Annotated in this window: 43 protein-coding genes; 30 read left to right on the plus strand and 13 right to left on the minus strand. The window is 61.4% G+C overall.

Features of this window, described 5'->3' with window-relative positions; translation table 11 throughout:
• Positions 1-151 precede the first annotated feature (151 nt).
• Both BFP99_RS28640 and BFP99_RS28645 read right to left on the minus strand, forming a co-directional pair.
• Entirely contained in the window at positions 152-781 is a 630-nt protein-coding gene (locus tag BFP99_RS28640) for a TetR/AcrR family transcriptional regulator (RefSeq protein WP_065924363.1), read from the minus strand.
• Between the two features lie 214 nt (positions 782-995).
• Positions 996-2,372: a glutamine synthetase family protein gene (locus BFP99_RS28645; protein WP_003213894.1), complete on the minus strand. Its 1,377-nt coding sequence runs from the start codon at positions 2,370-2,372 to the stop codon at positions 996-998.
• Between the two features lie 597 nt (positions 2,373-2,969).
• Between BFP99_RS28645 and BFP99_RS28650 the strand changes: the two genes are divergently transcribed.
• The 7 genes from BFP99_RS28650 to BFP99_RS28680 all read left to right on the plus strand — a co-directional run bounded on the left by BFP99_RS28650 (position 2,970) and on the right by BFP99_RS28680 (position 11,285).
• Complete coding sequence (locus BFP99_RS28650) at positions 2,970-4,328, plus strand: glutamine synthetase family protein (protein WP_003176780.1); 1,359 nt, start codon at positions 2,970-2,972, stop codon at positions 4,326-4,328.
• Between the two features lie 58 nt (positions 4,329-4,386).
• Positions 4,387-5,751 carry an aspartate aminotransferase family protein gene (locus BFP99_RS28655; protein ID WP_065924362.1) on the plus strand — a complete coding sequence of 455 codons (1,365 nt, stop codon included), beginning with the start codon at positions 4,387-4,389 and terminating at the stop codon, positions 5,749-5,751.
• A 183-nt stretch (positions 5,752-5,934) separates the two neighbouring features.
• Positions 5,935-7,029, plus strand: coding sequence for a polyamine ABC transporter substrate-binding protein (locus BFP99_RS28660; protein ID WP_065948787.1), 1,095 nt, complete (start codon positions 5,935-5,937; stop codon positions 7,027-7,029).
• A 154-nt stretch (positions 7,030-7,183) separates the two neighbouring features.
• Entirely contained in the window at positions 7,184-8,278 is a 1,095-nt protein-coding gene (locus tag BFP99_RS28665) for a polyamine ABC transporter substrate-binding protein (protein WP_027608404.1), read from the plus strand.
• Positions 8,279-8,344: 66 nt separating this feature from the next.
• Complete coding sequence (locus BFP99_RS28670; protein WP_027608405.1) at positions 8,345-9,487, plus strand: ABC transporter ATP-binding protein; 1,143 nt, start codon at positions 8,345-8,347, stop codon at positions 9,485-9,487.
• Positions 9,484-10,404: an ABC transporter permease subunit gene (locus tag BFP99_RS28675; RefSeq protein ID WP_027608406.1), complete on the plus strand. Its 921-nt coding sequence runs from the start codon at positions 9,484-9,486 to the stop codon at positions 10,402-10,404. Before BFP99_RS28670 ends, BFP99_RS28675 begins: the two co-directional genes overlap by 4 nt.
• A complete protein-coding gene (locus BFP99_RS28680; protein WP_015886412.1) occupies positions 10,401-11,285 on the plus strand; it encodes an ABC transporter permease subunit in 885 nt (294 codons plus the stop codon). Before BFP99_RS28675 ends, BFP99_RS28680 begins: the two co-directional genes overlap by 4 nt.
• Before the next feature lie 111 nt (positions 11,286-11,396).
• Here BFP99_RS28680 and BFP99_RS28685 read toward each other — a convergent pair whose 3' ends face one another.
• The gene (locus tag BFP99_RS28685; RefSeq protein ID WP_065924361.1) at positions 11,397-12,038 is read right to left on the minus strand and encodes an HD domain-containing protein; all 642 of its coding nucleotides are present in this window, start codon (positions 12,036-12,038) and stop codon (positions 11,397-11,399) included.
• 292 nt (positions 12,039-12,330) lie between these two features.
• Here BFP99_RS28685 and BFP99_RS28690 point away from each other — a divergent pair, with 292 nt between their 5' ends.
• Positions 12,331-13,296 carry a GlxA family transcriptional regulator gene (locus tag BFP99_RS28690; RefSeq protein ID WP_065948772.1) on the plus strand — a complete coding sequence of 322 codons (966 nt, stop codon included), beginning with the start codon at positions 12,331-12,333 and terminating at the stop codon, positions 13,294-13,296.
• 33 nt (positions 13,297-13,329) lie between these two features.
• Here the strand turns inward: BFP99_RS28690 and BFP99_RS28695 are convergent, their stop codons facing one another.
• Positions 13,330-15,684 (minus strand): penicillin acylase family protein, encoded by a 2,355-nt coding sequence (locus BFP99_RS28695; protein WP_065948773.1) that lies wholly within the window; start codon positions 15,682-15,684, stop codon positions 13,330-13,332.
• Positions 15,685-15,715: 31 nt separating this feature from the next.
• Entirely contained in the window at positions 15,716-16,291 is a 576-nt protein-coding gene (locus BFP99_RS28700; RefSeq protein ID WP_065948774.1) for a DUF6436 domain-containing protein, read from the minus strand.
• Positions 16,292-16,390: 99 nt separating this feature from the next.
• Here BFP99_RS28700 and BFP99_RS28705 point away from each other — a divergent pair, with 99 nt between their 5' ends.
• Positions 16,391-17,332, plus strand: a complete 942-nt coding sequence (locus tag BFP99_RS28705; RefSeq protein ID WP_065948775.1) for an alpha/beta hydrolase — start codon at positions 16,391-16,393, stop codon at positions 17,330-17,332.
• 40 nt (positions 17,333-17,372) lie between these two features.
• On the opposite strand, the gene BFP99_RS28710 is transcribed toward BFP99_RS28705, so the two are convergent.
• On the minus strand, positions 17,373-18,125 hold the full coding sequence (locus BFP99_RS28710) for a DUF2059 domain-containing protein (RefSeq protein ID WP_027608412.1): 753 nt from the start codon (positions 18,123-18,125) through the stop codon (positions 17,373-17,375).
• Positions 18,126-18,256: 131 nt separating this feature from the next.
• On the opposite strand from BFP99_RS28710, the gene BFP99_RS28715 reads away from it, so the two are divergent.
• Together BFP99_RS28715 and BFP99_RS28720 are read left to right on the plus strand one after the other, a co-directional pair.
• The gene (locus BFP99_RS28715) at positions 18,257-18,889 is read left to right on the plus strand and encodes a 2OG-Fe(II) oxygenase (RefSeq protein WP_065924356.1); all 633 of its coding nucleotides are present in this window, start codon (positions 18,257-18,259) and stop codon (positions 18,887-18,889) included.
• 2 nt (positions 18,890-18,891) lie between these two features.
• Positions 18,892-19,374: a DUF523 domain-containing protein gene (locus BFP99_RS28720; RefSeq protein WP_027608414.1), complete on the plus strand. Its 483-nt coding sequence runs from the start codon at positions 18,892-18,894 to the stop codon at positions 19,372-19,374.
• Here the strand turns inward: BFP99_RS28720 and BFP99_RS28725 are convergent.
• Positions 19,325-19,849 (minus strand): transporter substrate-binding domain-containing protein, encoded by a 525-nt coding sequence (locus BFP99_RS28725; protein ID WP_051429424.1) that lies wholly within the window; start codon positions 19,847-19,849, stop codon positions 19,325-19,327. The two genes, BFP99_RS28720 and BFP99_RS28725, sit on opposite strands and share 50 nt — an antisense overlap.
• A 134-nt stretch (positions 19,850-19,983) precedes the next feature.
• Here BFP99_RS28725 and BFP99_RS28730 point away from each other — a divergent pair, with 134 nt between their 5' ends.
• Positions 19,984-20,424 (plus strand): DUF4399 domain-containing protein, encoded by a 441-nt coding sequence (locus tag BFP99_RS28730; RefSeq protein ID WP_027608415.1) that lies wholly within the window; start codon positions 19,984-19,986, stop codon positions 20,422-20,424.
• 67 nt (positions 20,425-20,491) lie between these two features.
• Here the strand turns inward: BFP99_RS28730 and serA are convergent, their stop codons facing one another.
• A complete protein-coding gene (gene serA, locus BFP99_RS28735) occupies positions 20,492-21,721 on the minus strand; it encodes a phosphoglycerate dehydrogenase (RefSeq protein ID WP_003176761.1) in 1,230 nt (409 codons plus the stop codon).
• 366 nt (positions 21,722-22,087) lie between these two features.
• Here serA and BFP99_RS28740 point away from each other — a divergent pair, with 366 nt between their 5' ends.
• The 4 genes from BFP99_RS28740 to BFP99_RS28755 all read left to right on the plus strand — a co-directional run bounded on the left by BFP99_RS28740 (position 22,088) and on the right by BFP99_RS28755 (position 26,469).
• Positions 22,088-23,482, plus strand: coding sequence for an FAD-binding oxidoreductase (locus BFP99_RS28740; RefSeq protein ID WP_065948776.1), 1,395 nt, complete (start codon positions 22,088-22,090; stop codon positions 23,480-23,482).
• A 22-nt stretch (positions 23,483-23,504) separates the two neighbouring features.
• Positions 23,505-24,170, plus strand: a complete 666-nt coding sequence (locus tag BFP99_RS28745) for a fumarylacetoacetate hydrolase family protein (protein WP_027608418.1) — start codon at positions 23,505-23,507, stop codon at positions 24,168-24,170.
• Between the two features lie 336 nt (positions 24,171-24,506).
• Positions 24,507-25,433: an SdiA-regulated domain-containing protein gene (locus tag BFP99_RS28750; protein WP_065938078.1), complete on the plus strand. Its 927-nt coding sequence runs from the start codon at positions 24,507-24,509 to the stop codon at positions 25,431-25,433.
• A gap of 121 nt (positions 25,434-25,554) precedes the next feature.
• Entirely contained in the window at positions 25,555-26,469 is a 915-nt protein-coding gene (locus tag BFP99_RS28755) for an SdiA-regulated domain-containing protein (protein ID WP_027608420.1), read from the plus strand.
• An 18-nt stretch (positions 26,470-26,487) separates the two neighbouring features.
• Here the strand turns inward: BFP99_RS28755 and rpiA are convergent, their stop codons facing one another.
• Positions 26,488-27,159 carry a ribose-5-phosphate isomerase RpiA gene (rpiA, locus tag BFP99_RS28760; RefSeq protein ID WP_065924352.1) on the minus strand — a complete coding sequence of 224 codons (672 nt, stop codon included), beginning with the start codon at positions 27,157-27,159 and terminating at the stop codon, positions 26,488-26,490.
• A gap of 136 nt (positions 27,160-27,295) precedes the next feature.
• Between rpiA and ilvA the strand changes: the two genes are divergently transcribed.
• Entirely contained in the window at positions 27,296-28,810 is a 1,515-nt protein-coding gene (gene ilvA, locus BFP99_RS28765; protein ID WP_065948777.1) for a threonine ammonia-lyase, biosynthetic, read from the plus strand.
• A 41-nt stretch (positions 28,811-28,851) separates the two neighbouring features.
• Positions 28,852-29,265, plus strand: coding sequence for a DUF2269 family protein (locus tag BFP99_RS28770; RefSeq protein ID WP_065948778.1), 414 nt, complete (start codon positions 28,852-28,854; stop codon positions 29,263-29,265).
• A gap of 149 nt (positions 29,266-29,414) precedes the next feature.
• Here the strand turns inward: BFP99_RS28770 and BFP99_RS28775 are convergent, their stop codons facing one another.
• Entirely contained in the window at positions 29,415-30,074 is a 660-nt protein-coding gene (locus BFP99_RS28775; protein WP_065948779.1) for a histidinol-phosphatase, read from the minus strand.
• Positions 30,075-30,217: 143 nt separating this feature from the next.
• Here BFP99_RS28775 and BFP99_RS28780 point away from each other — a divergent pair, with 143 nt between their 5' ends.
• Both BFP99_RS28780 and ptsP read left to right on the plus strand, forming a co-directional pair.
• Positions 30,218-30,697: an RNA pyrophosphohydrolase gene (locus BFP99_RS28780; RefSeq protein WP_003176750.1), complete on the plus strand. Its 480-nt coding sequence runs from the start codon at positions 30,218-30,220 to the stop codon at positions 30,695-30,697.
• 22 nt (positions 30,698-30,719) lie between these two features.
• A complete protein-coding gene (gene ptsP / locus BFP99_RS28785) occupies positions 30,720-32,999 on the plus strand; it encodes a phosphoenolpyruvate--protein phosphotransferase (protein ID WP_065948780.1) in 2,280 nt (759 codons plus the stop codon).
• Positions 33,000-33,085: 86 nt separating this feature from the next.
• Here ptsP and BFP99_RS28790 read toward each other — a convergent pair whose 3' ends face one another.
• Positions 33,086-33,832: an NRDE family protein gene (locus tag BFP99_RS28790; RefSeq protein WP_065948781.1), complete on the minus strand. Its 747-nt coding sequence runs from the start codon at positions 33,830-33,832 to the stop codon at positions 33,086-33,088.
• Between the two features lie 121 nt (positions 33,833-33,953).
• Between BFP99_RS28790 and BFP99_RS28795 the strand changes: the two genes are divergently transcribed.
• The 3 genes from BFP99_RS28795 to BFP99_RS28805 all read left to right on the plus strand — a co-directional run bounded on the left by BFP99_RS28795 (position 33,954) and on the right by BFP99_RS28805 (position 36,500).
• Positions 33,954-34,736: a sulfite exporter TauE/SafE family protein gene (locus tag BFP99_RS28795; protein ID WP_065938085.1), complete on the plus strand. Its 783-nt coding sequence runs from the start codon at positions 33,954-33,956 to the stop codon at positions 34,734-34,736.
• 65 nt (positions 34,737-34,801) lie between these two features.
• Positions 34,802-35,614: a prolipoprotein diacylglyceryl transferase gene (lgt, locus tag BFP99_RS28800; RefSeq protein WP_065924346.1), complete on the plus strand. Its 813-nt coding sequence runs from the start codon at positions 34,802-34,804 to the stop codon at positions 35,612-35,614.
• Positions 35,615-35,666: 52 nt separating this feature from the next.
• On the plus strand, positions 35,667-36,500 hold the full coding sequence (locus tag BFP99_RS28805) for a thymidylate synthase (protein WP_065924345.1): 834 nt from the start codon (positions 35,667-35,669) through the stop codon (positions 36,498-36,500).
• A 44-nt stretch (positions 36,501-36,544) separates the two neighbouring features.
• On the opposite strand, the gene cadR is transcribed toward BFP99_RS28805, so the two are convergent.
• On the minus strand, positions 36,545-36,985 hold the full coding sequence (cadR, locus tag BFP99_RS28810; RefSeq protein WP_027606134.1) for a Cd(II)/Pb(II)-responsive transcriptional regulator: 441 nt from the start codon (positions 36,983-36,985) through the stop codon (positions 36,545-36,547).
• Between the two features lie 84 nt (positions 36,986-37,069).
• Here cadR and BFP99_RS28815 point away from each other — a divergent pair, with 84 nt between their 5' ends.
• The 7 genes from BFP99_RS28815 (at position 37,070) to BFP99_RS28845 (ending at position 46,065) form a co-directional block, all read left to right on the plus strand.
• The gene (locus tag BFP99_RS28815) at positions 37,070-39,322 is read left to right on the plus strand and encodes a heavy metal translocating P-type ATPase (RefSeq protein ID WP_065948782.1); all 2,253 of its coding nucleotides are present in this window, start codon (positions 37,070-37,072) and stop codon (positions 39,320-39,322) included.
• Between the two features lie 16 nt (positions 39,323-39,338).
• Positions 39,339-40,202 carry a LysR family transcriptional regulator gene (locus BFP99_RS28820; protein ID WP_027606132.1) on the plus strand — a complete coding sequence of 288 codons (864 nt, stop codon included), beginning with the start codon at positions 39,339-39,341 and terminating at the stop codon, positions 40,200-40,202.
• Between the two features lie 245 nt (positions 40,203-40,447).
• Positions 40,448-41,512 (plus strand): putative 2-aminoethylphosphonate ABC transporter ATP-binding protein, encoded by a 1,065-nt coding sequence (locus BFP99_RS28825; protein ID WP_065948783.1) that lies wholly within the window; start codon positions 40,448-40,450, stop codon positions 41,510-41,512.
• Between the two features lies 1 nt (position 41,513).
• Positions 41,514-43,220 (plus strand): putative 2-aminoethylphosphonate ABC transporter permease subunit, encoded by a 1,707-nt coding sequence (locus BFP99_RS28830; RefSeq protein WP_065948784.1) that lies wholly within the window; start codon positions 41,514-41,516, stop codon positions 43,218-43,220.
• 22 nt (positions 43,221-43,242) lie between these two features.
• Positions 43,243-44,256, plus strand: coding sequence for a putative 2-aminoethylphosphonate ABC transporter substrate-binding protein (locus tag BFP99_RS28835; protein WP_065924341.1), 1,014 nt, complete (start codon positions 43,243-43,245; stop codon positions 44,254-44,256).
• Positions 44,257-44,386: 130 nt separating this feature from the next.
• Complete coding sequence (locus tag BFP99_RS28840) at positions 44,387-45,511, plus strand: TIGR03364 family FAD-dependent oxidoreductase (protein WP_065948785.1); 1,125 nt, start codon at positions 44,387-44,389, stop codon at positions 45,509-45,511.
• Positions 45,511-46,065, plus strand: a complete 555-nt coding sequence (locus BFP99_RS28845; RefSeq protein ID WP_065924339.1) for a phosphonate degradation HD-domain oxygenase — start codon at positions 45,511-45,513, stop codon at positions 46,063-46,065. Before BFP99_RS28840 ends, BFP99_RS28845 begins: the two co-directional genes overlap by 1 nt.
• On the opposite strand, the gene BFP99_RS28850 is transcribed toward BFP99_RS28845, so the two are convergent.
• A partial coding sequence (locus tag BFP99_RS28850; RefSeq protein ID WP_141690839.1) for a DUF3482 domain-containing protein occupies positions 46,062-46,415 on the minus strand: 354 nt, incomplete at its 5' end. The two genes, BFP99_RS28845 and BFP99_RS28850, sit on opposite strands and share 4 nt — an antisense overlap.

The following is a 46,415-nucleotide window of genomic DNA, read 5'->3' on the forward strand; positions in this document are numbered from 1 at the left end:
GGTTTTGGGGCTGCTTCGCAACCCAGCGCGGGCGGTGCGACGATTCGACAAGCCCGCTCACCACAGAAGCCTAATTGCCATAGATTCCGTATTCGCTGGAAGTTGTGTAGATACCCATGCCCCGATGAGGTCGGCCCAGCCAACCCAGGATTCAGCGCTTAGGCAGATACGCCGGCAAATACAGCCCCACATACGCATCAAAAACCCGCATCCCTTCCTCCGCCATACGCGGCGTAATCAGCCCATGCTGATGCACCGAACGCGCATACACGCGATCACTCAATTCCAACGCCAGCGCAAACACATCCACATCGGTTGGCAAGCTCGGCACTTCAAAGTGGCGGTCGAACACCTCCAGCATCAAATCCCCCAACTCCAGATCATGCTGGCGGTCCGCCTGGGTCACTTCGGTCAGCCCGTGCTGGGCCAGGATCAACTGGCGCGCGGCGGCGTCGTTGCTGTAGATGGTCAGCATGCGCTGTTCGACGATGTAGGACAGGTCGCGCCAATGCTTGAGTGAATCATGCTCGATGGGGGCCTGGATGGCGCAGCGGAAGGCTGCATGTATATCGGCGGTCAGTGCCTCCAGCAGCGCCGGCACACTGGCGAAAAAGTGATACACCGACGACGGCGGAATCTGCGCGCGCTCGGCCACGCTGTAGATCGACAAACTCGCCACGCCTTCGGCGGCCAGCAAGGTGCGGGCGGCATCGAGAATCGCGTCGATCCGTGCCTGGCTGCGGGCGCGGGGTTTGCGAGGGGCGGCGGGGCGGGTGGGCATGGAAGTCTCCTACAAGGCAGCGGGCATTGTACGCAGAGCCTGGGGATGATCCATACCGCTTGTTGTGGTGAGCGGGCTTGCCCCGCGCTGGGCTGCGAAGCGGCCCCAATAAAAACGCCGCATTCTGACAGGCAGAATGCGGCGTCTGGTTTTAGGGCGGCTTCGCCACCCAGCGCGGGACAAGCCCGCTCACCACATTTAATGCAGCCGCCGGTTAAACGGTATGCAGGTACCAGTTGTACTCAAGGTCGGAGATGGAGTGTTCGAACTCTTCCAGCTCACTTTCCTTACAGGCGACGAAGATATCGATGTATTTAGGATCGATGTACTTGGCCATCACCTCGCTGTCGTCCAACTCGCGCAGGGCATCGCGCAGGTTGTTCGGCAGGCTCTGTTCGTTCTGCTCGTAGCTGTTGCCTTCCACGGGTGCGCCCGGTTCGATCTTGTTGGTCAGGCCGTGGTGCACGCCTGCCAGGACCGAAGCCATCAGCAGGTAAGGGTTGGCGTCGGCACCGGCCACACGGTGTTCGATACGTACGGCGTCGGACGAGCCGGTCGGTACGCGAATCGCCACGGTGCGGTTGTCCAGGCCCCAGCACGGCGAGTTCGGCACGTAGAACTGTGCGCCGAAACGACGGTAGGAGTTGACGTTAGGGCACAGGAACGCCATTTGGGCGGGTAGGGTCTCGAGCACACCGCCGATCGCGTGACGCAATGCGGCGTTCTGCTCGGGATCCTCGCTGGCAAAGATGTTCTTGCCGTCCTTGTCCAGGATCGAGATGTGTACGTGCAAACCGTTGCCTGCCTGGCCTGGGTAAGGCTTGGCCATGAAGGTGGTGTCCATCTCATGGTCGTAGGCGATGTTCTTGATCAGGCGCTTGAGCAACACTGCGTAGTCGCAGGCCTTGATCGGGTCGGCCACGTGGTGCAGGTTCACTTCGAACTGCGCCGGGGCACTTTCCTTGACGATGGCGTCGGCCGGGATGCCTTGCTCTTTGGCACCTTCCAGGATGTCCTGGAGGCAGTCGACGTATTCGTCGAGGTCGTCGATCAGGTAAACCTGTGTCGAGTGCGGGCGTTTGCCGGAGATCGGCGAGCGGGGCGGTTGTGGGCGGCCGTTCACGTTCTCCTGGTCGATCAGGTAGAACTCAAGCTCGAAGGCGGCGCAGATGGTCAGACCGAGGTCGTCAAACTTGCTTACAACTTGGCGGAGCACTTCGCGCGGATCGGCGAAGAAAGGTTCACCTTCAAGTTCGTGCATGGTCATCAGCAATTGCGCGGTAGGGCGCTTTTGCCAAGGTTCATTGCACAGGGTGTCAGGGATCGGATAACAGATTCGGTCAGCATCACCGATGTCCAGGCCCAGGCCGGTGCTTTCCACCGTCGAGCCATTGATATCCAGGGCAAATAAAGAGGCAGGCAGGTTAATGCCCTTCTCGTAAACCTTGTGGAGGCTGGTGCGTTCGATGCGCTTACCGCGCACCACACCATTCATATCCGCAATTAGAAGGTCTACGTACAGAACCTCAGGATGATCCTTAAGGAACGCGTTCGCTTCGTTAAGCTGAACGGCACGCGGGGGTACCGACATGATGCAACACCTTTGTTGTTAAAAATATCAATCATTGATCTTTTCTGGTTTCAGTCAACCCGAACGGCATGCCGAAGTCAAGCGAGGCCTTTTTTGCCCTAAAAAAGCGCCGTGACCGCACTTTTGGGGCTTTTTGGGGCGGTTTTTTCGGTTTGACCGGCTTGGGACTCGCAGGCTTGAGCGGGCCGTGTTGTATTTTTTACGGGGGTGTTGTGTAAAAAAATGAACAAGGCTAAGCTCGATTCAAACCCATAACAGCAATAATACCGGGGTGCTTCATGTCTCGCCTGCCGCCAATCGGCGTCTCAGCCTGCTTCAGCCAGGCTTTGTCCGCAGTCCGTTCGTCCCGCGTGAATGCCCACGCACCGGCCAATATTCTTGACGGCCCATCCGCTCTCTTTTTTGCCTCCTCGACTGTCACTGACCGGCTCCCCTCTGCGCGGCCGCTCATGATTCTGCACGACTTTGGCTTGAGGAATGCAACGCTGCAGCAAATGGCAGGTAAGCTCCTACCCTGAACGAAAAAACGACGCGGATGCTGCGTCAACCAACGCCTGGCCTTTAATGGATGCCAGGAAACCCAGCCCAGAGGCATTTATGAGTAACAACCTCGACCAGCTCACCGATTGGTTGAAAGACCACAAGATCACAGAAGTCGAATGCATGATTGGCGACCTGACCGGTATCACCCGGGGCAAGATCTCGCCGACCAACAAGTTCATCGCCGAAAAAGGCATGCGCCTGCCCGAGAGCGTTCTGTTGCAGACCGTGACCGGCGACTATGTCGAAGACGACATCTATTACGAATTGCTCGACCCGGCAGACATCGACATGATCTGCCGCCCCGACCAGAACGCGGTGTTCCTGGTGCCCTGGGCCATCGAGCCGACCGCCCAGGTGATCCACGACACCTACGACAAGCAAGGCAACCCGATCGAGCTGTCGCCGCGCAACGTGCTCAAGAAAGTCCTCAAGCTCTACGCCGACAAAGGCTGGCAGCCCATCGTGGCGCCGGAGATGGAGTTCTACCTGACCAAACGCTGCGAAGACCCGGACTTCCCGCTGCAACCGCCGATCGGTCGGTCCGGGCGCCCGGAGACCGGCCGCCAATCCTTCTCTATAGAAGCCGCCAACGAATTCGACCCGCTGTTCGAAGACGTCTACGACTGGTGCGAGCTGCAGGAGCTGGACCTCGACACCCTGATCCATGAAGACGGCACGGCCCAGATGGAAATCAACTTCCGTCACGGCGATGCCCTGTCCCTGGCCGACCAGATCCTGGTATTCAAGCGCACCATGCGTGAAGCCGCGCTCAAGCACGACGTGGCGGCCACCTTCATGGCCAAGCCGATGACCGGCGAGCCCGGCAGCGCCATGCACCTGCACCAGAGCATCATCGACATCGCCACCGGCAAGAACGTCTTCTCCAATGAAGACGGGACCATGAGCCAGCTGTTCCTCAACCACATTGGCGGCCTGCAGAAGTTCATCCCTGAGTTGCTGCCGCTGTTTGCCCCCAACGTGAACTCGTTCCGCCGCTTCCTGCCCGACACCTCGGCGCCGGTGAACGTGGAGTGGGGCGAAGAAAACCGCACCGTCGGCCTGCGCGTACCGGATGCCGGCCCGCAGAACCGTCGCGTGGAAAACCGCCTGCCGGGCGCCGACGCCAACCCGTACCTGGCGATTGCCGCCAGCCTGCTGTGTGGCTACATCGGCATGGTCGAAGGCCATAACCCCAGCGCCCCGGTAGTGGGTCGTGGTTACGAGCGCCGCAACCTGCGCCTGCCGTTGACAATTGAAGACGCCCTGGAACGCATGGAAAACAGCAAGACCATCGAAAAATACCTGGGTCAGAAATTCATCACAGGGTATGTCGCGGTCAAGCGGGCCGAGCATGAAAACTTCAAGCGCGTGATCAGTTCGTGGGAGCGGGAATTCCTGCTCTTCGCCGTCTGATGCGCCGGGCGCGCCCGTCACACGGCGCGCCCCTCACTGAAAAGTCTAGGAGATTGGTATGTCCAGCAACAACCCGCAAACCCGTGAATGGCAAGCCTTGAGCAGTGATCACCACCTGGCGCCGTTCAGCGACTTCAAGCAATTGAAAGAGAAAGGCCCACGGATCATCACCAAAGCCCACGGCGTTTACCTGTGGGACAGCGAAGGCAACAAGATCCTCGACGGCATGGCCGGCCTGTGGTGCGTGGCGATCGGTTACGGTCGCGATGAACTGGCCGACGCCGCCGCCAGGCAGATGAAAGAACTGCCGTACTACAACCTGTTCTTCCAGACCGCTCACCCGCCGGTGCTGGAGCTGGCCAAGGCGATTTCCGACATCGCGCCTGCCGGCATGAACCACGTGTTCTTCACCGGCTCCGGCTCCGAAGGCAACGACACTATGTTGCGCATGGTCCGCCACTATTGGGCGATCAAGGGCCAGCCGAACAAGAAAACCATCATCAGCCGCAAGAATGGCTACCACGGCTCCACCGTGGCTGGCGCCAGCCTGGGCGGCATGACCTATATGCATGAACAGGGCGACTTGCCGATCCCGGGCATCGTCCATATCGCCCAGCCGTACTGGTTCGGCGAAGGCGGCGACATGAGCCCCGAAGAGTTCGGGGTCTGGGCCGCCAACCAACTGGAAGAGAAGATCCTGGAACTGGGTGTGGACAACGTCGGTGCCTTTATTGCCGAGCCGATCCAGGGCGCCGGTGGCGTGATCGTGCCGCCGGACAGCTACTGGCCGCGCATCAAGGAAATCCTCGCCAAGTACGACATCCTGTTTGTGGCCGACGAAGTGATTTGCGGTTTCGGCCGTACCGGTGAGTGGTTCGGTAGCGATTTCTACGACCTCAAGCCCCACATGATGACCATCGCCAAGGGCCTGACCTCGGGCTACATCCCCATGGGTGGCCTGATCGTGCGCGACGACGTGGTGGCCGTGCTCAACGAAGGCGGTGATTTCAACCACGGTTTCACCTACTCCGGTCACCCGGTGGCCGCGGCCGTGGCCCTGGAAAACATCCGCATCATGCGCGATGAAACAATCGTTAACCGCGTCCACGACGAAACGGCACCGTATTTGCAGAAACGTCTGCGGGAGCTGGCGGATCACCCGTTGGTGGGTGAGGTGCGCGGTGTCGGCATGCTCGGTGCAATTGAGCTGGTTCAGGACAAGGCGACGCGCAAGCGTTACGAGGGCCGTGGTGTCGGCATGATCTGCCGAACCTTCTGCTTCGAGAATGGCCTGATCATGCGCGCCGTGGGCGACACCATGATCATTTCGCCGCCTCTGGTGATCAGCAAGGCTGAAATCGACGAGCTGGTGACCAAGGCTCGTCATTGCCTGGACCTGACTTTGGCGGCATTGCAGGGCTAAGTGCTAGGCTCAGTGCGCAGCGCACCGGGCAGTTATAAATGTGGGGGCTTTGGTTGAAAGCCGGCCCCTGAACTTGCCAGACTGTCGCCCTGTTTTGTTGCCCTCTGCAAGGGCCGCGAAACGAAAAAAGAACGTGGCCCAAAAAAGAAAAAATTGGAGCATCACCAAATGAAGGCATTAGGTTTGAAGAACGCTGGCAAGACCCTCCTTGCCTTGTCCCTGATGGGCGCAATGGCGGGCGCGGTCCAGGCCGACGATAAAGTGCTGCACGTCTACAACTGGTCCGACTACATTGCACCGGACACCATCGCCAACTTTGAAAAAGAGTCGGGCATTAAAGTGGTGTACGACGTTTTTGACAGCAACGAGACACTCGAAGCCAAGTTGCTGGCAGGCAAGTCCGGCTACGACATCGTCGTACCGTCGAACAACTTCCTCGCCAAGCAGATCAAGGCCGGTGTCTACCAGGAGCTGGACAAGTCCAAGCTGCCCAACTACGGCAACCTGAACACCTCCCTGCTTAAAGCCGTGTCGGTCAGCGACCCGGACAACAAGCACGCTTTCCCGTACATGTGGGGTTCGATCGGCATCGGCTACAACCCGGACAAGGTCAAGGCCGCGCTGGGCGTGGACAAGATCGATTCGTGGGACGTGCTGCTCAAGCCTGAAAACATCGCCAAGCTCAAAAGCTGCGGCGTGAGCTTCCTCGACTCGCCGACCGAAATGCTGCCGATCGCGCTGCATTACCTGGGCCTGCCAACCGACAGCCAGAAGAAGGCCGACCTCAAGCAAGCCGAAGACCTGTTCCTGAAAATCCGTCCTTCGATTGGCTACTTCCACTCGTCCAAGTACATCTCCGACCTGGCCAACGGCAACATCTGCGTAGCCGTGGGTTACTCGGGTGACATCCAGCAGGCCAAGTCCCGTGCGGCTGAAGCCGGTGGCAAGGTCAAGGTGGCCTACGACATTCCGAAAGAAGGTGCCGGTAGCTTCTTCGACATGGTCGCCATCCCTAAAGATGCCGAAAACGTCGACGCCGCTTATAAGTTCATGAACTACCTGCTCAAGCCGGAAGTCATGGCTTCGATCACCAACAGCGTGCGTTTCCCGAACGGTAACGAGAAGGCCACCGCACTGGTCGACAAAGACATCACCAATGACCCGGGCATCTACCCGCCAGCGGATGTGCAAGCCAAGCTCTACGCCATTGCGGACTTGCCGGCTGCCACCCAGCGTGAAATGACACGCAGCTGGACCAAGATCAAATCCGGTAAATAAACCGGCCTTCATTAACCACCGCGCGCCCCGCGGTGGTTAATGAAACAAATAAATGACAGAAAGTTTTGCCGGATCGGTTTATCGAGGGTAAGTTGCGCGCCGGTTTTGTTGCCGGGCAACAACTTTGGGCCCAACTATTTAAGAGGACCTCCACTTGCCAATTTCTTTGTTTCGCCAAGCCTTGCTGGTAGGTGCAGGTCTCACGCTGGCTGTCAGCGTGCAGGCCGCACCGACCGTGCATATTTATAACTGGTCGGATTACATCGGTCCCGACACCCTGGCCAACTTCGAAAAGGCCACCGGCATCAAACCCGTGTATGACGTGTTTGATTCCAACGAAACCCTGGAAGGCAAGTTACTGGCCGGGCGTACCGGCTATGACGTGGTAGTGCCGTCCAACCACTTCCTCGGCAAGCAGATCAAGGCCGGGGCGTTCCAGAAACTCGATAAGTCGCTGCTGACTCATTACGCCAACCTGGACCCTGTGCTGCTCAAGCGCCTGGAGAAGAACGACCCGGGTAACCAGTACGCCGTGCCGTACCTGTGGGGTACCAACGGCATCGGTTACAACGTCGACAAAGTGAAGGAAGTGCTGGGTGTCGACAAGATCGACTCCTGGGCCGTGCTGTTCGAACCGGAAAACATGAAGAAGCTGGCCACCTGTGGTGTGTCGTTCATGGACTCGGCGGATGAAATGCTGCCGGCGGTGCTCAACTACATGGGCCTGGACCCTAACAGCACCAACCCTGAAGACTACAAGAAGGCGGAGGAAAAGCTGCTCAAAGTGCGGCCCTACGTGACCTATTTCCATTCTTCCAAATACATCTCGGACCTGGCCAACGGCAACATCTGCGTGGCCGCCGGGTTCTCCGGCGACGTGTTCCAGGCCAAGGCTCGCGCAAGCGAAGCGGGCAAAGGCGTGAACATCGCCTACGCAATTCCGAAGGAAGGCGGCAACCTGTGGTTTGACGTGCTGGCGATTCCCAAGGACGCCACCAACATCAAGGAAGCCCACGCCTTCATCAACTATTTACTGCAATCTGAGGTGATCGCCCAGGTCAGTGACACCGTCGGTTACGCCAACCCTAACCCAGGGGCGGACAAACTGATGGAGCAATCGATACGCACCGACGAAGCGGTTTACCCACCGCAGGCGGTTCTCGACCGGACATTCGTCAACTTCGAGCTACCCCCGAAAGTGCAACGTTTAATGACCCGTAGTTGGACCAAGGTCAAGACGGGCAAGTAAGGCTCAAACTATCCAAGGTTCGCCCGCCTCGGGCGAACTGCACTCTTTTTTTTGGGAGTTTCGTAAATGGCAGTTGCCTCCGGCGCCTATAAGAAAGCCCTCGAGGGCGACCAGACACCGAAAAAGGTGCTGGTCAAAATCGACCGGGTCACGAAGAAGTTCGACGAGACGATTGCCGTGGACGATGTGTCCCTGGAAATCAAGAAAGGCGAGATCTTCGCCTTGCTCGGCGGTTCGGGTTCGGGCAAGTCCACCCTGCTGCGCATGCTCGCAGGCTTCGAGCGCCCGACAGAAGGTCGGATTTACCTCGACGGCGTGGACATCACCGATATGCCGCCCTACGAGCGGCCGATCAACATGATGTTCCAGTCCTACGCCTTGTTCCCACACATGACCGTGGCGCAGAACATTGCGTTCGGCCTGCAACAGGACAAGATCCCCAAGGCCGAAGTCGATGCCCGCGTGGCCGAAATGCTCAAGCTGGTCCAGATGAGCCAGTACGCCAAGCGCAAGCCGCACCAGTTGTCCGGTGGCCAGCGTCAGCGGGTGGCGCTGGCCCGCTCCCTGGCCAAGCGCCCGAAACTGCTGCTGCTCGATGAGCCCATGGGCGCCCTCGACAAGAAGCTGCGTTCGCAGATGCAACTGGAACTGGTGGAGATCATCGAGCGCGTCGGCGTGACCTGCGTGATGGTGACGCACGACCAGGAAGAGGCCATGACCATGGCCGAGCGCATCGCGATCATGCACCTGGGCTGGATCGCCCAGATCGGCAGCCCGATCGACATCTACGAGACGCCGACCAGCCGCCTGGTGTGCGAATTCATCGGTAACGTCAACATCTTCGACACCCAGGTGGTGGATGACGCCGAAGGTCACGCGGTGCTCAAGTGCCCGGACCTGGACCGTGACATCTACGTGGGCTACGGCATCGCCACCTCGGTGGAAGACAAGTCGGTGACCTACGCCATCCGCCCGGAAAAACTGCTGGTCACCACCGAAATGCCGACCTGCGAACACAACTGGTCCAGCGGCAAGGTGCACGACATCGCCTACCTGGGCGGCCACTCGGTGTTCTACGTCGAGCTGCCAAGCGGCAAGCTGGTGCAGTCCTTCGTCGCCAACGCCGAACGCCGTGGCCAGCGCCCAACCTGGGGTGACCAGGTGTACGTGTGGTGGGAAGACGATAGCGGCGTGGTACTGCGCACATGAACATGAAGAAGCTCAAGCGGCGCTTGCACCGCATCGTCCCCAGCGGCAAGCAGGTGGTCATCGGGATTCCGTTCCTGTGGCTGTTCCTGTTTTTCGCCCTGCCGTTTTTCATCGTCCTGAAAATCAGCTTCGCCGAAGCCGACGTGGCGATCCCGCCGTACACCGAGATCTACACCTACGTCGAGCAGAAGCTGCAGGTGGTGCTGAACCTGGCCAACTACAGTTTGCTGGCAGGTGATGAGCTGTACATCGCGGCTTACCTGGGCTCGCTGAAGATGGCGTTCTTCAGCACACTGTTGTGCCTGCTGATCGGCTATCCGATGGCCTATGCCATTGCCACCGCGCGCAAAGAGATGCAGACCGTGCTGGTGCTGCTGATCATGATGCCGACCTGGACCGCGATCCTGATCCGCGTGTATGCGTGGATGGGCATCCTCAGCAACAACGGCCTGCTCAATGGCTTCCTGATGTCCATGGGGCTGATCAACGAACCGCTGCAGATCCTCAACACCAACATCGCGGTGTATATCGGCGTGGTCTATTCGTACCTGCCGTTCATGATCCTGCCGCTGTACGCCAACCTGGTGAAGCATGACCAGAGCCTGCTGGAAGCCGCATCGGACCTGGGTTCGAGCACCTTCAACAGCTTCTGGAAAATCACCGTGCCGCTGTCCAAGAACGGCATCATCGCCGGCTGCATGCTGGTGTTTATCCCGGTGGTGGGCGAGTTCGTGATCCCGGAACTGCTCGGCGGCCCGGAAACCCTGATGATCGGTAAAGTGTTGTGGCAAGAATTCTTCAACAACCGTGACTGGCCGGTGGCGTCTGCCCTGGCGGTGGTGATGCTGGCGATCCTGATCGTGCCCATCATTCTGTTTAACCGCAGCCAAGCCAAAGAGATGGAGGGCAAGATATGAAGCGCGTCAGTTTCTCAAGCTTCATGCTGGTGGCGGGGTTGTTGTTCATCTACCTGCCGATGCTGATCCTGGTGATCTACTCGTTCAACGAATCCAAGCTGGTGACGGTGTGGGGCGGTTGGTCGATCAAGTGGTACGTGGGCCTGCTGGACAACACCCAGTTGATGGGCTCGGTGGCACGTTCCCTGGAAATCGCCTGCTACACGGCGGTGGCCGCCGTGGCGCTGGGTACGTTGGCGGCGTTTGTGCTGACGCGCATCAGCCAGTTCAAGGGCCGCACGCTTTTCGGCGGCCTGGTGACCGCGCCGTTGGTGATGCCGGAAGTGATCACCGGTCTGTCGCTGCTGCTGCTGTTCGTGGCCATGGCGCAGATGATCGGCTGGCCCCAGGAGCGTGGCATCGTCACCATCTGGATCGCCCACACCACGTTCTGTGCCGCTTATGTGGCGGTGGTGGTATCGGCGCGCCTGCGTGAGCTGGACCTGTCGATCGAAGAAGCGGCGATGGACCTGGGTGCACGGCCGTGGAAGGTGTTCTTCCTGATCACCATCCCGATGATCGCGCCGTCGCTGGCGGCGGGCGGCATGATGTCGTTCGCACTGTCCCTGGATGACCTGGTACTGGCCAGCTTCGTCTCGGGACCGGGTTCGACCACCTTACCGATGGAAGTGTTCTCGGCGGTACGCCTGGGGGTTAAACCCGAGATCAACGCCGTGGCGAGCCTGATTCTGCTGGCAGTGTCGCTGGTGACCTTCCTGGTGTGGTTCTTCAGCCGGCGTGCCGAAGAGATGCGCAAGAAGGCCATCCAGCAGGCGATTGAAGAAGCCGCCGCCGATGGCTGGCAGCAGCCGGACAAGCGTCGGGCTCCAGCGCCGGTCTAAATGTGGGAGGGGGCTTGCTCCCGATGGCGGTGGGTCAGTCAATAGATGCAGTGACTGACACTCAGCTATCGGGGGCAAGCCCTTCCCACATTTGATCGCATTTCAACTCCGCTACGCCAACCACGGCGACTTGCGAATCACCTCGACAAAATTCATTGGCTTGAACCCCGGTTCCTGATCCACCAGCACATCGGTCTTCACGTTGCCGAACGTGGTCTGCGGGCGATGGCGCAAGCCGTCGGCAAACGCGCAGATGATGCACTCCTTGAACCCTTCACCGCGTGGATGCGCATGCACCACGGCTTCGCGCTGCACGCTGCTGAACGCGGCGTAGTCCATGCCCAGCACGTCCATTTCCACACCGGCGGTCACCAGTGCCACGGTCGGGCGCAGGTGTTGCGGCACGCCCGGCGTGGTGTGCAGGGCGATGGACAGCCACACCTGTTCGATATCGTCGTCGCTCAGCCCGTAAGGCTTGAGGAAGGCCGCGGCGGCGTTGGCGCCGTCCACTTCGAAGCGCTGGTCATCACTGCGATGGCCTGCCACCAGGCCCAGGTCATGGAACATGGCGCCGACGTAGAGCAGCTCCGGGTTGTAGGCCAGTTGCTTGCGCTCACCGCTCAATGCGCCGAACAGGAACACCCGGCGGGAGTGGTGGTAGAGCAGGTCGGATTCGATGTCGCGGATGTAGTCGGTGGTGGCTTTGGCCAGGGCGCTGTCCGGGATCTTGATACCGGCGATGGTGGTGGTCATGGTGGTTCTCCTCTGGAAAGCAGTCAGTTTGGTCGCTGGTCGGTGCAGCGAACATCGCGGTGAGGGCGCGATCCCGGCCAATGTGCCGACACATCGTGCCAAGCAGAAATCGACTAGGGTGTAGCGGGCGATATCACTCTGGAAGCCTGCGAAAATCCCAGTGTGGGAGGGGGCTTGCTCCCGATTGCTGAGTACCAGGCACTGCATCTGCTGACTGATACAGCGCCATCGGGAGCAAACCCCCTCCCACAGGGTTTGCATTTTATTCCGCTAGAAAAAGGTGTCTGTGAGCATGCACAAGACCGTCGCGATCCTGATCTTCCCCGGCGTCCAGTCACTGGATGTGACCGGTCCCATGGACGTGTTCTACGAGGCCAACCGCTTTCTGGTGCCCGAAGATCATTACCAGTTGGAAGTGATAGGTTTAGGCCACGGCACGATGGCGGCTTCCAATGGCCTGTCACTCCAGGCCCATAATCATTACAGCGAAGCCCTGCAGGCCTATGACCTGCTGCTGGTCGCGGGCGGCCCGCAGTTACCCTTCGAGGACTTCGGCGCTCCGTTCGATGATTGGCTGCGTGGCGCCACCGCCCGGGCGCGACGGTTTGGCTCAATCTGCAACGGGGCCTTCATGCTGGCGCGCGCCGGATTGCTGGACGGAAAAACCGTCACCACCCATTGGAACGACGCCGCCGACCTGGCGCGTCTGTGCCCCTCGGCCCAGATCGAAGCCGACCGCCTCTACGTACAGGATGGCAATCTCTACACCTCGGCGGGCGTCACGGCAGGCATCGACCTGTCGCTGTACCTGCTGGCCCAGGACCACGGCCCGGAAGTGGCGTTGAGCGTGGCCAAGCGCCTGGTGGTGTTCACCCAGCGCTCGGGTGGGCAGTCGCAGTTCAGCCCGTTCCTCACGCCCCACGCCGAAACCACCTCGGCGGTGGCGCTGGTGCAGTTATACGTATTGGCGAACCTGACGGGTGACCTGACCATCGCCGACCTGGCCAAGGCCGCCAACATGAGCGCGCGCAACTTCTCCCGGGTGTTTGCCCGTGAGGCGAGGATTACGCCAGCGGAGTTTGTCGAACGGGCGCGGGTGGATGCGGCGCGGGTGATGCTCGAAAGCACGCATGCGCCGCTGAAAACCGTGGCCTATCAATGCGGGTTTCGCGATGCCCAGCACATGCGCAGCGTGTTCAACCGCCGGCTGGGCGTGACGCCGCAACAGTTCCGGCTCAATTTTGCGGCACCGGTCTAAGCCCCTTCCACAGGTTGACCGATTTCCAAGGGGCTATCGCGCCGGCAGCAGTTTCAGCGTGCTGCGGGTATTGGCCGTGACTTCCTCATCACTGAAATGCGCCTGCTCATAACCCCCTTCGATATAGGTCTCGGCCTGGTCGCCATAGTGCTTGTCGAACGGCACGCCGCTTTGCCCCACCGGATTGATGGTGAGGGCGTGTGCCACGTCAGCGAAGTCGATCAGGCGGCGGGTGGAGGGGCCGTAGGTCACCGGCCATGGTGCCGGGCCGATATTGGCAGATTGGTTATTCGGCACTTCGTGAGTGCCGGGTGCCGGGAACGGGCCGACGTTGACGATCAGGTCCAAGGGTTTCTGTGAGCCCAGCGGATGACCGTGGGTCAGGGTATGAGCCTTGCCCCACTGCCATTGCGTCGGGTCATCGCCGAAGGTGGCCTTGAGGTGCGCGAGGCTGTTGTCCCAGGCCCGCTTGACGGTGTCGGCGCGCTTGCCGTCCCACCAGGGCGAGGCCGGGTCGGCAGCCAGGCGGGGCAGGGCGGCGTCGATTACGCGGGTGGTGAGTAGGGTCTTGAACATCCCGTCACCCAGCTTCGGGTGGAAGGCCGCGTCGGCGAGGTTGAACAGGAACTGGTTGAACAGCGTGGCGCTGGTGGAATCCAGCGGGTAGTCACCCTTCCAGCCGGCAAGCTGTTCCACCAGCTTCAACTGCGCCGGGTCTGTGACCACCTCGCGCAGCACCGGCAACAGCGGCGCCAGCAGGCGCGGGCCGAAGGCGGTGGTGGTGCCCAGTTGCAGGGCCTGGCTGTTGGTCACATCCCACTTCACGCTCTTGTCGCTCAACTGCGCGTTCAACTGCTGGCCCCGGTCGGCGAGGTTGTAATAGCCGGGGATTTCCATGCCGGTGGGCGACGCCGGCTGGGCATTGGCCGAGACCACATAGCCACGCGCCGGGTTTTCTTCCTGGGGGTTGGCGCTGAAGGGGTAGAAGCCCAGCTTGTCGGCCTCGGCGGTGCTGCCGTCGAGGATAAACCCTGGGTTGGCACCTGCCGGGCGAATCGGCAACTGTGCCGCCGCCCACCAGCCGATATCGCCCCTGGCATTGGCCCACACGATATTCAGCCCCGGTGCCGACACTTTGGACGCCGCCGTACGGGCCTTGGCCAACGTGTCGGCGCGGTTGAGCTGGTAGAAACCTTCGAGGATCGGGTTCTGGGTGTCGAGGAACGCCCACCACATGGCAATCGGCGTCTTGCCGCCGTTGTCGCCGAGCACGTCATTGACGATCGGGCCGTGGGGTGACTGGCGCAGGGTGAGGCTGACCGGTGCCTGGCCTTTTACGGCGATCTGTTGCTCGCTGCGGGTCATGTCGACCCACTGGCCGTGGTACCAGACCTGGTTGGCGTTGTCCGGGTTGACCTTTTCGGCGATCAGGTCGAGGTCGTCGTTCTGGAACATGGTCAGGCTCCAGCCGAAATCCAGGTTGTGCCCCAGGAACGCCACGGGTACCAGCGCGTTGTGATAGCCATACAGCTCGAAGCCCGGCGCCGACAGCTGCGCCTCGTACCACACCGACGGCACCGAGAAGCGAATATGCGGGTCACCCGCCAGCAGCGGTTTGCCGCTCTTGGTGCGACTGCCACTGATGGCCCAGGCGTTGCTGCCCTCGAATTGCGGCAAGCCGTTGTCGGCCAACGCCTGCTCGCTCAGGGCGGCGAGGGCGCCGAGGGTTTTCCAGTCACTGTCGGCCAGGTTGAGGGCGCCCTTGGGTTGCCAGTCGAGGTCGAAGACGTTCAGGTAGTCGCTGCCCAGTTGGTCGCGGACGTAAGTCAGCAAGGGCTCGGTACGAAACGCAGCGGCAAAGCTGTAGGCCATGTACCCGGCGACGCTGATGGTGTCCTCGGCGGTAAACGCGCGCCTGGGGATGCCCAGTACGTCGAACTCCATCGGGCGGGCGTGGCTGTCCTGATACTGGTTGATCCCGTCCAGATAGGCTTGCAGGGCCTTCCAGTGCGCCGACTCATGGTCCTGCTGGGCCACGTAGGTGGCGGCGCGGTCACGAATGCGCAGGCTGCGGAACAACTTGTCGGTCTCCAGCAGCTTCGGTCCGAGCACCTCGGCCAGTTCGCCACGGGCCAGGCGGCGCATGATCTCCATCTGGAACAGGCGGTCCTGGGCATGCACGTAGCCCAGGGCGCGATACAGGTCGGTCTCGTTCTCGGCGCGAATATGCGGCACGCCACGGTCGTCGTAGCGCACGGTGACCGAGCCTTGCAGGTTGGCCAGTTCAACCGTGCCCTGGCGGGTGGGTTGCTTGCTGTAGACGTACCAGCCCGCACCGAGGCCGATCAGCACCAGCAGAACCGCAAGAACCTGCAGGACGCGCTTCATGAACATTCCTTACCAAGAGTGGGGTGGCGGGCTACTCATCTTTCGACCACGAACAATAGCAGCCCACCGCCAGGGTGTGCGTGGCATTCACCGCTCGGCCGGCTTCAAGGGCTTTCAGGATCGGCTCGATAAAACTGTTATTGGAATTGCACGTCAGCCCTTCGCTGTAGGGCCCGAAATATGCGAGCTTGCCGGTGCGGTCCCAGATGCCCACGGCCGGGCTGGCCGGCACCTGGTCGGCGCCAGGGAGGGCGGTGAGGGTTTTCATCTGGCGCAGGTTGTCGGGCAACTGGCCGTGGCTGCCGGCTTTTTGCAGGGCATAGAACTCGACGCCCTGGGGCGCGTATTGCTCGATCAACTCGCCCAGGTGCTGCTGGTTGCCGACGTTGCAGGGGCAAGCCGGATCCCAGAAGTGCACCAGGCGGATCGGCCCGGGGCCTGCGAGTTCGGCGGGCAGGCGCAGGGCGTCGCCGGAGAATACCGCGGTGTGTTCGCTGAAGGCGCGCAGGTAGCGGCCCTGGAACCAGTCATACGCCGCCCACAGCACACCGGCGCAGATGATCAGGATCAGGCTGGCGAACAGGGCGTTACGGTAAGGCTGTCGCATTCGGATCTATCCTCGCAGGTCGCGTAGCTTGCCATGCTTGTCCTGACAGATGAATATCGCAGCTCGATATTCATCTTCGCCGCAAGTCTGGAAGCCTTTATGCCTGTGACCTTTGACCCTGATCACCTTCGCGAAAGCCTGCGGCCCCTGGTGGATGCGCAACCGCTTTCAGCCGAAGCACGGGTCTACCAGCGTTTCTACGGACTGGACCTGAGTGCACGCAACGTGCCGACAGTGAGTCGGCTGGGGCGTTTCGAGGTGGCTGGGTTCGAGGTGGTCGCCCAGGTGTGGTGGCCGCCCGTGCCGGCGGCGACGATGTTTATGTTCCACGGCTTCTACGACCATATGGGCCTGTATCGCCATGTGGTGGACTGGGCCCTGGACCAGGGCTTTGTGGTAATCGCCTGCGATTTGCCGGGCCATGGCTTATCCAGCGGCGCGCGCGCCAGCATCGATGATTTTGCCGTGTACCAGGATGTGGTGCAGGCACTGTTCGCCCAGGCCCAAGCGCTGCAATTGCCGCAGCCCTGGCACTTGTTCGGGCAAAGCACCGGCGGCGCGGTGGTGGTGGATCACTTGCTCAACCGGGGGGCCGACAGCCCCGCCCAGGGCAAGACCTTCCTGCTCTCACCGCTGGTGCGGCCGCGCGCGTGGGGATGGTCACAGGTCAGCTATTACCTGCTGCGCCCGTTCGTCAAAGGCATCGCCCGGCGTTTCAGCGAGAACACTCACGACCCGGCGTTCAAGCCGTTCCTGGAAGCCGACCCGCTGCAACCCCGCCAACTGCCCACCGCCTGGGTAGGTGCCCTGGCGCGCTGGATCAAACGCATCGAAGCCGCCCCGCGCAGCCCTCGGCGGCCGGTGATTGTGCAGGGTGAGGAAGACATGACGGTGGATTGGCAGCACAACTTGCAGGTGCTGCGGGGCAAGTTCGACCAGCCCGAGGTGTTGATGCTGCCGCGCGGCCGGCATCACTTGGCGAATGAGATTCCTGAGATTCGCGAAGAGTACTTCCGGTATTTGACGGACCATCTGAAATAACGCAGTCCAAATGTGGGAGGGGGCAAGCCCCCACATTTTATTACTGCGTCAGGCTTGAAGTGCTCTGGCCGACTGCCAGACCTGCGCGAATCGCCGCCAGCGCCGCCTGGTAATACGCCTTACCTTCCGGTGACTCCGCAAACGTCGCGAACTCTTCCAGCTCCGGGTCGGACAAATCCCGATAGACGTAGAGCAGAGTGTTGTTCAGGTCATTGCCAATCTGTTGCATCAGCCGCTCACGCTGGCCATTCAGCATGCCTTGGGCCTGGCCGCCACCCAGCAGGCCGGGGATCATCTGGCTCAAGCTGTCGGCGGCCACGCCGGCGATCGCCAGGCTCACTTCCGCCCCGGCTTCGCGGGCGGGCAAGGCCTGGGCCAGGTGGCCGATGATCAGGCTGCGAGTGGCGTCAGCCTCGATGTGCGGCAGGCCTTGGGCGTTTTTTGCCAACTGGTCGCGGCGCGTGGCCAGCAACTCGGCCGCAACGACCTTGCGGCCCAGGGGCGATTGGAAAAACGCCAGGGCCGGCGCAGGGTCCGCCAGGTGCTTGCGTAACTGGGCTTCGGCGCGCTGGTCCATGGCCTGGGCGGCAAAGCGCTTGTTGCTGTTGTCCACCAGCGCCTGGTACACCGCCGGCGGCAGGCTGTTACGGTAGCGTTGCTGGGCAGCACTGAGGGCGTCATTGAAATGCGCACGTTGTTCGGCCCAGCCGGCGACCTTGTACAACTGGTCATGGCCGTCTGCCCAGGCGGGCAAAACGCAGAACATCAGCAAGGAAAAAAACAAACGACGCATATGGACTCCTGTCAGTCGGCCACTATTGTCCGTGTCGGGCGTAGGATTTGTCGAGAAGTCCTATCAGTCAGCTGACTAAAGTGTATTCAGACGCTCGGCGGCTCTGTCGGATTCACAGGCGTATGGATACTATGCGCGCCATGCAAATACCCCTCGATCACCCCCTGCTGCAACGCATCGTCGATGACCTGGCCGAAAAAGGCTGGTCGCAGCAGAACGGCTTCCTGCCCCAGGCTCTGACCCTGGAACTGGCGGCTGAGTGCCGTAAACGTGCGGCCGAGGGTGAACTGGCCCCGGCGGCAGTGGGGCGCGGGCCGGCCCAGGAGATTCGCGAGGGTATTCGCGGCGACCATATCCAGTGGCTGGAGGAGGGCGACGCGGCGGTCTGTGACAGCTATATGGCGTTGATGGACACGCTGCGCCTGGCGATGAACCGTGGTTTGTTCCTCGGCCTTGAGGATTTCGAAAGCCACTTCGCGATGTATCCCCCCGGCGCGTTTTACCTCAGGCACCTGGACCGGTTCCGCGACGATGATCGGCGCATGGTTTCGGCGGTGATCTACTTGAACGACGCCTGGTTGCCCGAGCACGGTGGCCAGTTGCGTATGTACCTCAAGGACGGCGTCGAATACGACGTGGTGCCCAGCGGTGGATGCCTGGTGGTGTTCCTGTCGGGCGAAGTGCCCCACGAAGTCATGCCGGCTACGCGCGAGCGCCTGTCTCTCACCGGCTGGTTTCGTCGGCGCGGCAACGAGCCGTTCTAACCATGCAAAAGATTCTGATCAGCCGCTGCCTGCTTGGCCACAAGGTGCGCTACGACGGTGGGGCCAGCGGGCCGTTCGATCAACTGGCGGCGTGGCAGGCTGAAGGGCGCGTGGTTGCGATCTGCCCGGAAGTGTCGGGCGGTCTGCCGACGCCCAGGCCCTCTGCCGAGATTCCAGGTGGGCAGGGCATCGATGTGTGGGAAGGCCGCGCCCAAGTGTTGACGGCCGAGGGCGAAGACTTCAGCGCCGCCTTCCTCGACGGCGCCCGGCAAGCCTTGGCGTTGGTGCAGCGCCATCACATCCGCATCGCCATTCTCAAGGCCAATAGCCCGTCCTGCGGCAACCTGCTGACTTATGACGGCACTTTCACCGGTGTCAAGGTCAGTGGCGAAGGTGTCACGGCGGCGCTGCTCAAGCGCCATGGCGTGCAGGTGTTCAGTGAGCTGGAGTTGCCTGCGGCGGCACTGGCGTTGGCGCGCCTGTAGGGGCCTGGTCCTCGAACCACTTCTGGGACAGTGCCTTTAATCGGCCATCGTCCTTCACCCGCTTCAACGCCCCGTCCAGGCTGGTCTTGAAGGCCGGGTTGCCCTTCTGGAACGGGATCGCCAGTTCAGGCTTGTCGTGATAAGCCTCGCTGAAATCGAACTGATCCTTAAGCTCGGCAGTCATAGCGACATGGTTGATGGCCACATCGTATTTGCCGGTTGAGACCCCCGGCAGCATGTCGGCATCGTCGGTGGTGATAAACGAGGGGCGCACGTCCATTTCCTTTGCCAGCAATTCACCCAGCTCGACTTCAAAGCCGGTGAGTTTGTCGCCTTCCTTGAAATTGTACGGTGGTGTGTTGGCTTCAAGGGCGATGCGGAGTTCGCCGCGATCGTTTACATCGTCGATCAGTTCGGCATGAGCCAGGGGGCTCAGAAGGGGCAGCAACAGTAACAGGCCAGGCGAAAAGCGCATGGTCACTCCTAAAGAATTCGAATGTGCGAGGCGCCGTTCAGCATCGCTTTGCTATGGTGGTGAGTGCCTTGGACAGCAATTTGTCGCGAAGTTGTCAGAACCCTACAGATTTCATGGAAAAACTGGAGAAGCGAATGAAAGCCCTATTGTCCCGTGCAACCATTGCCAGCCTGCTGCTGGGTGCCTCGATGTTGGCGAATGCCGCCGATGTTCCGCGTACCCCCGCGCCCAAGGGGGCTGAGGTGTTTATCGTCTCGCCCAAGGATGGCGCGACCGTCGACAAAACCTTCACCGTCAAATTCGGCGTCAAGGGCCTGGACCTTGAGCCGATCGACAAGCAAGTACCAAACGCCGGCCACCATCATCTGCTGGTAGACCAGGATGTACAGTCGCTGAAGGCTGATGAGGCCATCCCAGCCACCGCCACGTCGATTCACTTCGGTAAGGCGCAGACTGAAACCGAACTGACCCTGGCTCCAGGCAAGCACACCCTGCAACTGGTCGCAGGCGACAACGTGCATCGCCAATTCGAGCCCACTGTAGCCTCGAAAGTGATCACGGTTAACGTCAAGTAAGATTTGTTCAGACAAAAAAATGGGAGGCCCCTGCGGGTCTCCCATTTTTTGTGCAGCGTGTGCAGCGTTAGAACAACACGCGGCTACGGATAGTGCCGTTGATGTGCTGCAGCTTCTCTTGCGCCAGGTCCGAGTACTCGGCGTCGACGTCGATCACCACGTAGCCGACCTTCTCGTTGGTCTGCAGGAACTGACCGGAGATGTTGATGCCGTTTTCCGCGAACACCTTGTTGATCTCCATCATCACCCCAGGGATGTTCTGGTGGATGTGCAGCAGGCGGTGCTTGCCAGGGTGAGCCGGCAGGGCCACTTCCGGGAAGTTGACGGACGAGACCGAGGTACCGTTGTCGCTGTACTTGACCAGCTTCTCCGACACTTCCAGGCCGATGTTGGCTTGGGCTTCAGCGGTGGAGCCGCCGATGTGCGGGGTCAGGATCACGTTGTCCAGGCCACGCAGCGGGCTTTCGAAGATGTCGTCGTTGGAGCGTGGCTCCACCGGGAACACGTCGATTGCGGCGCCGATCAGGTGCTTGTCCTTGATCGCGTCGGCCAGGGCGTCCAGCTCGACCACGGTGCCCCGTGCAGCGTTGATCAGGATGCCGCCTTTCTTGATGGCGCGGATTTCCTTCTCGCCGATCATCCACTGGGTCTCAGCGGTTTCCGGAACGTGCAGGGTGACGATGTCGGACATGCCCAGCAGTTCGGTCAGGCTCGACACCTGGGTGGCGTTGCCCAATGGCAGCTTGGTCAGGGTGTCGTAGAAGAACACCTGCATGCCCAGGCCTTCGGCCAGTACCGACAGTTGCGTGCCGATCGAACCGTAACCGACGATACCCAGCTTCTTGCCCCGGATTTCGAAGGAGTTGGCCGCGCTCTTGATCCAGCCGCCACGGTGGCAGGAGGCGTTCTTCTCAGGGATACCGCGCAACAGCAGGATGGCCTCGGCCAGCACCAGCTCCGCGACGGAACGGGTGTTGGAGTACGGGGCATTGAACACTGCGATGCCGCGCTCGCGCGCTGCATTGAGGTCGACCTGGTTGGTGCCGATGCAGAAACAGCCAACTGCCACGAGTTTCTTGGCGTGATCGAAGATCTCTTCGGTCAGTTGAGTGCGGGAGCGAATGCCGATGAAGTGTGCATCGGCGATCTTTTCCTTGAGCTGGGCTTCCGGCAGAGAACTGGTGATGTACTCAATGCTGGTGTACCCGGCAGCTTTCAGAACGTCGACAGCCGATGGGTGGACGCCTTCCAAAAGAAGGAACTTGATCTTGCTCTTATCGAGAGAAGTCTTGCTCATCTGCGTAAACCTGTATCCCGGAGAAAAATGGCAGGGAATCGAATAGCCGGATGTGCCCTGATTCACCAATACTGTTCCCGTTTGACGGCGTCTGTTGCCGTCATGCTGCGTTGCCGCTCCTCCCCATAGCCAGCTATGAGTCGTCGCGGCGTCTTGCCTGACGACAACAGCCACTCGTCAAACAGAAACGTATTGGTAAATCAGGGCACAGAGCTGACCCGGACGGCAGGAAAGCCGTCACCGCAGAAACGCCCTTGGGCTCTGTCCTGCGGGGGCGGTATGCTAGCATACGCGCCCCGCTAAACACCTATTCCTGCGACGTGAAGCGTTCTCAGGATGACCATGAATTGTTCGAGAGTTCTGTCGATGACCCATCCTGCCCTGATTGATGAGCTAAAGACCCTGGTTGAGCCCGGCAAAGTGCTGACCGACGCCGACTCCCTGGAGGCTTACGGCAAGGATTGGACCAAGCACTTCGCGCCCGCGCCGACCGCCATCGTGTTCCCCAAGACCACCGAGCAAGTGCAGGCCATCGTCCGTTGGGCCAATGCGCACAAGGTGGCGCTGGTGCCATCCGGTGGTCGTACCGGCCTGTCGGCTGCTGCCGTGGCGGCCAATGGCGAAGTGGTCGTCTCGTTCGATTATATGAACCAGATCCTCGACGTGAACCTCACCGACCGCACCGCCGTGTGCCAGCCGGGCGTGGTCACCAAGCAATTGCAGAACGTCGCCGAAGAAAAAGGCCTGTACTACCCGGTGGACTTCGCGTCGTCCGGTTCCAGCCAGATTGGCGGCAATATCGGCACCAATGCCGGCGGGATCAAGGTCATTCGCTACGGTATGACCCGCAACTGGGTGGCTGGCATGAAGGTCGTCACCGGCAAGGGTGATGTGCTGGAGCTGAACCGCGATCTGATCAAGAACGCCACCGGCTATGACATGCGCCAACTGTTTATCGGCGCCGAAGGCACCCTGGGCTTTGTGGTCGAAGCCACCATGCGCCTGGACCGTGCGCCGAAAAACCTCACCGCGATGGTGCTCGGCACCACCGATTTCGACTCGATCATGCCGGTGCTGCACGCCTTCCAGGGCAAGCTGGACCTGACCGCCTTCGAGTTCTTCTCCGACAAGGCCTTGGCCAAAGTCCTCGGTCGTGGCGATGTGCCGGCGCCGTTCGAAACCGAGTGCCCGTTCTACGCGCTGCTGGAATTCGAAGCCACCACCGAAGAAGTCGCCAACCACGCCCTGGAAACCTTCGAGCACTGCGTCGAGCAGGGCTGGGTGCTGGACGGCGTGATGAGCCAGAGCGAAACCCAGTTGCATAACCTGTGGAAACTGCGCGAGTACATCTCCGAGACCATTTCCCACTGGACGCCGTACAAGAACGATATTTCGGTCACAGTCTCCAAAGTTCCGGCGTTCTTGAAGGAAATTGACGCTATCGTCGGCGAACACTACCCGGACTTCGAAATTGTCTGGTTCGGCCATATCGGCGACGGCAACCTGCACCTGAACATCCTCAAGCCGGAAAACCTGAGCAAGGATGAGTTCTTCGCCAAGTGCGCCACGGTGAACAAGTGGGTGTTCGAAACCGTTCAGAAGTACAACGGCTCGATCTCCGCCGAACACGGCGTGGGCATGACCAAGCGTGATTACCTGACCTACAGCCGTTCGCCGGTTGAGATCGAATACATGAAAGCAGTGAAGGCGGTGTTCGACCCGAACGGGATCATGAACCCTGGCAAGATTTTCGCGGTTTAACCGCCCCCGAAGGAGTCGTTTCATGAGCTACCAGCACAAGTATGTCGACGGCACCAATATCCACTTTCCTGTCGGTAAAGTGGTGTGTATTGGGCGTAACTACGCCGAACATGCCAAGGAACTGGACAACCCGGTGCCGACCGAGCCGTTGCTGTTCATCAAGCCTGGCAGCTGCGTCGTGCCGCTGGAAGGCGGTTTCAGCATTCCGACCGAGCGCGGTTCGGTGCACTACGAGGCGGAAATCGCGGTGCTGATCGGCAAGCCGCTGTCGAACAAGCCCAGCCGTGAAGAGGTGCTGGACGCCATCTCCGGTTTCGCCCCGGCCCTGGATCTGACCCTGCGCGACAAGCAATCCGAGCTGAAAGCCAAGGGCCTGCCGTGGGAAATCGCCAAGTCCTTCGACGGCGCGGCGGTGATTGCGCCGTTCGTGGTCGGCAGCACCTTCGCGGACGTGACCGATATTGGCATTCGCCTGACCATCAATGGCGAAGTGCGCCAGGACGGCAACAGCGCGAGCATGCTCAACCCGATCGTGCCGATGATCCAGTACATGGCCGGCTGCTTCTCGCTGCAGGCCGGCGACGTGATCCTCACCGGCACCCCGGCCGGCGTGGGCCCATTGAATGTGGGTGATGACCTGGTGTTGGAATTGACCGGCGTAAACCGCTTCGAAAGCAGCGTTCGATAAGCACCTGATGTGGAAGGGGGCTTGCCCTAATGCCAGTCAGTTAAGGCTTTTTGTAGGAGCGAGCTTGCTCGCGAAAAACTCACAGGCGCCGCGTTCATTCAGGAAGCACGCGTTATCGTTGACGTTTTTCGCGAGCAAGCTCGCTCCTACAGGAGGCGATGTACGCTTAACTGACTGGCATTAGGGCTTGCCCCCTTCCACATTGGGTCCGAATCCATCTCGTGCATCGGCTTTTGCATTTTTTTCACACCCCATCCGGATAATCCTCAGCCTCCTGCGCGCGGGTCCATTGATCCTGTGCTATCACCTACCGCTGACTTTCCGGAAAAGCACCCAATGGCCGTGTCCCTGCCTTCCGCCACACCCAAGCCGCGCTCTCGCTTTGCCTTGCGCTGGTATTCCTGGCTATTTCTGGCGGGTGCCATCGTGTACGGCATTTCCTGGGCCATGCATTGGGACGATCGCGGCGTGCTGTGGCTGTTGGAGGGCTTTGAAACGCCCGCCGAGCGCAGCGAAAGTGTGTGGTTGCCTGACTATCACGTTGTCATCGACGCCAAGGTTTTGCCGGGCATGGAGAAAGACGAAGCCTCGGACGTCTCCTATAACCCGCAGACCAAAACCCTGTTTTCCGTCATGGGTAAAAACCCGTTCCTGGTCGAGCTGAGCCTGCAAGGCGATGTATTGCGCAAGATGCCGCTCAATGGCTGGGACAACCCGGAAGGCGTGACTGTGATGGAAAATGGCCTGATGGCCGTGGTCGACGAACGCCAGCACAACCTGACCATCGTCAAGATCGACGCTGCCACCCAGCAATTGAACAAGGCCGACTTCCCGAGCTATGACCTGGGCCCGTCCAAGGATCAGAACAAAGCGTTCGAGGGGCTTACCTGGGACAAGCGCAATCAGCAATTTGTGCTGGGAGAAGAGCGGCCGCCGGCGTTGTTCACCTGGAAAAGTGACGGCAGCCAGACCCTTGTCGGCGATAAACAGAAACTGGCCAGCAAAGAGCTGGACATGCGCAACCTTTCGGCCCTGGCCATCGACCCGCGCACCGGCCATCTGCTGGTGTTATCGGCCGACTCCCACTTGTTGCTGGAGTTGGATGAGAAGGGTGAACAAGTCAGCTTCATGACCCTGCTCGGTGGCTTCAACGGCCTCAAGAACACCATCCCCCGTGCGGAGGGGGTAACGATGGATGAGGACGGCACGCTCTATATGGTCAGTGAGCCAAACCTGTTCTATCGTTTCGAAAAGCAGAAATAACAGACGAATCACGTCGGATATTTCTCTATTAGCGGCATTCGCCAGACACCGGGGCGCGTTTAAGTTTAAATTCAGACAGGCGTGATATTCATTCGCCACTTTTGACTTTGAGCACCGCCCGATGCGTCGATTTGCCCGCCCCAAACCCATTCTTTTTATGCTGGTGTTGATCGCCCTGGTCAGCGCCGGGGCTGTTGCGCAGCATTTTCGCCTGTTCGAGCGCGCCTGGTTCAACTGGCAGGCCTGGCGTCAGCCGGCGGACGAGCGCTCCATCGGCCTGGCGGATTACCGAGTGACCCTTGAAGCCCAGGTTATCGAAGGGCTCGACGACGATGTCTCGGCCCTCACCTACGATCCGGTACGCAAGAGCCTGTTTACCGTCACCAATAAAAACGCCGAGCTGATCGAGCTGTCCCTTGAGGGCAAGATCCTGCGACGCATCCCGTTGGTGGGGTTTGGTGATGCCGAGGCGGTGGAATTTATCAGCGACAACATCTATGTCATCACCGACGAGCGCCAGCAGCGGCTGATCAAGGTGCATGTGGACGACGATACCCAATTCCTCGACGCCGCCGATGCGGAACAGATGACCCTGGGCCTGCATGTCGGGGGCAACAAGGGGTTTGAGGGGTTGGCCTATGACTCGGTGGGCAAGCGCCTGTTCGTGGCCAAGGAACGCGACCCGATGCTGATCTACGAGGTCCACGGCTTTCCCCATTTCAAACCGGAAAAAACCTACTCGGTGCACGTGATCAACAACCCCAAGCGCGATGCCGGGTTGTTTGTACGCGACCTGTCGAGCCTGCAATACGACGAGCGCAGCGGTCATTTGCTGGCGCTGTCGGATGAGTCGTTCCTGGTGCTGGAGCTGGACATCGACGGTCGCCCATTGAGCAGCCTGTCTCTGCTCAATGGACGCCATGGCCTGAAAAAACGGGTGCCCCAGGCCGAAGGAATCGCCATGGATGACGAGGGCACGTTGTACCTGGTCAGCGAGCCGAACCTGTTCTACGTGTTCAAGAAACCCAATCCCTGAGACACATTGGGTTTTGCATCAGGCTTTAAGGGTTTTCACGCCTTCGGAAGTGCCCAGCAGCAGCACATCCGCCGGACGCGCCGCGAACAGGCCATTGGTGACCACGCCGACGATGGCGTTGATCTGGGTCTCAAGCTCCACCGGGTGGGTGATCTGCATATTGAACACGTCGAGGATAATGTTGCCGTTGTCGGTCAACACGCCTTCGCGGTACACCGGATCGCCACCGAGCTTTACCAGTTCGCGGGCTACGTGGCTGCGAGCCATCGGGATGACTTCCACCGGCAGCGGGAACGCGCCGAGCACCGGTACCAGCTTGCTGGCGTCGGCGATGCAGATAAAGGTCTTGGCCACCGCCGCGACGATCTTCTCGCGGGTCAGGGCTGCACCGCCGCCCTTGATCAGGTTCAGGTGTTCGTCGCTTTCATCGGCGCCGTCGACGTAGAACTCCAGGTCGCTCACGGTGTTGAGCTCGTACACCGGAATGCCATGGCCCTTGAGGCGCGCGGCGGTGGCTTCGGAACTGGCCACGGCGCCGTCGAATGCGCCTTTGTGCCGGGCCAGCGCATCGATAAAGCAGTTGGCGGTGGAGCCGGTGCCGACACCGACGATGCTCTTGTCGTCGAGTTTGGGAAGGATTAAATCGACGGCGGCCTGGGCCACTGCCTGTTTGAGTTGATCCTGGGTCATGCGGGCTCCGGAACGGGCGGGGAGTAAAGAGGGGCGCGAGTATAACCCAACAAAACCTCCGGATTCGTGTGGTCGCCCGGCCAAACGCTGGGTTAGACTCCTTGGCCCTGCCCAACCCGCCCAGTGATTTCCGCCGATGCTTGAACAGTACGTCAAAAAGATCCTCACCTCGCGCGTCTATGACGTTGCCGTAGAAACCCCGCTGCAGACCGCCCGCCAGCTCTCCGAGCGGTTGGGCAACAAGGTCTGGCTCAAGCGTGAAGACCTGCAGCCGGTGTTCTCGTTCAAGATTCGCGGCGCGTACAACAAGCTGACTCAATTGACGGCTGAAGAGCGTGCACGCGGCGTGGTCACGGCCTCGGCGGGCAACCATGCCCAGGGCCTGGCCCTGGCGGCCAAGGTGCTGGGGGTCAAGGCCACGATCGTGATGCCCAAGACCACTCCGGAGATCAAGGTCGAAGGCGTGCGCTCCCGTGGCGGCAAAGTGGTGCTGCACGGCGATTCCTTCCCGGAAGCCCTGGCCTACTCGCTGAAGCTGGTCGACGAAAAAGGCTACGTCTACATTCACCCCTACGACGATCCGCACACCATTGCCGGGCAGGGTACCGTGGCGATGGAGATCCTGCGCCAGCACCCGGGGCCCCTGGACGCGATTTTCGTACCGGTGGGCGGCGGCGGGCTGATCGCGGGCATTGCGGCGTACGTGAAATACCTGCGCCCGGAGATCAAGATCATCGGCGTCGAACCGGACGACTCCAACTGCCTGCAAGCTGCCATGGCCGCCGGCGAGCGTGTGGTGCTGCCCACCGTGGGTATCTTTGCCGATGGCGTGGCAGTGGCGCAGATCGGCCAGCACACCTTCGACATCTGCAAACACTATGTGGATGAAGTGATCACCGTCAGCACCGATGAAATCTGTGCGGCGATCAAGGACATCTACGACGACACCCGCTCCATCACCGAGCCGGCCGGCGCGCTGGGTGTGGCGGGGATCAAGAAATACGTGGAGACCCGTGGCGTCACCGGCCAGACCCTGGTGGCCATCGACTCCGGCGCCAACGTCAACTTCGACCGCCTGCGCCATGTGGCCGAGCGCGCCGAGCTGGGTGAAGGTCGCGAAGCCATTATTGCCGTGACCATCCCTGAGAAACCGGGCAGCTTCAAGGCGTTCTGCGAGGCGGTGGGCAAGCGCCAGATCACCGAGTTCAACTACCGCTACCACTCCGGCAGCGAAGCGCACATCTTTGTCGGCGTGCAGACCCACCCGGAAAACGACCCGCGCAGTGCGCTGATCGCCAGCCTCACCAGCCAGGGTTTCCCGGTGCTGGACCTGACCGAGAACGAACTGGCCAAGTTGCACATCCGCCATATGGTCGGCGGGCATGCGGCCAAGGTCAGTGATGAAGTGGTGTTCCGTTTCGAATTCCCGGAACGTCCGGGGGCGCTGTTCAACTTTCTTAATAAATTGGGCGGACGCTGGAACATCTCGATGTTCCACTATCGCAACCACGGTGCCGCTGACGGCCGTGTGGTCGCCGGCCTGCAAGTGCCGGCGAACGAGCGTCACCTGGTCCCGGCGGCCCTGGAAGCCATTGGCTACCCGTATTGGGATGAAAGCGATAACCCGGCCTACAAACTGTTTCTCGGTTGAGCGACTACGCTGATTGGGGCGGCCTTTAAGGAAAACGACATATGGAAACCCTGACCACCCTCAAAGTTATCCACATCGCCGCCACGGTGTTGCTGCTGCTCAGCGGCCTCGGCCTGGCGCTGTTGGCCTGGCGCAAGCGCAGCGACGGCCCGGCCGTGACTGTGCAGCGCCCGTGGGCGTTCGTGTGGTTGCTGATGGGCGTTTGCATGGTCAGCATGCCGTTTACCGGCTGGTGGCTGGTGCACCTGGTCGGCTGGCCGCTGGGGCAGACCTGGATCCTGGGTTCCAGCATCCTCTACACCGTGGCCGCGCTGGCCTGGTTCTGGCTGGTGGCACGGCTTAACCGGCTGCGCAAAGGCGAGGGCGGCAGCCTGAATTTCACCTTGGTGCTGGCGGTGGTAAGCCTGGTGGGGTTTGTGGCGATTGCCGGGCTCATGGGCGCCAAGCCGGTTTAATGCGGTGAGGGCTTCTGTGGTGAGCGGGCTTGCCCCGCGCTGGGCTGCGAAGCAGCCCCGACAAAGGCCCGCATTTTTCCTGATGAGACCGGTTGGCAGGTTTTGGGGCTGCTTCGCAGCCCAGCGCGGGGCAAGCCCGCTCACCACGGTTACTCGCTACGCAGGGTAATCACCGGCCAACCCCGCTTCTCGGCTTCAGCGCGCAGATTCGGTTCCGGATCCACCGCCACCGGATGCGTCACCTGCTCCAACAGCGGCAGGTCATTCATCGAGTCGCTGTAGAAGTAACTGTCTTCCAGGCTGTAGCCAGTCTCTTCCAACCACCGATTCAAGCGCGTCACCTTGCCTTCACGAAAACACGGCACATCAGTGCTGCGCCCGGTGTAGCGGCCATTTTCCATCTCGCACTCGGTGGCGATCAGCGTCTCGACGCCCAGGCGTGCGGCAATTGGCGCGGTGACGAAACGGTTGGTGGCGGTGATGATCACCAGCTTGTCGCCAGCGGCGCGGTGCTTGGCCAGCAGTTCAGCAGCCAGGGGCAGCATGATCGGCTCGATGCAGTCGCGCATATAGTCGTTATGCCATTCGTCCAGCTGGGCCATCTCGGTGCGGCCGAGGATGTCCAGGCAGAAGTTCAGGTAGGCGGCGTTGTCCAGCTTGCCGGCCAGGTAGTCCTGGTAGAACTCGTCGTTGCGGGCTTTGTAGGCGACCGCGTCGAGAATCCCCCGTTCGCAGAGGTAATCGCCCCAAGCGTGGTCGCTGTCACCGCCGAGAAGGGTGTTGTCCAAGTCGAATAAAGCCAGGCGCATTGCAGTTACTCGCTGAAAAGTCTGTAAAAAGGCGTCCAGAATACGGTCTTTTCACAAGAGTGCACATAAGGTAAGAAGCCTCGTTGCCGCTGGAACAACCTTTGTGGAACAATGCGGCGACATGCGTTTGCGAGGTTGTTGCCGTGATCGACCCCGATGGTTTCCGTCCTAATGTCGGGATTATTCTTACGAATGATGCCGGACAGGTGCTATGGGCTCGCCGAATCAACCAAGATGCCTGGCAGTTTCCTCAAGGCGGAATCAACCCCGACGAAACCCCTGAAGACGCCTTGTACCGTGAGTTGAACGAAGAAGTCGGCCTTGAGCGTGAAGATGTGCAGATTCTGGCCTGTACCCGGGGCTGGTTGCGCTATCGTTTGCCGCAACGCCTGGTGCGTACCCACAGCCAACCGCTGTGCATCGGCCAGAAGCAGAAATGGTTTCTCCTGCGCCTGATCTCCAACGAGCAGCGGGTGCGGATGGATTTGACCGGTAAGCCGGAGTTCGATGGCTGGCGTTGGGTCAGTTATTGGTACCCGCTGGGCCAGGTGGTGACATTCAAGCGCGAGGTTTATCGTCGCGCTCTCAAAGAGCTTGCCCCGCGCCTTTTAGCGCGCGACTGACGACGGAGTTCGACCCCGAGCCATGCTCAATACGCTGCGCAAGATCGTCCAGGAAGTTAACTCCGCCAAGGATCTCAAGGCGGCGTTGGGGATTATTGTGTTGCGCGTCAAGGAAGCCATGGGCAGCCAGGTCTGCTCGGTTTACCTGCTGGACCCAGAGACCAACCGTTTTGTGCTGATGGCCACCGAGGGCTTGAACAAGCGCTCCATCGGCAAGGTCAGCATGGCGCCCAATGAAGGTCTGGTGGGCTTGGTGGGGACGCGTGAAGAACCCCTGAACCTTGAAAACGCGGCCGATCACCCGCGTTATCGCTACTTTGCCGAAACCGGCGAAGAGCGCTACGCCTCGTTCCTCGGCGCACCGATCATTCACCACCGCCGCGTCGTCGGCGTATTGGTCATCCAGCAAAAAGAACGTCGCCAGTTCGACGAGGGCGAAGAAGCCTTCCTCGTGACCATGAGCGCGCAGCTCGCCGGGGTTATCGCCCACGCCGAAGCCACCGGCTCGATTCGCGGCCTGGGCGGCCAGGGCAAGGGTATCCAGGAAGCCAAGTTCGTCGGTGTACCGGGTTCGCCGGGTGCGGCGGTCGGTACTGCCGTGGTCATGTTGCCGCCGGCCGACCTCGATGTGGTGCCGGACAAGCACGTCGACGACATCGACGCTGAAATCAAACTGTTCAAGACGGCCCTGGAAGGCGTGCGCGCCGACATGCGCAACCTGTCGACCAAGCTGGCCACCCAGTTGCGCCCCGAAGAGCGCGCGCTGTTTGACGTGTACCAGATGATGCTCGACGACGCGTCCCTCGGGAACGAAGTCAAGACCGTGATCAAGACCGGCCAGTGGGCCCAGGGCGCGCTGCGTCAGGTGGTCACCGATCACGTCAACCGTTTCGAATTGATGGACGACGCCTACCTGCGCGAGCGGGCCTCGGATGTGCGCGACCTCGGCCGCCGCCTGCTGGCCTACCTGCAGGAAGACCGCAGCACCAACCTGGTCTACCCCGACAACACCATCCTGATCAGTGAAGAACTGACCGCCACCATGCTCGGCGAAGTGCCCGAAGGCAAGTTGGTGGGCCTGGTCTCGGTCCTGGGTTCGGGTAACTCCCACGTCGCGATCCTGGCCCGGGCCATGGGCATTCCGACGGTGATGGGCCTGGTGGACCTGCCGTACTCCAAGGTCGACGGTATCGACATGATCGTCGATGGGCATCGCGGCGAGGTGTTTACCAACCCCAGCGAAGTCCTGCGCAAGCAATACGCCGAGGTGGTGGAAGAAGAGAAGCAACTGGCGCTCGGGCTCGATTCCTTGCGCGAACTGCCGTGCGTGACCCTCGACGGTCACCGTGTACCGCTGCTGGTCAACACCGGCCTGCTGGCCGATGTGGCGCGCGCGCAACAGCGCGGCGCCGAAGGCGTGGGGCTGTACCGCACCGAAGTGCCGTTCATGATCAACCAGCGGTTCCCGAGTGAGAAGGAGCAACTGGCGATTTATCGCGAGCAACTGTCCGCCTTCCACCCGTTGCCGGTGACCATGCGCAGCCTGGACATCGGCGGCGACAAGTCACTGTCGTATTTCCCGATCAAGGAAGACAACCCCTTCCTCGGCTGGCGCGGTATTCGCGTTACCCTCGACCACCCTGAAATCTTCCTGGTGCAGACCCGTGCCATGCTCAAGGCCAGCGAAGGCCTGAACAACCTGCGCATCCTGCTGCCGATGATCTCCGGCACCCATGAGCTGGAAGAAGCCTTGCACCTGATCCACCGTGCCTGGGGCGAAGTGCGCGACGAAGGCGCCGACGTACCGATGCCGCCGATTGGCGTGATGATCGAAATCCCGGCGGCGGTGTACCAGGCCAAGGAACTGGCGCGGCAGGTGGACTTCCTGTCCGTGGGCTCCAACGACCTGACCCAGTACCTGCTGGCCGTGGACCGTAACAACCCACGGGTGGCCGACCTCTACGACTACCTGCACCCGGCGGTGCTGCACGCCCTGCAACACGTGGTGCGCGACGCCCATGCCGAAGGCAAGCCGGTGAGCATCTGCGGTGAAATGGCCGGTGACCCGGCGGCAGCGGTGCTGTTGATGGCGATGGGCTTTGACAGCCTGTCGATGAACGCCACCAACCTGCCGAAGGTGAAGTGGATGCTGCGCCAGGTTGAACTGAGCATGGCCAAGGATCTGCTGGCGGAGTTGATGACCATCGACAACCCGCAGGTTATCCACAGCTCGCTGCAATTGGCGCTGAAAAACCTGGGGCTGACGCGGATGATCAACCCGGCGTCTGCCAAGACCCTTTAATGGCGATACGCAGCCCCCGCCCGTAGCAGCTGTCGAGCGCAAGCGAGGCTGCGTCGGGCGCGCTGCTGGGTAAGACGGCATCAGCGTCAGAACTTGAGTTCTACCTCTCCGAGCCGCCCACCATGCGGTCCAAAGCTTCGCTCCACCATCCGCCGCGTGCCATCGGCATTCACAATCAACGCCGTGCTCGCCCGTGTCCCATAACTCGGGCTGGCGATAAACACACTCGACAGCAAACTCTCCGTCGCCAACCCCACGCCGGTATCCGGCAGCTCGGCAAACGGTGCAATCTGCGGATCGCTCAGAATCTCCAGTAGCGCTTCGGGCTGGGGATCGTTCAGCAACTCACTCAGCGCGGCTTTGGCCTTAAGCAGTTTCGGCCAAGGTGTATCCAGCCCTGCATTGGATAACCCATACACGCCCGCTTTCAACTGCGTCGGCTCGGTGTGATTGGCGTTGTAATGCCACAACTCTTCCCGCGTCCCCACCAGCAGGTTAAACCCGGCATATTCAATCGAACGGCCGTTAACCTCGGCCAAATACTGGTCAATCGGCAGCGAACCATTGAGAAAACGCGCCACCAGTTCACCGCGGGACTTGCGTGCCGGCGGCTGGTGCGGATCACGGATATTGGTCAGGGCAGCAAAACGCCCATCGGCATTCACGCCCAGCCAGGTGCCGCCCGCTTCCTGATCGCGGCCGGCATAGACTTCGGGCGCATCCGGCCACTGCGCCAGCGGCAGGCTGGGGCGGGCGTAGAACTCGTCACGGTTGGCCGCGACGATCAGCGGTTGGGCATGGCCCGGCCGCCAGGCAAAAACAATCAGGCACATCAGGCGATTCCCGTTTGTGTTTTTTGCCACTCTACCCACACCGGCAGCGGCGTTCCATCGTATCCAGTTGGGTCGCATGCCTTCCATCCGTTAACATGCCGGACCTGGTTTGGGGGCTCCCATGGAATTTCTGCTGTATTTGCTGCTGGGCGCGTGCGCGGGCGTACTCGCCGGGCTGTTTGGCGTGGGCGGCGGGATCATTATCGTGCCGGTGCTGGTGTTCAGCTTCACCTTGCAGGGCTTCGACCCGCAGGTGCTGACCCACCTGGCCGTGGGCACCTCCCTGGCGACGATCATCTTTACCTCGGTCAATGCCGTGCGTGAGCACCACCGACGTGGCGCGGTGCGTTGGCCGATCTTTGTCTGGATGACCGTGGGCATCCTGCTCGGCGCCGGTTTTGGTGCGCTGACCGCCGAGGCGATTTCCGGCCCCCACTTGCAGAAGATCATCGGCGTATTCGCCCTGATCATCGCCGTGCAACTGGCCCTGGAGGTCAAGCCCAAGGCCAGTCGCACCGTGCCTGGCAAGCTCGGCCTGACCCTGGCCGGTACGGTGATTGGCTGGGCTTCGGCGATTTTCGGCATTGGCGGCGGCTCGCTGACCGTACCGTTTTTGACCTGGCGCAGCGTGCCGATGCAACAGGCGGTGGCCACCTCGTCCGCCTGTGGCCTGCCGATTGCCCTGGCCAGTGCGTTAAGTTTCATGATTCTGGGCTGGCATGACCCGCTGTTGCCCGCTCATAGTCTAGGGTTCGTGTATTTGCCGGCGCTGCTGGGCATTGCCCTGACCAGCATGGTGTTTGCCCGTTTCGGCGCACGCCTGGCGCACCGGTTGTCGCCGCGCTTGCTCAAGCGGTTGTTCGCCGGCTTGCTGTTTTGTGTCGGTTTGAATTTTTTGCTGTAACGCAGGCTTAATCGCGCCCGGGCATGGTCCGGTTGCCATAACGAATGATTTAACGAGGAGTCGCAATGCTGCCTTACCCGCAGATCGACCCGGTGGCCCTGGCCATCGGTCCGCTGAAAATCCACTGGTACGGGTTGATGTACCTGATCGGCATCGGCGGTGCATGGCTGCTGGCCTCCCGGCGCCTGAACCGTTTCGACCCGACCTGGACCAAGGAGAAGCTCTCCGACATGGTGTTCTGGTTGTCGATGGGGGTGATCGTCGGCGGGCGCCTGGGGTATGTGCTGTTTTACGATCTCTCGGCCTACATCGCCAACCCGACGCTGATCTTCGAAGTGTGGAAAGGCGGCATGGCATTCCACGGTGGCTTTATCGGCGTAATGATCGCGGCCTGGTGGTTTGGCCGGCGCAACGGCAAGTCGTTCTTCCAACTGATGGACTTCGTCGCGCCGCTGGTACCGATCGGCCTGGGCGCCGGGCGCATCGGCAACTTCATCAACGCCGAGTTGTGGGGCAAGCCGACCGACGTGCCGTGGGCCATGGTGTTCCCGCCGTTCAGCGACCCGGCGCAACTGCCGCGACATCCGTCGCAGCTGTACCAGTTCGCGTTGGAAGGCGTGGCCCTGTTCCTTATCCTGTACCTCTTTTCGCGCAAACCACGCCCGACCATGGCCGTTTCCGGCATGTTCGCGCTGTTCTACGGGATCTTCCGTTTCATCGTCGAGTTCGTGCGCGTGCCGGATGCCCAGCTGGGTTACCTGGCATGGGGCTGGCTGACCATGGGACAAGTGCTCAGCATTCCGATGATCCTGGTCGGCCTGGGCCTGCTGTGGTGGGCGTACAATCGCCCGCAACCGCTGAAGCACACCGCGCTTTAAATTCGAATGCCGAGGCCCGCGAGGTCTCGGCTTCAACGATACGGGTAATGACATGAAGCAATATCTCGAACTACTGAACGACGTCGTGACCAATGGCCTGACCAAAGGCGACCGTACCGGCACCGGCACCAAGGCCGTGTTCGCCCGTCAGTATCGGCATAACTTGGCCGACGGCTTCCCGCTGCTGACCACCAAGAAGCTTCACTTCAAAAGCATCGCCAACGAACTGATCTGGATGTTGAGCGGCAACACCAACATCAAGTGGCTGAACGAAAACGGTGTGAAAATCTGGGACGAGTGGGCCACCGAAGACGGTGACCTGGGCCCGGTGTATGGCGAGCAGTGGACCGCCTGGCCGACCAAGGATGGCGGCACGATCAACCAGATCGACTACATGGTGCACACGCTCAAGACCAACCCCAACAGCCGTCGCATCCTGTTCCACGGCTGGAACGTCGAATACCTGCCGGACGAAACAAGGAGCCCCCAGGAAAACGCGCGCAATGGCAAGCAAGCCCTGCCACCGTGCCACCTGCTGTACCAGGCGTTCGTGCATGACGGCCATCTGTCGATGCAGTTGTACATCCGCAGTTCCGACGTATTCCTCGGCCTGCCGTACAACACCGCCGCCCTGGCGCTGCTGACCCATATGCTGGCCCAGCAATGCGACCTGATTCCCCACGAGATCATCGTCACCACCGGCGACACCCACGCCTACAGCAACCATATGGAGCAGATCCGCACCCAGCTGGCGCGCACGCCGAAGAAGCTGCCGGAACTGGTGATCAAGCGTAAGCCGGCGTCGATCTACGATTACAAGTTCGAAGACTTTGAAATCGTGGGCTATGACGCTGATCCAAGCATCAAGGCCGACGTGGCTATCTAAAGGCTGCCTCAGTCTAAGGGTGTGGGCTTGTGTGGGAGGGGCGGTTAATGCCCGTGGCTTCTGCCTACGTGTGAGGGCTCGGCCTCGCTGGCGGCTACACCGCCGTTGACCTCCAGTCGCTGCAAAATCCCGCAGTGGTCCCCACCGCCACAGCGTTGGCGCAGGTCCAGCAACTGCTCCTGCAACGCCAGCAGCCCGTCAATCCGCGCTTTTACATGGTGGATATGCTCGTCGATCAACGCATTCACGTTTTCACACTGGTCCTGGGGGCTGTCCCGTAGCCCGAGCAGGCTGCGGATCTCTTCCAGGGTCATGTCGAGGCTGCGGCAGTTGCGGATAAAGATCAGTCGCTCGGTGTGCGCCTGGGTGTACACGCGGTAGTTGGCCTCGGTGCGTGCCGGGGGTGGCAGCAGGCCTTCCTTCTCGTAATAACGGATGGTTTCCACCGGACAATCGGTCAGTTTGGCCAGTTCGCCGATCTTCATTGCAGCAATCTCCAAATGGGTGCTTGACCCTATAGTGGCTACAGGGTCTTTACTTGGCAACAGGCACCTTACGGACGCGACCTGATGAGCGACTCCATTCACACCCCGCACAAACACGACCATGACCATGATCATGGGCCGAAGAAACTCACCCCCGTGCACGATCACGGCCATGGCGGTTCCTGCTGTTCCGGCACGCCTGCGCCTGCGCTGGTGCAGTTGAGCGAGGCGCCCACCGCCGGCTCGCGCCTGAGTACCTTCCGCATCGAAGCCATGGACTGCCCCACCGAGCAGACGCTGATCCAGAACAAACTGGGCAAGCTGGCCGGTGTGCAGCAGCTGGAATTCAACCTGATCAACCGCATCCTCGGCGTCACCCATGACCTGCCGAGTACCGCGCCGATCATCGATGCGATCAAATCCCTGGGTATGCAGGCCGATCCGATCGTGGAGGGCACCCCGGCCGCCGAGCCGCCCGCCAAGAAGCATTGGTGGCCGCTGGCGTTGTCCGGTGTGGGGGCGTTGGGCGCCGAAGTACTGCACTTCACCAACGCCGCGCCCACTTGGGTGATTGCGCTGGTAGCGCTGGTGTCGATCCTCAGCGGCGGCCTCACCACCTACAAGAAGGGCTGGATCGCCCTGAAAAACCTCAACCTGAACATCAACGCGTTGATGAGTATCGCGGTCACTGGCGCGGTCCTGATCGGCCAGTGGCCGGAAGCGGCCATGGTGATGTTCCTGTTTACCGTGGCCGAGCTGATCGAAGCCAAGTCCCTGGACCGTGCGCGCAATGCCATCAGTGGCTTGATGCAGATGACACCGGAACAGGCCACGGTTCGGCAGGCTGATGGAAGCTGGGTTGAAATGGAGGTCAAAAGCATTGAGCTGGACGCAATCGTGCGGGTAAAACCCGGCGAGCGTATCGGCCTTGACGGTGAAGTCACCGCCGGCCAGTCCACCATCGACCAGGCGCCGATCACCGGTGAAAGCCTGCCGATTGAAAAGACCGTCGGCGATAAGGTCTTCGCCGGCACCATCAACCAGGCCGGTTCCCTGGAGTACAAGGTCACGGCGGCTGCCAACAACTCCACCCTGGCCCGCATCATCCATGCGGTGGAGCAGGCCCAGGGCGCGCGGGCACCGACCCAGCGGTTCGTCGACAGCTTCTCGAAAATCTACACCCCGGCCGTATTCCTGTTCGCCCTGGGTGTGGCGCTGATCCCGCCGCTGTTCATGGCCGGCGCCTGGTTCGACTGGATCTACCGCGCCCTGGTGCTGCTGGTGGTGGCGTGCCCGTGCGCCCTGGTGATCTCTACCCCGGTAACCATTGTCAGCGGCCTGGCGGCTGCGGCACGCAAAGGCATCCTGATCAAGGGCGGTGTGTACCTGGAGGGTGGCTATAAGCTTGACTACCTGGCCCTCGACAAGACCGGCACCATCACCCACGGCAAGCCGGTGCAAACCGATTACCTGGCGCTGTTCACCACTGTCGAAGACAGCGCCCCGGCCCTGGCTGCCAGTTTGGCCGGGCGTTCCGACCACCCGGTGTCCCTGGCAATCGCCAATGCGGCGGTGGATAAAAACCTGCCGGTGCACGTTGTGGATAACTTCGAAGCCCTGGCCGGTCGCGGCGTGCGCGGCGATATTAATGGCCAGACCTATCACTTGGGCAACCACCGCCTGGTGGAAGACCTCGGCCTGTGTTCGCCGGAGTTGGAAGAAAAGCTGTTCGCCCTGGAAAAACAGGGCAAGTCCGTGGTGCTGTTGCTCGATAAGTCCGGCCCGCTGGCGCTGTTCGCCGTGGCCGACACAGTCAAGGACAGCAGCCGCGAAGCCATCCAGCAACTGCATGAGCTGGGCATCAAGACCCTGATGCTCACCGGCGACAACACCCACACCGCCCAGGCGATTGCGGCCCAGGTCGGCATCGATCAGGCCCAGGGCGACCTGTTGCCCACCGACAAGCTGCACGCCATCGAAACCCTCTACGGCCAAGGCCACCGGGTGGGCATGGTCGGCGACGGCATCAACGACGCCCCGGCCCTGGCGCGCGCCGAGATTGGCTTTGCCATGGCCGCAGCAGGTACCGACACCGCTATCGAGACGGCCGATGTGGCCTTGATGGACGATGATTTGCGCAAGATTCCGGCATTCATTCGTTTGTCGCGGCAAACGTCGAGTATCCTCAAGCAGAACATCACCCTGGCCCTGGTGATCAAGGCGATCTTCCTGGTGGTCACGTTCCTGGGCATGGCGACCATGTGGATGGCAGTGTTCGCCGACATGGGCGTGGCCCTGCTGGTGGTGTTCAATGGCCTGCGCCTGTTGCGCAAATAGAGGATGAGAGGGTGGTGTGCTGAGTGCCGAGTTGAAGGCGTTTTTTATGGTCGCCCGCCTGGGCAGCATCACCCAGGCGGCGAAAAAACTCGGCCTGAGCCAGCCCACCGTTACCACCCAGATTCGCAACCTGGAAAGCCAGTACGGCGTCGAGCTGTTCTACCGTGGCGGGCGCCGCCTCACCGTCAGCGACGAGGGCGCGCGCCTGCTGCCGATGGTCAAGACGCTGCTGCAGCAGGAAGCGGACATCGAGTTTTTCCTGCGCAACAGCGGCCAGGTCCAGGGCGCACTGAGGATTGCCGCGACGGCGCCGTACTACATCCTCGACCTGGTCAAAGCCTTTCGCGAACGCCTGCCGCAGGTGGAGGTATCGGTGGAAATCGGCAACTCCCAGCAGGTACTCGAAGCGCTGGACGATTACCGCGTCGATGTCGCTGCATCCTCGCAGTTGCTCGAAGACCCGCGCCTGATCCGCCGTGTATTGGGCACCGACCCGTTGGTGCTGGCGGTACACCGCAACCATCCACTGGCCAAGCTCGACCATGTACCCCTCAGTGCGTTGGCGGGGCATACGCTGTTGATGCGTGAAGCCGGCTCCACCACGCGGCGGCTTACGGAAGAGATGCTGCAAGGTGCGGGCGTCAGTTACGGGCCGCTGCTGGAAATCGGCAGCCGTGAATCGATCCGCGAAGCGGTGCTGCGCAATATCGGCATCAGCATCATCGCCCGCCAGGAAGTGCCCCATGACCCGCAGCTGAAGGTGCTGACCCTCGAGCATGCGCCGCAGATTCCCGAGTACCTGTACTGCCTCAAGGAAAGAAAAGGCGCTCGTCTGCCGGCGGCGTTTCTGGGGTTGGCGCAGGAAATGTCGCCGATCTAAAGCCTTGTAGTGGCTTTGGGGACCAATCGGGGCAAGCCCCCTCCCACAGGTGCCCGCATTTCCATGTTGGAACTCGGTCAAGTGTGGGAGGGGGCTTGCTCCCGATTGCGGTAGACCAGGCAGCCCACCGCCAAGCGTCCTACACAAATCTGCGAATACCACTATCGCCGCCTTTTGCCTTCCTGCCATAAGAGCGACGCATTGCCTGCCTAGCATGGCCTTCATCAGTTTGATGAGGTGCCACCATGAACACAGTCCTGACCCAACCCGGCGCGCCGATGAAAGTGCGCGGTATCCAGAAACGCTTCGGCGCCTTTACGGCGTTGGACAATGTGTCACTGGACGTGGCTGCCGGCGAGCTGGTGTGCCTGCTCGGCCCTTCCGGCTGCGGCAAGACCACGTTGCTGCGCTGCATCGCCGGCCTGGAACGCCAGGACAGCGGCGAACTTTACCTGGGTGACCGCGATGTTTCCCTGCTGCCGCCCCAGGCGCGCGACTACGGCATTCTGTTCCAGTCCTACGCGCTGTTTCCCAATCTCACCGTCGAAGCGAACATCGGCTACGGCCTCACCGGCAGCGGTCGCGATGAAGTGCGCCAGCGCGTCGGCCAGATGCTTGAATTGGTGGGGCTGCTTGGTAGTGAAAAGAAGTACCCCGGCCAACTCTCCGGCGGCCAACAGCAGCGGGTCGCCCTGGCCCGTGCGCTGGCGCCGGCGCCGTCATTGCTGTTGCTGGATGAGCCGATGTCGGCCCTCGACGCCCGCGTGCGCGAGCATCTGTGCACCGAGCTGCGCCAACTGCAACGGCGCCTGGGTATCACCACCCTGATGGTCACCCACAACCAGGACGAAGCCATGTTGATGGCCGACCGCATCGCCGTGATGAACAACGGCAAGGTCGAGCAATACGCCACGCCCCAGGAAATCTACGACCGCCCGGCCACGCCGTTTGTGGCGGAGTTTGTCGGCCAGGGCAACTGGCTGCCGTTCAGTCGCAACAGTGCCAGCCATGCCCAGGTCGGTGGGATGAACATGCGCCTGGCCGAGGACGCCGGCGTGGCCAGGTCCGGCCGGCTGTTCTGCCGCCCGGAAGCGATCAGCGTCAACCCGTCGGTGCATGAGGAGAACCTGTTCCCGGCCAAGGTCCGCGAGATCACTTTCCTCGGCAACCGCTGCCGCATGAGCTTTGAGCTGGAGCAACTGCCCGGCCATCCGCTGCTTGCCGAACTGGCCCCGGAAGCCATGCCGCGCCTGGGCGCCCAGGACATCTGGGTAGCCTTGCCGCCGCGCAGCCTGCAGGTGTTTGCCTGAGATGGCCGCTGTCTTGACTCTGGCGCGTCAAGCGTCACGCGCCGAAACCGGCGACCGTATTTTCGTGGTCGGCGGCAAACTGCTCTGGCTGGTGCTGCTGGGCATCGCCGTATTGCTGCCACTGCTGGCGATCTTCTGGCGCGGTTTCAGCAGCGAGGCCGGGCAGGGCGGTGGCCTGGTGGCCGCACGGGCGTTGGTCACCAGCGCCAACTTCCACTGGCTGCTGGGCAATAGCCTGAAAGTCTCCCTCAGCGTGGCGGCCATTGTCGTACCGCTGGCCTACCTGTTTGCCTACGCCCTGCAACGCACGTTGATTCCCGGCAAGGCCATCTGGCGAGGCCTGTCGCTGCTTCCGCTGATGGCACCGTCGATGCTGCCGGGGATTGCACTGGTCTACCTGTTCGGTAACCAGGGCCTGTTGCGCGGGCTGCTCTCGGACAACATCTACGGCTTCTGGGGCATTGTCCTCGGTGAAGTGATCTACACCTTCCCACATGCCCTGATGATTTTGCTGTCGGCGCTGTCCCTGGCCGATGCGCGCTTGTTCGACGCGGCCTCGAGCATGGGCGCCAGCCCTGCGCGGGCGTTCCGCAGCATCACCTGGCCGGCCACGCGCCAGGCGGTGTTTGCTGCGTTCTGCCTGGTGTTCACCCTGACCATCACGGATTTCGGCGTGCCCGTGGTGGTGGGTGGGGATTACCAGGTGCTGGCGCTGGAAGCCTACAAGGCGGTGGTCGGCCAGCAACAGTTCGGTCGGGGCGCGTTGATCGGCATGGTGTTGCTGCTGCCGGCGCTGTTCAGCTTTGGCGTCGACGCCTGGTTGCGCCGTCGCCACGGCGATGCCATGAGTGGCCGCGCCCAGGTCTTCCAGCCGGCGCCGTCGCGCCTGAGGGATAGCGCCTATCTGCTTATCGTGCTGCTCATCAGTGCCGTGTTGCTGCTGGTGTTCGGCATGGCGGTGTACTCCTCGCTGGTGAAGTTCTGGCCGTACAACCTGTCGCTGTCGCTCAGCCACTACCAGTTCGAAGACACGGCCGGCGGCGGTTGGCTGGCCTATCGCAACAGCTTGACCCTGGCGTTGTGCACGGCGTTGATCGGCAGCGTATTGATCTTCACCGGCGCCTACCTGATGGAAAAGACCAAGGGCCAGAAGGGCCTGAACCTGGCGCTGCGCATGCTCAGTTTTGTGCCGATGGCCGTGCCTGGGTTGGTGTTGGGCCTGGGCTACGTGTTCTTTTTCAACCTGAGTGGCAACCCGCTGCATGTGTTCTACGGCACCATGACCCTGCTGGTGGTGTGCACCATTGCTCACTACCTGACCACCGCACAAATGACCGCCACCACCGCGCTGCGCCAGCTGGACGCCGAGTTCGAAGCGGCGGCGCTGTCGCTCAAGGCGCCGCTGTATCGCCATTACTTGAAAGTCACGGTACCGATCTGCCTGCCGGCACTGCTGGACATCGTGCGCTACCTGTTTGTGTCGGCGATGACCACCGTGTCCGCCGCGATCTTCCTCTACAGCCCCGACACCATCCTCGCCGCCGTCGCCGTGTTGAACATGGACGACGCCGGCAATGTGGGCGGCGCGGCGGCCATGTCGACCCTGATCCTGTTCACCTCAGGCAGCGTTTCGCTGCTGCTGGCGTGGGCTTCACGTGGCGCCTTGCGCCGCTCCCAAGCCTGGCGCCAGACCGCGCCCGGCCAATAACCATCCCTGAAGGAGGTGCTCCATGTTCAAGCCCCTGGCGCTGGTCGCTGCCGTACTCACTGCATTCAGCCTGAATGCCTTCGCCAAGACCGAGTTGACCGTGTACACGGCCCTTGAAGCCGAGCAGTTGAAGACCTACAAAAAAGCCTTCGAGCAGGCCAACCCTGACGTCGAGATCAAATGGGTCCGTGACTCCACCGGCATCATCACCGCCAAGCTGCTGGCCGAAAAAGACCGCCCGCAGGCCGATGTGGTCTGGGGCCTGGCCGCATCGAGCCTGGCGATCCTCGATCAGCAGGGCATGCTGGACAATTACGCCCCCAAGGACCTGGACAAGATCGGCAAGCATTACCGTGACGCCGCCAACCCACCAGCCTGGGTCGGCATGGATGTGTGGGCCGCGACCATTTGCTTCAACACGGTCGAAGCCGAGAAACAGGGCCTGACCAAGCCGGTGAGCTGGCAAGACCTGACCAAGCCCGAGTACAAGGGCAAGATCGTGATGCCCAACCCGGCCTCGTCCGGCACCGGCTTCCTGGATGTGAGCGCGTGGCTGCAAACCTTCGGCGAGAAGCAGGGCTGGCAGTACATGGACGACTTGCACCAGAACATCGGCCAGTACGTTCACTCCGGTTCCAAGCCGTGCAAGCTGGCGGCTTCCGGTGAGTTCCCGATTGGTATTTCCTTTGAGTATCCGGCCGTGCAGCTGAAGCGCCAGGGTGCGCCGCTGGACATCATCCTGCCGAAGGAAGGCCTGGGCTGGGATATCGAAGCCACCGCCGTGATCAAGGGCACCGCCCATGCGGACGCCGCCAGAAAGCTCGCCGACTTCTCCGCCAGTACAGCGGCAATGGACCTGTACAAGGACAACTTCGCTGTGCTCGCCCAGCCGGGGATCGCCAAGCCGCAGACCGAATTGCCGGCCGACTACGAGCAGCGGTTGATCAAGAACGACTTCGGCTGGGCCTCGAAAAACCGCGACAGCATCCTGGCTGAGTGGCGCAAGCGCTATGACGGCAAGTCGGAGAAACAATAATTTTCACCTCTACCTGTAGGAGCGAGCTTGCTCGCGAAGAACGAATAGACGGCGCGGATAACCTGAAGCGCTGCCTTATCGTTGACGTTCTTCGCGAGCAAGCTCGCTCCTACAGAGGGTTGCATATTCCATGACAGATTTACTGATCATCGGTGCCGGCATCCTCGGCCTGTCCCACGCCTACGCCGCCGCCAGGCGCGGGCTCAAGGTCAAGGTGTTCGAGCGCAGCGCCACGCCCCTGGGTGCCTCGGTACGCAACTTCGGCCAGGCCCTGGTCACCGGGCAGCCGCCGGGGCCGATGCTTGACCTGGCACGGCAAAGCCGTGATATCTGGGGGCAATGGGCTCGGGTTGCCGGCCTGCAGCTCAAGCGCAACGGCTCGTACCTGTTCGCCCGTACCGAAGCCGAAGAACATCTGCTGGAAGCCTTCTGCGCCGGCCGCGCGCGTGAACACGGCTATAACGTCGACCTGTTGCAAGGCGCGGCGTTGAAGGATCTGTACGGCGGCCAGTTCCGCCATCACCGCGCCGCGCTGCATGGCCGGGACGACCAGCAACTGTATTCGCGCGAGGCGATACCGGCGCTGATCCACTACCTGAGCCAGCAACTGGGTGTGGAATTTTACTTCTCCACCCTGGTGCGCGATGTCGAACCGGGCCAGGTGCACAGCACGGCGGGCAGCTTTCGTGGCGAGCAGGTCATCGTCTGTTCCGGCCACGATTATCAAACCCTGTTGGCCGAGGCCATCGCCGAACTCAACCCGCAGATCTGCCGCCTGCAAATGCTGCGCGCCCGGCCTGCACTCAACCTCAACCTGCAACACGCCTTGCTCACCGGCCTCAGTTGCGTGCACTACGGCGCTTTTGCCGACCTGCCTGAAGCCGCGCCGGTACAGGCGCAGATCCTGCGCGAGGCGCCGCACCTGCATGCACACGGGATTCACCTGCTGATCAGCCCGACGCCCCATGGCGAACTGATCATCGGCGACTCCCACGACTACGGCAGCGATGCCTCGCCGTTCAATGCCGAGCAGGTGGATGACTGGATGATCGAGTTGGCCGAACAGACCTTGGGTTGCAAGATCCAGGTGATGGAACGCTGGCAGGGCGTCTACGGCGCCAGGGGCCCGGCACCGTTTTCATTTGTGCAGGCCGCACCTGGCGTGAGCGCTGCCTTGATGCACACCGGTGTGGGCATGAGCGTGGGGCCGGCGATGGCCGAGCGCAATATCACAACCCTGTGGGGGCCGGCGTGATGAGCCCGGAACAGGCGATTGCCACAATCTTCGCTTTGTACGAGCAGCACGGCGCGGCGGATTACATCGGCGAGCCGGTGTCGCAGATCGAGCACATGTCCCAGGCCGCGCAGTTGGCCATGGCCGAAGGCTTCGATGATGAAGTGGTGCTGGCGGCGTTTTTCCACGATATCGGCCATCTGTGTGGCCAGGGTGGCGAGAACATGGGCGGTTATGGCGTGGTCAGCCATGAGCGGTTGGGCGCGGATTATTTGCGCCGTGCAGGCTTCAGTGAGCGCCTGGCCAGGCTGGTGGAGTACCACGTCCAGGCCAAGCGCTACCTGACGTTCAGCCGGCCGGACTACTACGCATGCTTGAGCGAGGCGAGCCGCCGCACCCTGGGTTACCAGGGCGGCGTGATGACGGCCGAGGAGGCTCGGGCGTTTGAGCAAGACCCGCTGTGTCAGGTCAGCCTGCGCCTGCGCCACTGGGACGAACAGGCCAAGGCAATGCACGTGCCGGTGCTCGACCTGGAAGTGCTCAAGGCCAAGGCCCGGCAGCTGCTGGCGGCTTAAGTCTCGTCGAGGCGCTGGGCCAGGACTTCGACCTGTTCCTGGCGTTCGGCCTGGCTCAGTCTGGCCTGGGGGTTGAGGGACGACCATTGCGGGTGGGCGCGGGCCTTGTGCAACGCGTCCGGCAATTTGCCTTCGCGCCAGGTCTTGTCCTGGGGCGTATCGACCTTGATGCTGTGCATCGCCGCATGGCCGCGCAGGTTCAGGGCCTTGAGCAACTGGCGCTGGCGCAGGGCGAGCAGGCGCAGCACGCTGTCGTCCACGGTCAGCTCGCGTTGGCCCTTGATCTTGCCCAGCAGGCGGCTGCCGTAGCTGCGGGCGGTCTGCAACGCGCCACCGGCGATGGCGCCCGC

This window comes from Pseudomonas sp. 1 R 17 (genome assembly GCF_900067035.1).
GTDB classification, from domain to species: domain Bacteria; phylum Pseudomonadota; class Gammaproteobacteria; order Pseudomonadales; family Pseudomonadaceae; genus Aquipseudomonas; species Aquipseudomonas marginalis.

Coding starts and splice junctions, on each gene's coding strand:
- BFP99_RS28640 (WP_065924363.1), bottom strand. CDS start 781: ATGCCCACCCGCCCCGCCGCCCCTCGCAAACCCCGCGCCCGCAGCCAG.
- BFP99_RS28645 (WP_003213894.1), bottom strand. CDS start 2,372: ATGTCGGTACCCCCGCGTGCCGTTCAGCTTAACGAAGCGAACGCGTTC.
- BFP99_RS28650 (WP_003176780.1), top strand. CDS start 2,970: ATGAGTAACAACCTCGACCAGCTCACCGATTGGTTGAAAGACCACAAG.
- BFP99_RS28655 (WP_065924362.1), top strand. CDS start 4,387: ATGTCCAGCAACAACCCGCAAACCCGTGAATGGCAAGCCTTGAGCAGT.
- BFP99_RS28670 (WP_027608405.1), top strand. CDS start 8,345: ATGGCAGTTGCCTCCGGCGCCTATAAGAAAGCCCTCGAGGGCGACCAG.
- BFP99_RS28675 (WP_027608406.1), top strand. CDS start 9,484: ATGAACATGAAGAAGCTCAAGCGGCGCTTGCACCGCATCGTCCCCAGC.
- BFP99_RS28680 (WP_015886412.1), top strand. CDS start 10,401: ATGAAGCGCGTCAGTTTCTCAAGCTTCATGCTGGTGGCGGGGTTGTTG.
- BFP99_RS28685 (WP_065924361.1), bottom strand. CDS start 12,038: ATGACCACCACCATCGCCGGTATCAAGATCCCGGACAGCGCCCTGGCC.
- BFP99_RS28690 (WP_065948772.1), top strand. CDS start 12,331: ATGCACAAGACCGTCGCGATCCTGATCTTCCCCGGCGTCCAGTCACTG.
- BFP99_RS28695 (WP_065948773.1), bottom strand. CDS start 15,684: ATGAAGCGCGTCCTGCAGGTTCTTGCGGTTCTGCTGGTGCTGATCGGC.
- BFP99_RS28700 (WP_065948774.1), bottom strand. CDS start 16,291: ATGCGACAGCCTTACCGTAACGCCCTGTTCGCCAGCCTGATCCTGATC.
- BFP99_RS28705 (WP_065948775.1), top strand. CDS start 16,391: ATGCCTGTGACCTTTGACCCTGATCACCTTCGCGAAAGCCTGCGGCCC.
- BFP99_RS28710 (WP_027608412.1), bottom strand. CDS start 18,125: ATGCGTCGTTTGTTTTTTTCCTTGCTGATGTTCTGCGTTTTGCCCGCC.
- BFP99_RS28715 (WP_065924356.1), top strand. CDS start 18,257: ATGCGCGCCATGCAAATACCCCTCGATCACCCCCTGCTGCAACGCATC.
- BFP99_RS28720 (WP_027608414.1), top strand. CDS start 18,892: ATGCAAAAGATTCTGATCAGCCGCTGCCTGCTTGGCCACAAGGTGCGC.
- BFP99_RS28725 (WP_051429424.1), bottom strand. CDS start 19,849: ATGCGCTTTTCGCCTGGCCTGTTACTGTTGCTGCCCCTTCTGAGCCCC.
- BFP99_RS28730 (WP_027608415.1), top strand. CDS start 19,984: ATGAAAGCCCTATTGTCCCGTGCAACCATTGCCAGCCTGCTGCTGGGT.
- serA (WP_003176761.1), bottom strand. CDS start 21,721: ATGAGCAAGACTTCTCTCGATAAGAGCAAGATCAAGTTCCTTCTTTTG.
- BFP99_RS28740 (WP_065948776.1), top strand. CDS start 22,088: ATGACCCATCCTGCCCTGATTGATGAGCTAAAGACCCTGGTTGAGCCC.
- BFP99_RS28745 (WP_027608418.1), top strand. CDS start 23,505: ATGAGCTACCAGCACAAGTATGTCGACGGCACCAATATCCACTTTCCT.
- BFP99_RS28750 (WP_065938078.1), top strand. CDS start 24,507: ATGGCCGTGTCCCTGCCTTCCGCCACACCCAAGCCGCGCTCTCGCTTT.
- BFP99_RS28755 (WP_027608420.1), top strand. CDS start 25,555: ATGCGTCGATTTGCCCGCCCCAAACCCATTCTTTTTATGCTGGTGTTG.
- rpiA (WP_065924352.1), bottom strand. CDS start 27,159: ATGACCCAGGATCAACTCAAACAGGCAGTGGCCCAGGCCGCCGTCGAT.
- ilvA (WP_065948777.1), top strand. CDS start 27,296: ATGCTTGAACAGTACGTCAAAAAGATCCTCACCTCGCGCGTCTATGAC.
- BFP99_RS28770 (WP_065948778.1), top strand. CDS start 28,852: ATGGAAACCCTGACCACCCTCAAAGTTATCCACATCGCCGCCACGGTG.
- BFP99_RS28775 (WP_065948779.1), bottom strand. CDS start 30,074: ATGCGCCTGGCTTTATTCGACTTGGACAACACCCTTCTCGGCGGTGAC.
- ptsP (WP_065948780.1), top strand. CDS start 30,720: ATGCTCAATACGCTGCGCAAGATCGTCCAGGAAGTTAACTCCGCCAAG.
- BFP99_RS28790 (WP_065948781.1), bottom strand. CDS start 33,832: ATGTGCCTGATTGTTTTTGCCTGGCGGCCGGGCCATGCCCAACCGCTG.
- BFP99_RS28795 (WP_065938085.1), top strand. CDS start 33,954: ATGGAATTTCTGCTGTATTTGCTGCTGGGCGCGTGCGCGGGCGTACTC.
- lgt (WP_065924346.1), top strand. CDS start 34,802: ATGCTGCCTTACCCGCAGATCGACCCGGTGGCCCTGGCCATCGGTCCG.
- BFP99_RS28805 (WP_065924345.1), top strand. CDS start 35,667: ATGAAGCAATATCTCGAACTACTGAACGACGTCGTGACCAATGGCCTG.
- cadR (WP_027606134.1), bottom strand. CDS start 36,985: ATGAAGATCGGCGAACTGGCCAAACTGACCGATTGTCCGGTGGAAACC.
- BFP99_RS28815 (WP_065948782.1), top strand. CDS start 37,070: ATGAGCGACTCCATTCACACCCCGCACAAACACGACCATGACCATGAT.
- BFP99_RS28825 (WP_065948783.1), top strand. CDS start 40,448: ATGAACACAGTCCTGACCCAACCCGGCGCGCCGATGAAAGTGCGCGGT.
- BFP99_RS28830 (WP_065948784.1), top strand. CDS start 41,514: ATGGCCGCTGTCTTGACTCTGGCGCGTCAAGCGTCACGCGCCGAAACC.
- BFP99_RS28835 (WP_065924341.1), top strand. CDS start 43,243: ATGTTCAAGCCCCTGGCGCTGGTCGCTGCCGTACTCACTGCATTCAGC.
- BFP99_RS28840 (WP_065948785.1), top strand. CDS start 44,387: ATGACAGATTTACTGATCATCGGTGCCGGCATCCTCGGCCTGTCCCAC.
- BFP99_RS28845 (WP_065924339.1), top strand. CDS start 45,511: ATGAGCCCGGAACAGGCGATTGCCACAATCTTCGCTTTGTACGAGCAG.